The sequence below is a fragment of the Pseudocalidococcus azoricus BACA0444 genome, from assembly GCF_031729055.1.
Classification (GTDB): Bacteria; Cyanobacteriota; Cyanobacteriia; order Thermosynechococcales; family Thermosynechococcaceae; genus Pseudocalidococcus; species Pseudocalidococcus azoricus.
In genome coordinates this window covers 1-54,957 of the sequence record NZ_JAVMIP010000021.1, presented here as the reverse complement: position 1 = coordinate 54,957, position 54,957 = coordinate 1, and the positions used below count along the sequence as shown (strand labels likewise).

Sequence of the window (54,957 nt, the reverse complement as noted above, 5' to 3'; positions counted from 1 at the left end):
AAACCTTATTTGAGTGGAAATAGTCAGAATACTATTCAGTTTATCAAAGCGATAAGGACAACTTATCTGAATCAGAAAATTATGGTGATTTGGGATGGTGCAGCATATCATAACAGTGATGATTTCCGTAAATATTTACATCAAGTCAATGGAGATAAGTCAGAACAAGAATGGCCGATTTACTGCATCAAATTAGCCCCATACGCACCGGAACAAAATCCGATTGAAGCAGTGTGGCTGCAAGTTAAAAACTTCTTAAGGAAAGTGTGACACTTATTGAAGACGTTTAAAATTACAAAATATCTATTTGAACTGTTTTTAAGTCATTTTGTTCTCCATTCTTCTCATCTAACTATGTATGGTACGTTCTCATGAATAATTACTATTTGCTATAGATTTATTTAAAACTGATGGTGATCTCAGCCATGTAGCATCAGTTAAACTTAAGCCTGACCTAGGATTAACATTGATCCAGCCAGGCCTGGGCATTTTCTATTTGATCAAAATCAAAAATGGTTTCAGCTAAACTTTCAAGCTCAGGAATCGAGAGGGCTGATACCTTAGCCACTAAATCCGCGGGTAAAACATCAAACCGCCGTTTGATTTGAAGCAAAATTAGCTGAGCCTCTCCCTCTTGCCGTCCTTCTGCCAGGATTTCTTAATAAATGACCAACTCCCGCATTTCGCCCTCCCGAAAGATTGCCTGAGTCAACTCTTTCTTGTACTTTAACCCAGCCAGTAATTGGGTGACGGTACTCACTTCTTGGCGTAAATGTTGGGATTCAATCCCGGCGACTCGTCCGGCCACTGCTTGTTAAGGTTTGGTTGTTTTCACCTTTGGCCAGGCCAAGCCTCCCCCCTCCTCCGGTGTCTGAGCTATGATCAAAGCTACTGCTGGTCTGACTTAAACAATGGGGATCATGCTGCGAATCCTGAACTGCCTTGAAGATATTCGCTCCGAATTGCGCCGCATCTGTGATCGTATCCACGATGATCAGGTGATTCATAAAGAGGCGACCGTTCAGCAAATTCTCCAAACGGTTCAGCGACAAAAAGACCTCGCCCTTATCCATTACACCGCCGAATTTGATCACGTTGAACTGACTGCGGACTCTTTGCGGGTCAGTGGTGCCGAGTTGGATGCCGCCTATCAACAGGTCTCTAAGGAACTCCTCGATGCCATTCGCGTTGCCCATCAGCAAATAAAAGCTTTCCACGAGCAACGGATTCCCAAAAACTGGGTTCAATTTCCAGCTGACGGAGTTATCTTAGGCAAGCGTTATACCCCTGTAGATGCGGCGGGTTTATATATTCCCGGTGGGCGAGCGGCCTATCCCAGTACGGTATTGATGAACGCAATTCCGGCAAAAGTGGCAGGGGTCAAACGGATTATTATGGTCACTCCCCCCGGAGTCAACCCAACAATCAATCCGGCGATTTTAGTGGCCGCCCAAGAAGCAGGGGTAGATGAAATTTATCGGGTTGGGGGAGCCCAGGCCATTGCGGCGATGGCTTACGGAACAGAAACAATTGCCCCTGTAAATTTAATTACCGGGCCTGGAAATATTTATGTCACCTTAGCGAAAAAACTTGTCTTTGGGACTGTGGGGATTGACTCTTTGGCTGGCCCCTCAGAAGTTTTAGTCATTGCAGATGAAACCGCCCATCCTGTCCATCTAGCCGCAGATCTGCTGGCCCAGGCCGAGCATGATCCCTTAGCTGCTTCAATTTTATTGACCACCAACGCTGCTTTAGCCCAAAAAGTCACTCGCGAAGTTCTGCACCAGTTGGAATATCACCCCCGCCGGGAACCAACTGAAAAATCCATCGCCCATTTTGGCCTGGTGGGGGTGGTGGAATCCCTAGAAGTGGCGGCTCAACTGTCCAATGAATTTGCCCCTGAGCACTTAGAACTGCAAATTGCTGCCCCCTGGGACTTGCTGGATAAAATCCGTCATGCGGGAGCTATTTTTCTAGGGAAATCCACCCCCGAAGCGGTGGGCGATTACTTAGCTGGCCCGAACCACACTTTACCCACATCCGGCGCAGCCCGCTACGCATCCCCTTTAAGTGTAGAAACGTTTTTAAAACATTCAAGCTTAATTGAATATTCAGCCAATGCCTTAATTAAAATGGCCCCAGCTATCATGACACTAGCCGAGGCCGAAGGACTTCCTGCCCATGGAGACTCTGTCCGCTTACGATTGGAGCAACCCGACCAAAACTCCTAGGCGGAGATTCAAACCTATACTTAAATTAACGACCTAAGGCCCCACCTAAAAGCGCACCCAGGCCCTCCGTTTGACTAAAGAGTTTTGACAAGCCGCGCAGATCAACAGTCATGGTTTCGGCAGGATAGGACTCCAGAAAACTGAGCAGACCCAACCCATCTTTAGAACCAGCCGCAGTTAGTAACGCACCACTGATAGCAAAAGTACCTGCTTTATCTCGCCGTAAAATGACCGGAGAGACTTTTTCAACCACTTGTTTGCCAATGGGAGAGTTCAGGAGTTTATTGACTTGGACAACGCCAATGGGAAGTTTCAGGCGCAGAGCTTTAAGTAGTTCCTCTTGCTCATTTTGGGGGACTAAGCGCAACAGAGCTTGTAACCGTCCCGTGGCCTGGCCAGTTTCGGCAAAAGAGCTAACTTCCGACATCGGTACTGAGCGTTGAAAGGGGCCATAAACCAAGGAAAGATTTTGGGCAGACCGGGCAGGTAGCGTTGTAGTCAAAATGCCAACGGGCAACGATAGCAATAAGAACCAACGGCTTAAACGGTGTAACATCCTTAAAAACTCCTACTAAAAAATGACAGATGTCATTATCGCTATGAAGTATAACAGCAAAAATCCGTAGGGCGACAATCCTATAGATATACCTTTACCTTTGACTTTATCTAGAGCGTTGCGCCAGAGTAGAAATATCGGCGGTATTGAGCATCTATCCTGGTCTAGTTAGATTCTGCTCTTCAAATACCGACAGCTCGCCCATCTGGGTAACGCTATAACTTGGGTGACTATATTGAGACTTGGAAGAAACCTATGCAAATTGGGATTGTTGGCTTGGGTTTGATTGGCGGATCTTTGGGGTTAGATTTACGGGGCCTGGGGCATGAGGTTTTTGGACTCAGTCGGCAAAAGAAGACCTGTGAAGTGGCCCGAGAACGCGGCATCGTCAACCAGGCCAGCCCCGATCCAAGAATTTTAAGCACCTGTGATCTTGTTTTCCTCTGTCCACCTTTGGGGCAGATGGTTCCAGTGGCGCAACAGATTCAACCCGTCTTACACTCCCAGGCCATCCTCACTGATGTTGGCTCTGTCAAGGGGGCAATTTGTCAAACCCTGACCCACTTTTGGCCACGCTTTATTGGTGGGCATCCTATGGCCGGAACCGCTGCGTCTGGTGTTTTAGCTGCTCAAGAACATCTCTTTTATCAACGTCCCTATGTCCTGACCCCCATCCCAGAAACAGATCCCGAAGCCTTGGCGCTACTAAGTCAGATTGTGGATGCCCTCGGTGCGACCCGTTATCTCTGCTCTCCTGAAGCCCATGACCGAGCCGTGGCCTGGATTTCCCATTTACCCGTGATGGTCAGTGCTGCCTTGATTGGAGCCAGTAGTCAAGAACCAGAACCAGAATTAGCCCAATTAGCCCAGGCCTTGGCCAGTTCCGGATTTCGCGATACAAGCCGGGTGGGGGGCGGGAATCCAGAATTGGGACGGATGATGGCGGAATTTAATCAGGCGGAGTTATTATTCTGTTTGAGGATTTATCAACAGGAATTAACCGCACTAGTTGAGAAAATTGCCGCTGGAGATTGGCCAGGCCTGGAACAGTACCTAACAATGACAAAAAAATTAAGAGAACAATATTCTCTAGATTGACAAGACAACCTGCTTAGATGGCCATCAGTTGACGTTTGGGAAAGCGGCGTTCCAGTTGGCTTAAATCTTGATCAATGGCCTGGGCAAGGGCCTGGTTGTGGGGATCCGCCTGTCGAGCTTGGTTGAGATAATAACAGGCCTGGGCGGATTGTCCTTGTTTGATTAACTCTCGGGCCCAGCAGTGATAGGTAATCCCTTGCCATTGTTTCACCTCTGGATCAGTCGGGAGGGCTTGGCCTAATCCTTCTGTCAAGACAGCAGCCCGCTCAAAGCGCCGATAGCGGAGGAGTTCTTGGAGTTGCTGATAGGAGCGTCTTTTTAGTTGTTGCTCAAAGGGCGTTAGGGAAACCCGACCAGCAGTGGGGGGGGATGGCACAGGAATTTTAGGCAACGTTGGCGATTTAGATCGAGCATCAGGGGCCTGGGTTGGGGCAGTGGTTGCTGGTGGGGTAGGGATGGGGAAGGGTTGGGGATTAACCGGGGAATAGGGTTTAGAAGACCGACGTTGGGGAACCGGGCCTGGGGAAGATGGCACAACGGTAGTTTTTCTGGCCTGTGGTGCTTGGGAGGGGGTGACCGGAGTCTTTTCCTGCGGGCGATCTGGGGCTTGGTTCACGGGAGAACTGGCTTGAGGAGTCCGGTGGGGGGCATCGGGTTGTTTCACCTCTATGCGGATTGGAGTTGGGGCCGATTGGACAGGTTGGGCCGGGGGGGCAACTTTTCTTGCCGGGGGTAAGACTTGACGGAGGGTTTGGTAGGCCTGGTGAATTTGGATAAAGTAATCCTGGGACTGTTGCTGATTGCTATCCGGGTGGTACTGCCGGGCTAAACGCCGATAACTTTGCTTGACTTGGGTCAGGGTAGCATAGGGAGGCAGACCTAAAACTCGATAACAATCCGCTAAGTTCATAGGAGACACTGCACCAACAAGAACGTTTGATCAATTCCTAATGCTTTAACTACCCCAGTTCTGTTTGAGCCATGCAAAATCTTAAGAACCGGCCGTAGTCAGCGCAGTTAATAGGTAGCCATGATTTTATCAAGCCAGGGAATATAAAAGGAAACTCTGGTATCGCCAAAAATTTCACCAAAGCTGCCGTTGTCATCAATACTGTCAATATCGGCAATATTCCCCTTAAAAAAGCCCCGATCACTGTAGCCCCAAGAACTAATTCCAGCGATTTTGCCCCCAATAAACGATGGGCCACCCGAATCGCCATTGCCTGTGCCAATTTCCATCTCACCCAGGCCTGCATCTGCCAGTTTTGGAAAATGCCGACCAAGGGCATCATTGGTTGGACGACCACTATCAAAGTCAAACAGGAGCTGACTCCCCAACACTAATTCCGAAAAGTCTGATTCGGTTGAGTTCCTGAGAATATCAATCACGGCTTCATAGCGATTTTGCCCAGCATAGCGACGAGTTGCAGTATTAGATGAATCATCTTGGCCCTGAGACCCTGTCCCCAGATAGCCGTAGCCCACTTTTGTGAAGACTTGCCCAACTTCATCTTTGCGCCGGTACAGTTCATACTGTTCAGCATGAGGGGGAGCAGGCCGTTTTAACTTGAGCAGGGCGATATCATGACCAACTTCCGATGTATAGCCCGTCCAGCCCGGATGAACGACATGCAGGGCAACAGGAATTTTCTCAACAGAGCCAGGGAGCTTAAAAACAACGGTCACATTTTCGTCTGGGCTGGTGCCACCCTCGTTTAAACAATGGGCCGCGGTCAAAACATACATCCCACCTTTGAGGAGCGAACCACTACAGGCCACAGGGTCAAGATAAACAACGCCCGTGTATTGGTTCAATGCCAATGGTTGACGGGTTGGACCTTGGCCTGTGGCACTAATAATTCCCCAAGAGGGCCATTGCAACCCCACAATCAAAACCAGTGTAAAAACAGCTAAACCCAAGCCAGCCCGAAGTTTGGATGTACTAACCATCAAAATCTGCCAAGTTATGGAATGCTCTTACCCTAGACAGGCCTAACTCGCCAAGACCCAATTCACTAAGGTCTGTACGCCGAAGCCTGTCCCCCCTGGATTGAGATACCCATCTTCTTTTTCAACCCACACAGGTCCAGCAATATCTAGATGGGCCCAGGGAGTAGATTGGATGAATTGTTTCAAAAAGAGAGCCGCGGTAATCGATCCCCCAGCCCGCGGCCCGGTATTTTTCATATCAGCAATGGCAGACTTCAGCCCCTCAAAATACTTGTCTTCCATGGGCATTTGCCAGAATTTTTCCCCAGCCCGATTTGCTGCGGTTAAGAGATGATCCGCAAGGGGTTGATCGCTGGCCCACAATCCGGCAATACTTTCCCCCAAGGCAACAATACAAGCCCCGGTCAGGGTGGCTAAATCCACAATCGCATCCACACCCAACTTTTCAGCAAAGACGAGGGCATCGGCTAAGGTTAACCGCCCTTCAGCATCCGTATTGTTAATTTCGATGGTTTTGCCGTTGGAAGCCGTGAGAATATCGCCGGGGTGCATGGCCTGGCCGCTGATCATGTTTTCGGTCGCGGCAACAATAAAGTGAACTTCGGCACTGGGTTTGAGTTGGGCAATCACTTGGGCTGCACCCAAAACTGCGGCGGATCCAGCCATGTCCATTTTCATGGTTTCAATGCCACTGCCGGAAACTTTCAGGTTGAGACCACCAGAATCAAAAGTCAGACCTTTACCGATAATCGCCAGTTTGCGAGTAGCTGTCCCCTGGGGCTTGTAGGTGAGATGGATAAATTTTGGCGGTAAATCCGAGGCCTGGGCCACCCCAAGATAGGCTTCCATGCCCAGGGCTTCACAATCCGCTTGTTCCAAAATTTCCGACTCTAAACCATAGGTGCTGGCAATGGCCTGGGCTGTTTCGGCTAGGGTGACGGGGGTAATCACATTGGCCGGGGCATTGACTAACTCCCGCGCTAAGATCACTCCCTCCGCCCGAATGGCCGCAATGGGGAGAACCTCAGGAGTAATGCCAGGCCCGAGGAGAGCAACGGTTTCTGGAAAGGCAAGATTTTCTTTGGCTTCAGGATCGGACTTAAACCGGAGATCCTGGTGCAGGCCTAAGTGAACCCCTTCAGCTAGTGCCTGAGTGGATTGGGATGAATCATCGCCATAGACGGGAAAGTACATTCCAACACATTTACTTCTATCTTTCCTGGCCGATTTGACAACAGTGGCAGCAGCGCGGCGGAGGGTCTCTAAGGTGAAGTCAGCTAGATTACCCAGGCCAACCAGGATGATTTTTTTGACCGGAGATTTAGGACTTAAGCGCACAGTCAATGATGTTCCCGCTTTGCCTTGAAACTTTGCCTCACTAATTAACTCAGGTAGAATGCCATCCCAGGCCTGGGGTAACTCGGCTAATTCTGCTGGCCAAACAACAGCATCCGACTCGGTAAAAAAACCAAAGGCGATTAAGTCACCGGACCAATTCAGTACAGCAGTTGTGGGGGCCTGGATGTTCATAGAAAGCTAAGTACGCATTTAAATGTTTCTATTCTTCAAGCTACTGTAAATCTCCCCATTAGTAAAACCCCAGCATTTTCTTATTTTCCAGTCTGCTCCAAATGGCGACTCAACCAAGACAACCCAAAACAAAACAGCCAATAGAGAAAACCAATAAATAGATAGACTTCCCCATATCGCCCTAAATAATTGGGTTGAGCCAAAATCGCTCGGGCAATCCCCGTCAATTCCAAAAGGGCAAATAAAGATAAGAGGGCCGTGTCTTTCAGGAGCGCGATAAACTGTCCAGCAATGGCAGGGATACTAATTCGCAAGGCCTGGGGCAAAATTACTAAAGCAATCACAAAACTTGGTTTTAAGCCCAAAGCAGCCGCCGCCTCAAATTGCCCCCGCGGAATCGCCTGCCAGCCCCCGCGAATATTCTCAGCCAAGTAGGCCGCATTAAACAAGACCAGGCCAGCCACAGCCCGCAAGAGTCGATCTAACTGCCAAGTACCTGGTAAGACAAGGGGTAACATCACTTGAGCCATGAATAAAATCCCAATTAAGGGCAACCCCCGCACCAACTCGATATAAACCGTGGCCCCATATCGCCATCCAGGTAAAGAACTTTGTCGGCCCACTGCCAAAACAATGCCTAGGGGAAATGCCAAAACAATACTAGCAACCGCAACTATCAAGGTTAAAAGCAGCCCTGTCCAAAGATTAGTCGGCACAACCGTTAAGGCCAGGCCCCCGCCAATCAGCCAAACAGTCAGGCCAACCCCAATGAGGATACCCACCCAGCGGTTAACGTGCCGGAAATATTGGCCAATTCCCCAGAGGCATAGCCCCAGCACAATCGTCAACCCAATCCGCCAGGCCTGGTCGAGGGGATACCGCCCAATCAAAAACCGGAGCCAATTTTGGGTAATGACTTGCCACTGGGCCTGGAACAGGAGCCACGCCAATAATCGCCAGCCAACCCAGACAATCCCCAGGCCCACAACCACAGTCAGGGCTGTATCAAACCCAGTGGCAAATAAATTTTTCCGTAGCCAGGCCTGGGGAGAAGTTGATCGAGACAATAGCGGCGATGGCATCAGTGGCTTACCAACTGCATCCGGCGATTGAGATAATTAACTACTGCTGCAATGATTAAACTCAAGCTCAAGTAACTAGCCATAATTAACGCCATCACCTCCAAGGCTCGCCCCGTTTGGTTATAAGTTGTGGAAGCGACAGCATAGAGATCGGGATAGCCCACCGCAATGGCCAAGCTCGAGTTTTTCGCTAAGTTCAAATATTGATTGCCCAAGGGTGGAATAATTGCCCGCATGGCCTGGGGAATAATCACCAACCAGAGGGTAACAAGGCTCGGCAACCCCAAGGAATGGGCAGCTTCCCACTGACCTTTGGGCACACTTTGAATTCCCCCCCGAACAATTTCCGCAATAAACGTACTTGTATAAATAGCTAATCCTAACCACAGGGCTGAAAATTCGGGCGACAGGACAAGGCTAAAGGGTAACTCAATTCCTTGCTGGCTCAACTGAAATAATCCCCAGTTACTTGATTTATTCCCTTGACTTAAGAAAATTGCAAAATACCAAAAAAATAGCTGCAATAATAAGGGCGTATTTCGGAGAATTTCTACATAAATAAACGCTAACTGACGCACTAACCAATTTTGGGCCCATCGGCCAATGCCAACCGCTAAACCAATCACTGTCGCTAAAACTAAGCTGGCTCCAATCACTCGCAGCGAGTTTAATAAGCCCACTAATAAGGCCCGCCAATAGCTCTGGGTCGGCCGATAGCTGATGATGCTTTCTCCAATCGAAAAGCTGGCCTGGAAATTGAGAAAGCCAAACCCTGGAGTCAAATTGAGTCGCTGAAGATTAGAACTCAGGTTATCCCAAAAGAAATATAAGAGTCCCCCAAAAACAGCCAACGCCAAGGCCTGGGATACGATAGGCATGATTTGAATCGCTTTTCTAGGCAACATTTATCTTCAGTGAATTGCTGTTCAGTCTCGATACATAAAGTTTATTATTTTTATACTTATATTTCTTTGATCCTTTACTTTCTCCCACCTGATATTCTGAAGCAGTGTCAATAGTCATAAGGTAGCCCAAATTTTGCCCACAGCCGAACAAGCTATCAGATGCGTGATCCTCTGCCAGTGCTTGACCAACACGTTTACTCCCATTTTTGTTCTCCGCCTTGATGAGCGGACCGGGAATCTGTTTCTTTTGGCCGGGGATAACATAGAAATAAAGATTTACCGCAATGGTCTTGGGAGGTTTTTATGATCCAACCTAACTTTAGTACTATGAGCAAACGAGATTTAAGGGCTTATGTCATTGCTCATCCTGATGATAAGGCTGCATTTCATACCTTTGTTGACCGATTCACGGCTGAAGCATCTCCTGAGACATTTGATATTCCAAAATTGAGTTCCGAGGTTGAACAAGTTGAAAGACTCATCCAGCAAAAACTAAAGCAACTGAGAGCAAGCTAGAGCGTTCATACTCACTTGCGGGAAGAGTAAAGCAAAATTGATCAAAAACTAATCAAAAACTAAAAGAGTGCCCCAAACTTATGAGACACTCTCTTAGATTATCAACTTAAGAGACTAAAGATACTAGAAGCTGAAGGTTGTCCGAACCACACCTTGAACAATGGCAGGGTTGGAGTTGAAGCCAGCACCACCACTTGTGTTGGGGTTGATGATCGCAGAGATGATTGGGGTGATGCTGATGTTGTCGCTAACGGGGAAGCGGTAGAAGCCTTCAACGTTAACTTGCTGAGAACCACCACCGTTAATGAATGGAGAACCAGCAGCCACAGCCAAGGTAGAACCAGGGATAAAGAGGTCTTTATAGCCAATACCAGCCATAAAGGTTCCAACAGTTAGGCTACCAGAAGCCGGATCAATAATTACGCCGCCAATTTGAGAGCCAGGGAGAGGGGTAACAGCAGCATCGCTAATTCCGGCAATACCTCCCCGACCAAAGATACCAAATTGCCCAAGGTTGACCTCAAAGTTGATACCGCCAGCATTGGCAGGAACACCAAAGGTACGGGAATTGGTGTATTGAGCTTTCACAACATAGTTGTTGGAACCATCGCTGTTAATGTTTCCAGCATACTCAAATTCAACAGAGGCTTGATAAGGATCACCGCCAAAACCACCGCTGGTATTGAAGGCTGCAGCATTAGGATTGGCAAGACCAGCATTAGCAGCAGCATAGAGGGCGCGAACAGTAAAGCCACCTTCACCCGGGTTCCACTGAATCGCAGCACCAGCCCCACCCAAAAAGTTCATGGCGTAAGGAACAATGAAGGGGTTGTTGATGAAGAAATAGCTACCAAAGTCCTTAGCAGGGGAGTTAGCCCAGCTATTGGTATCAATAATATCACTAGGATAAAATTGTGCGGCAGCGGTCACACTGACATCCTCAACCGGCTTAAAGGTATAGGCTAAACGGTAAAGAGCAACACCTGGGCCAAAACCAGCCCAGTAGTATTGACCAGGATTGAAGTAGGATTGAGTGTTGAGGGGACCACCAGAGGCTAAGTTACTGTTGGCACCAATGTTGTACTGGCTGATAGTGTCAAGACCACCATTACCAGTGCTTAATGTTGTTTCCAATAGGTCAGAGCCCGTAAAGCTAGTGTTTAAGCTGAGAAGGACACCAGCAATAACAGTTGGGTTCAAGGAGCCAATAGGTCCGTTTGGAGTAACAGCATTAACGACAGGCCCAGAAGTTGCACTACCATATTGACCAGAAATGGTCACCAATCCAGACAGTTTGGTGGTGGTGGAGAATTGGGTGGCTTCTAGGGCGGCGGTACGAGCTTCGAGGTTATCAACCCGGCCCCGGAGAGTGGCCAATTCAGCGGCAAACTCATCCATTAATTTCCGGAGAGCAGCCAAGTCTTCTTTGGTGGCAAAGCGGTCGCTAATCACGTCCAAGCAGGCATTCAAAGCGGCAGCCATTTCATAACGAGTGGCAGCCCGATTACCCCGGAACGTGCCATCGGGATAACCAGCGATACAACCGTACTTCTCAACCAAGGAAGCTAAAGCTTGGTAAGCCCAGTCAGTGGGACGGACATCAGATAATTGGGAAACAGAAGTGACCTGTCCCATGGAGTCTTCCACAGACATCAATTGGCTGACAGAGGTAACATTGGTATTGTCAGCAATGACTGGGGTAGCAGCAGGCAACGAAACGGGGGCTGGAGCCATATCGCTGGGTTGAGCAGCTAATAAGGCATCAAACTTAGCAGTAGAAACTTCAGCAGAACCAGAATTGCTCAACGAATCTGCGGCAGCTTGGGCAGGGCTTAGACCAGCAATGACCCCTAAGAGGCTCAAACTACCTGCCAACAAGTAATTCTTTTTCACGATATGTTACTCCTCACTCACTCGGTTACTAGGAGGTACAGAATATAATACTTACTCTGATTTCTCCTGATGCAAAAGTAGTATATTCTCAGGCTAGGGTATAGCTTGAGTTCTCTTTAATACACCATCACTGAATATCTTAGAACATCGCCCCAACCTCGTCAACCCCTGGTAGAAATTTTGTTGGATTAATAGGGATTGTTGCCCTCTGCCATAGGGGGATGCTGAAGAAATTATGGTCGTATCCTAGGAGATACAGCTTTCCATAAGAGTAGAAAACCAAGATGGTTGGCACAGGGCAGGATAGCTCTTCAGAAAATCATGAGTTGGACTTACATCAGGCTCTCCAGGAACTTGAGCAATACCAGGCCGACTTGAATTACCACCAGGCCCAGGCCTCGCTCCATCAACTTCTGGAACGGTTAGACTTGGCCCCCCAGGAAGCGGCGGAGTTGGCCGAAACCCTAGATAGCCTAGAAGAAATGCTCACTAAGCTCCAGGAAGGGGTTGTCCATATTGCCGTATTTGGCCTGGTGGGGCGGGGCAAGTCTTCTCTGCTCAATGCCTTATTAGGTCAAGATTGCTTTGCCACTGGGCCAATTCATGGGGTGACCCAAACCAGTTCCCGGGCAGTGTGGGCAGGATCAGCGGGATTGGCCTCTGGGAGTTCTCGGGTGGTGTTACCAGGCCTGGGACAGTCGCGGGTGGAATTGATTGATACCCCAGGCCTGGATGAGGTGGGCGGAGAAGCGCGCCAAGTCTTAGCGCAAGGGGTGGCCCAGCAAGCAGATTTAATTTTGTTTGTAATTTCTGGAGATATGACGAAACTGGAACACCAGGCCCTGTGGGAATTACGCCAAGCCAGCAAGCCAATCCTCTTAGTCTTTAATAAGGTGGATCAATACCCGGAAGCTGACCGCCAGGCCATCTATGCCAAAATTCGGGATGAGCGGGTTAGGGACATTCTGACTCCCAATGAAATTGTCATGGTGGCAGCGGCCCCCCTCGTCCCCAAATTGGTGCATCATCCCGATGGGCGGATCACGGCTGAGCTAACCCCTGGGCCACCCCAAATTGAAGACTTAAAACTAAAAATCTTGCAAGTTCTTCAAGAAGAAGGGAAAGCCCTCGTAGCCTTAAATACGCTCTTGTTTGCCGATGGAGTCAACACCCAAATTACGGCCCGGAAAATGGTGATCCGGGATAGCCAGGCCAATCAGTTGATTTGGAAAAGTGCCACCGCCAAGGCCCTAGCCATTGCCCTCAACCCGATCACAATGGTGGATATTGTCAGCAGCCTGGTGATTGATCTAACGATGATTCAAGCCTTGGCCAAACTCTATGGCCTGGAAATGACTCGGGAAGGAGCGACCCAACTCTTGCAAAAAATCGCCTTGACCATGGGGGGCATCAGTGCCAGTGAACTGTTAGCCAATCTCGGCCTGAGTTCCTTGAAAGGTATCTTAGGCTTGGCGGCCCCGGCCACTGGCGGCGCGTCGTTAGTCCCCTATGTTTCGGTGGCGATGACCCAGGCCGGGATAGCTGGCTTTTCCTCCTACACGATTGGGCAAGTAAGTAAGGAATACCTAGCCAATGGGGCATCTTGGGGAGTCGCTGGGCCAAAGACAGTCGTGCGGGACATTCTCGCGTCACTGGATCAGTCGGAAATCTTGGGCCGCCTCAAGTTAGAACTGCAACAACGTCTGCGCCCCAGCCGGGCCTGATTGAGGGCAATGGCTTGGATTAGGGTTGAAAGTCCCGTGCCAGTTCCCCTTGGGTAATTTTGTCTAAAACTAACTGCCGATAGAGTTCTAGCTCTTGAAAGGTCACTTGGCCGTCCGCAGCAATTTGCTGTTTAATGCGGGCCATCTCGTCAGCAGAGAGATACCCATCGGCGATGGCACTTTCAATCAGGGTTTGTAGGCGTTTGAGTTCCGCCATCATTTCCGGTGTTGAGGGAGCAGATTCAGGGCGATAAATATCCATAGCAGTCACCAGAGTAAGGGTCTGAGAAGGAGGCAAAACTTACTTAGCAAAGTCAAATGGTGTTAAGAATATTACTCAGCATGGAACTGACCATACCTTTAGGCTAAGTCCTTAACCTTTTCTTAGCTTTGATGATTTGTTTGTACATTCAGGCAACATCCCGTTACTCCTGGCAGGACAGGTTGGCAGTTAACCTGTACAATTACTCCTTGCGGGATTTTAATTTAATAACTATGTTCGGTGATGGCTGCTAGGATTTAAGCACTAATTCTACCCGCATTGAGGCCAGGGGCAATGGAGAATGTCCAGGACAAGGATCATCAAACCCTTTTGCGGGAGCCACGCTTGCCGATTGAACCAGTGAATCGCCTGATTGAGCCTTTATCCCGCTTTCTGCACGTTGAGTCTGCTAGTGGCATTGTTCTGGTTTTGGTGACGGCTGTTGCTTTGCTCTTGGCAAATTCCAGCTTTTCTGACTCCTATTTGCGCTTTTGGCAAACTTCCCTGAGTCTTTCTGTTGGCCCCTGGCAGATGAGCTATTCCCTCCAACATTGGGTTAATGATGGGCTGATGGCAGTCTTTTTCTTTGTCATTGGCCTGGAGGTGAAGCGAGAACTTGTTTTGGGGGAACTTAAAAATTTACAGGCAGCAATTATTCCCCTTGTGGCGGCTCTGGGGGGGATGGTGGTTCCGGCGGCCTTATATCTGGTCTTGCAATGGGGGGAAGCAGGACAACGGGGTTGGGGGATGCCGATGGCCACAGATATTGCCTTTGTTGTCGGTTGTTTGGCGATTTTGGGATCCCGGGTGCCGAAAAGTTTACGGGTGCTGCTCCTCACCCTGGCGATTGTGGATGACATTGGGGCAATTTTGGTGATTGCAATTGGCTATACCGATGGGCTGCACCTGAGTGCCTTGGCTTGGGGGTTTGGCGGTATTGGCTTGATCTGGTTGCTATTACAAATTGGTGTGCGCAGTTTGCCCCTTTATGTCCTGCTGGGCCTGGGGGTGTGGTTGGGGTTCCATGAGTCGGGTGTCCATGCCACAATTGCGGGGGTTATTTTGGGGGTGATGACACCGGCCCAGGCCTGGATCAGTCAGGGACTCTTGGCAGAGTTTGTCCAAAAATTAGGGGATGTTCTCCAGGGCAATAGTGGACTGTTGGAAGATGAACGCCAGGCCCTTGTGGAGTCTGTCACCGTGGCTGCCCAGGAATCTACCTCTCCGGTTGAACGTTTAGAAGCGGCCCTCCACCCTTGGGTTGGCTTTGGGATTATGCCCTTGTTTGCCTTGGCCAATGCGGGGATTCCAATTCAAGGGGCGGGTTTTAGGGAATCTATTGTCATTGCCTTGGTTCTCGGTCTTACTGTTGGGAAACCAGTGGGGATTCTGCTTTTTAGTGGGGTGGCGGTGTTGCTAGGGTGGGCCAAGTTGCCTGATGACATTACCTGGGGAATATTGGGGGCGAGTGGGATTTTGGCCGGGATTGGGTTTACGATGTCCTTGTTTATTGCTGGCCTGGCCTTGACTGGGGCTCTCTTAGATGCAGCTAAACTGGGGATTTTGATTGCTTCTATGGTGAGCGCAGGGTTAGGAATGCTGCTGTTGGTGTGGCTCCTCCCCAGGCCTGGGCAACCCTCACTCACTAATACATCATTGACAACCGCTGAGTAACGCGACCGTAACCGTGAGTCACAATAAAGCAGGAGAGACATAACACCTAGCATCTAATGTCAGAAACCATGACCGGGGCTGAGTTACACCAAAAAATCCTAGATAAATGGGGGCGTTCCTATGATCTGCAATTGCGGCGAACTCAGGGGAAGATATTCCTCCAAGTCATGTGGCGCTACCTCGAACAGGCCTCATTTCCCAGTGATGAATTGGAGTATCGGCAACATCTGAATGCTATTGTCCAATACCTCCAGGCCTGGGGCTGTGTGGATCAGGTTTTGACCTTTATTGAACGCACCCGCGAAAAACCCCGCCTCGGTAAAGCCGTCAGTATTCCCTTAGATTTGGGCGACCGAACCAGTGAATGGATTTTAGAAGAATTTTCTTAAATTTTGGCATCCCCCTAAATCCAAGAGTAGAGTAGAAATGAACAGGTGTGAGCGTTTTTAATTGATTAGCCATTGATTCAGACAAGTGATTGATAAACAATTAACACCGGATACAAGTTGGCTTTTCTAAATTTTTGTATCTCGGCCCCTGTTCGCAAGCATATGGCTAATTTCCTGGCCTGGGATAACTTCTGGCCTGCCTGACTTAAATCATTGGTGTGACACGACATGAATACCGCGGAACTTTTAGTGAAATGCCTCGAAAACGAAGGGGTAGAGTATATTTTTGGCCTGCCCGGTGAAGAAAATCTTGATGTCCTCCAGGCCCTGCGCCACTCTTCGATAAAATTCATCACCACCCGCCATGAACAGGGAGCCGCCTTTATGGCCGATGTCTATGGTCGCTTAACCGGAAAAGCGGGGGTTTGTTTATCTACCTTGGGGCCTGGGGCAACCAACTTGATGACCGGAGTGGCTGATGCCAATTTGGATGGTGCGCCCCTAGTGGCCATCACCGGACAAGTGGGGACTGACCGGATGCACATTGAATCCCATCAATACCTAGACCTCGTGGCCATGTTCGCTCCGGTTACGAAGTGGAATGCCCAAATCGTTCGCCCCAGCATTACCCCGGAAATTGTCCGCCGTGGCTTTAAGTTGGCCCAGGCCGAGAAACCGGGAGCCGTCCATATTGATTTACCCGAAAACATTGCGGCCATGGAAGCAATGGGTAACCCCCTCAGGACGACCGATCACGAAAAAACCTACGCCTCCTATCAAGCGGTTCAGGCCGCCGCCGAACTGATTAACCAGGCCCAAAATCCAATTATTTTGATTGGGAATGGTGTGATTCGGGGCCATGCCTCAGCCGCCTTGACCCATTTTGCGACTGAACTCAATATTCCCGTGGCCAATACCTTTATGGGCAAAGGGGGCATTCCCTACGATCATCCCTTGGCTCTCTGGTCAGTGGGGTTACAACAGCGGGACTATATCAGTTGTGGGTTTGATCATGCCGATTTAGTCATTGCCGTGGGCTATGACCTAATTGAATATTCCCCCAAACGCTGGAACCCGGACAGCAACATCAAAATAATTCACATTGCCACCACCCATGCCGAAATTGACAGCAGCTATATTCCGGAAACCGAAGTCGTGGGGGATATTTCCGATTCCCTCTATGAAATCCTCAAACGGGCCGACCGTCATGATAAACCCACCCCCTACGCCCTGCATTTGCGTCAAGACATTGTGGCTGACTATATGCAATATGCCCAGGATGACGGCTTTCCGATTAAACCCCAAAAACTGATTTATGATCTCCGCCAAGTCATGGGGCCTGAGGACATTGTCATTTCCGATGTCGGGGCCCATAAGATGTGGATGGCCCGCCACTACCACTGTCAACGCCCGAATACTTGCTTGATTTCCAATGGGTTTGCGGCGATGGGAATTGCGGTTCCGGGTGCTCTTGCGGCGAAGTTAGTCTATCCGGATCGGCACATTGTCGCGGTCACCGGCGATGGGGGCTTCATGATGAATTTCCAAGAACTCGAGACGGCTCTGCGGGAAGGGACAAACTTCACCACGATTATTTTTAATGATGGTGGCTATGGCTTGATTGAGTGGAAGCAGCATCGCTATTTTGGCGAATCGGCATTTATCAAATTTGGCAACCCGGATTTTGTCAAGTTGGCCGAAAGTATGGGCCTCAAAGGCTATCGAGTTGAGTCGGCCTTAGACTTTATCCCGATTCTCAAAACCGCCCTCGAACAGGATGTCCCGACCATTATTGACGTGCCTGTGGACTACAGCGAAAATCTCCGGTTTAATCAACGCATTGGGGAAATTACTTGTAGCTATGAATAAACCCTGAGGAGTTAGGCGTAACCGTGAGCTTAAATTCACCTTGCCAGGCCCCGCCGGGAGAAACTTTCAATAAATCTTCCCCCGTATTTAAGGCATTGCGAGGGGCTGTCCAGGGTTCAACACAGACATAATCTTTGCCAGCAATTGTCCAAAATACCAGGGTTGAATAATCTGGGGAAAAATCCAGGGTCAGGGTTGTTCCGGTAGCAGCATTGATCACCTGGGCCTGGGGTTGTGCCAAGGGGCGAAAGGCTAAATCCAACTCTGGGGCTGTCCAGTCAAATCTGCCGACAAAGGGGGTTGTGATTTGGTTTTTTTGATCCGTGACGGTGGTAGCGGGAATGACGAGTTCTAGGGCTGACTTATTGGCAATTTGGAAATAGGGATGAAAGCCGAAACTAAAGGGTAAGTCGGTTGGGCCAGGATTGTGGAGCGTAGTGGCCAAGGTCAGGCTGGTGGCTGTGAGGGTGTAGATCAATTCCAACACAAAGGGAAAGGGGTACTGGCTGAGGGTGGCTGGATTATGGCTGAGGCTGAGGGTCAGACTGTTGGCGGTTTGTTGGTTAACCTCCCAGGCCTGGTCACGGGCAAACCCATGCTGCTTGAGGGAATACACCTGGCCGTGATGGTGAAATTCGTTATTGGGTAAATTACCGCAAATCGGAAACAGAATCGGGATGCCGCCCCGGACGCTTAAACTCGGATCCGCAAACCGTTCTTGGTCTAGGTAAAGTAAATCCTGTCCTGCCACCTGCCAACGGGTAATAATGCCGCCCCGGCCTGGGACAACTTCTAAATGGGCCTGGTCATGGCTGAGGGTATAGGTTTGGGCAATAGTCATTGGAAATGATCCAAAAGAATGTTACGCACTCAAAAAATTATGGTTTGATAGGCACTGACGACATTTTTAACCAAACCTCCAAATCTGCCACCTCCTCAAACCCCAAAAGAGCCTCTGCTAACCCCTCTAACTGTGCCAAAGCCAACCCTTCCACCTGGCTCTGCATCTTCAACAGGTAAAACCCCAAATTTCCGAGTCAAGAGCCGCAACACCAACGACCGAGCCTCTAACTCTAATCCCTCTTTCTGCCCTTCTGCCTTCACTTCCTGATAAAAGCGACTTTTCTGCAATTCACTGACTAGTAAACCCTAACATTGCCTCAATCTCCTGCCGACTTAAGTTCGTAAATTTATAAACCAAGATCGTTGTCACCAAATCTATTATGGCTTGCCTCCTGGGTGTAGATTCCTCAGCCTTGGTTAGAATTGCTCTAGCTATTTGTGGCGCATTGGTTTCGTTCTCAATCGTTAACCGCATTAGCCCTAACTCTGGGGATAAATCTTCAGGTGGCCCTAATTCATCAAGAAAAATCCGGTGAACTTTGTCACTATTCAATAATTCAGCAAAGGGAGTTAATTCTGACTGTTCGGTGCTGCGATAGGGGTAAATAATCACGGCTTGCCAATCTGAAAAGTTGCCCCGATACCGATAGAAATAGAGAAATAACTCCGCAAATAGACGTTCATAGAGTTGGGAATCTCGCTGAAACTGAACCAATGCCTACGGCAGGCTGCGCCAACACAAAAATAAACGATTCCAGGCCCCTCTGTTTCCGGTGGCAAAAAGACTCCATCAAGTTGAAACTAAGCTTCTTTAACCGCCACAGACTCAAACCGGTAGGCAGCAGCATTGGCGGGAGGTGCGTCCAAGAGTTGAAATAACAGAGACGGAAATTGTTGAAATTGTTGATAGAAAATTGAGTCGCGCCGCATGGAGCTTGCCGATATCTTAAAGCGATATTGTCACCCAGCATACTCTCCGGTTTGGGATGTCCAGTCAACTGTATTGGAATCCAGGCCATTGTCCAACACCTTAAACAATAAGAACAAGGATAATAGAGAAATTTCCACACTGATTCCTTACCCCCATGCACCAGCCCCTCTCTTGGTCAGAACTAGAAGCCCTAGCTGATTTTCACCCGGATTTAGTCAATGGCCCCACCAATGCCCAGGCCCGGCTCCGGTTATTTGGCCAGCCAGAATCTGCTGTGCGGGTGACGCTTTATCGAGATCATCATGCCTGGTGTCCCTACTGTCAAAAGGTCTGGCTCTGGCTAGAAGAAAAGCAAATTCCCTACCGGATTACCAAAGTCACCATGTTTTGCTATGGCCAAAAAGAGGCCTGGTATAAGCAAAAAGTTCGTTCCGGGATGTTGCCAGCGGTGGAGTTAGATGGGCGGTTAATTACGGAAAGTGATGATATTCTCTTAGCTTTAGAGACTGCCTTTGGCCCGTTGCAGTGGGGGATGCAGGACACGCGAGTTTTACCATTAAGACGCTTAGAACGGTTATTGTTTCGGGCCTGGTGTAGTTGGCTCTGTTATCCGACCCGCTCTGCTAGAGAAGAGGCTCAAAATAAAGCGCAATTTGTCCAGGTGGTGGCCCAAGTCGAAGCCGCCCTCGCCCAAACCCCAGGCCCATTTTTCTTGGAGGAGTTTAGCACTGCCGATGTGGTCTTTGTCCCCTATGTGGAGCGGATGAATGCCAGCTTGTTTTATTACAAGGGATACTCATCGCGAGAAGAAAACCCAAGCTTAGGGGACTGGTTCACAGGCCTGGAAACGCTGCTAACCTATCGTGGGACTCAAAGTGATTTTCATACCCATGCCCATGATTTACCACCACAGATGGGGGGCTGTTACAGCAATCAAGAGCCTCAGACCAAAGCCAATCAGCAACGGGTGGATCAGGGGCCTTGGTTTGGCTTGCCGGATGTGGCCTATCCTGAACCGGAAACTAGCCGCACCGAAGCCCTCACTCGGGTTCTCAAACATCGGGACAAAATTATCCAGGTGAATCCGGCCCCTGCCACTGTGATGGATCCAGCCCTGCGCGCCGCCCTGACCCATTTAATCACCGGGGTAGAAGTCTTGCCGCCAGCCAATTCTGATTCGGCCTTACGATACTTACGGGATCGGATTAGTGTGCCGCGGGATATGTCTATTTATGCGGCCAAGCGACTACGAGACTCTTTGGAATTGACCGCTAGTTTAGTTGGTCCCAGTCAAGGCCCCCCAATTCCCCAGCAACATCGGCGTGACCAAGACCCCGCGAATTTTGCCCAGTCTTGCCAGTGAACCCTGATTCCTCTTAGACTGAGAGCCATTCCTGGGATGCCCTTATGTTTACCAAAGTTAAACTTCTGCTCTTGTCCAGTCTTTTCTTGTTGGTGACTCCGCGGGCTGGCCTGGCGGAAACAGTGATGGAAAAAGTCGCTCGGACTGGCATCTTAACGGTGGGGATTAGTCTCAATCAGGCCCCCTATAGCTATATCAACGCTGAAAATGAGATTGATGGCTATTCGGTCAATGTAGTGAACTTAATCCGCAACCAACTCAGCCAAGAACTGGGTAAACCCATCACCCTCCAGGCCGTGCAAGCGGAAGATACGGCAGCCCAAATTAGCAAGCTCCAAAATCGGGAAATTGATATTGCCTGCAATACCGCCTTTACCTGGACTCGCGACCAATATGTAGATTTTTCCACCAGTTACAACATTGTTAATGTCCGGGTGCTGGTTCCCCAGGGGAGTAATTTATTGACCCTCCAGGCCTTGGCCGGCAAACGGTTGGCAGTGGTTCCCAATACGGTTTTTGAAAAAGCAACTAAACTGGCTCAACCCCAGGCCACCTTGGTTCCTTTTGCCACCTTTACGGATGCCTTAAAAGCCTTAAAAGCCAAAAAAGTAGATGGGGTGGTGGGGGACAGCCTGTTTGTCATGGCCCTGAGTCAAAGTTTAGGGATGATGAATTTAGATTTAGCTCCCCAGTCTCCCCTAGCTAGTTATGGTGTCGGTTGTATGCTGCCCCAGGGGGATGCCACCTTTCGCCGCCAAGTCAACTACACCATTGTCAAATTTATGGGGGAGTTTCTTCGGGGTGAACCCCAAGCGACTGAGTTAATTAATACCTGGATTGGCGAGGCGGGTCTGGTGAAAGTAGATCCAGAGGTGTTGCGGAACTTCTTTCGATTTACGGTGCTGACCCACGAACAAATTCCCTAGGCCTCTCCATTTGCTGAGTGATTCTGGCCATTCCTACAATGGAGATGGAATACAAGCATCCCGGTAGAGTTTGAGTGTCCCCAGTGATTCCCCATATCCTCCGGTAGATGGCAACATAGCTTGAGAAATCACAGCAAAAACGGCGAGGAAATGCATGGTTTGGGTGTCTCTGGTGCTTCTGGGCTTGATCCTCTATCTCTTGGTTCAGCGCGGTGCGGCCCGGATGAGTCGGACTCCGGCCTGGTTACTATGGCTGGTTTTGATGATCCCGGCCTTTTTTATCGTGGCCTGGATGGTGGTGAAGGGGCAACAGGCCATTCCTTCCCTGCTGCTGATTACGGTGTTTATTTTTAGTTCGTTTCTCTATTGGGTCTTATTACGCCGCAATTTACCCGCCGCCCCCCAGCCAGAAATTACTGAACCCCAGGCCGAGGCAGAACCAGTTCAAAACCTCCTTAACCGCTCCGAAGAGGCGCAACTCCAAGGCTGTTTTCCCTGGTCGCTCTATTATCTACAGCAAATTGAATATCGTCCCCAGGCCGTGATATGTCGGGGGCAGATGCGGGGCCAGGCCGAGAAGGTTTACAGCACTATTCAAGACAATATTGCCCTCCAGTTTGGGGATCGGTTTTTAGTCACGTTTCAAATGGGGGGAAGTGATAAACCCTTCTTTGCCCTGATTCCCAAGCAACGGATTCCCAGCCCCGGCCAGTTAACCCGCCCTCTCCTCAGTGGAGCTTTATTGGTTTTAACCCTACTGACAACAACCTTAGCCGGAACGGCCCTGGCCCAACCAAATCTAACGGCGGCCATGGTTCTGCGTTCTCCCCAACTTTTACTCTCGGGACTGCCCTATGCTTTGGCCTTACTGGGAATTTTGGGAGTTCATGAAAGTGGGCATTACTTTATGGCGAAGTACTACCAAATCCAGGCCACGCTGCCCTACTTTATTCCGATTCCCTTTGGCCTGGGGACGTTGGGGGCTTTTATCCAAATTCGCTCTCCCATCCCCCACCGCCGGGCCTTATTTGATGTCGGGATTGCGGGGCCATTGGCAGGCTTAATTGTCACATTACCGATTTTGGTTTGGGGCCTGGGACAATCGCAATTGGTGGAACTCGCTCAAGACAGTAGCAATCGGTTGAGTATTGAGGCCCTGAATCCAAGGATTTCCATTTTGTTGGCCTTGATTTGCCGCTTAGTTTGGGGAGCCGATTTAACCACACTTTCGGGGATTCACTTACATCCGGTGGCGATTGCGGGAGCCTTGGGCCTGGTAGTAACGGCTTTGAATTTGATGCCCGTGGGTCAGTTGGATGGGGGACATATTGTTCATGCCATGTATGGGCATCGGGCCGGGGCGATTATTGGGCAAATTACCCGGCTTTTGGTTTTAGTTTTGTCCTTTGTGCAGCCTTGGCTGTTCTTTTGGGCGATTATTCTGTTTCTGATGCCGGCCTTTGATGAACCTGCGGTTAATGATGTGACGGAGCTTAATTCTTGGCGGGATGGCCTGGGCCTAGTTGCGCTGGGCTTGTTGATTTTAATTATCTTTCCAGTTCCCGAACCCCTGGCTGGCCTACTTTTGAGTACAAACCCAACGCCATAGGGGATGACTGCTGCCCTGTAAGCGAATTTGCCAGACCCGCCGTTCTAGGCGTTTTTGCCAGGCCTGGGAGCGGCCCCAAAGAATATTCCGACTCTGCCACATCAAGACAGCCAAGGTCATCCCCAAGCACAAGCCCAGGCCAATGGCAGCACCCCGATTAAAGGCTAAGGCATAGCGAACTGCGACCCAAGTAAAATGCTCAAATAAAAGAATAATATCGTCTCGAAGCAACCACAGACTATACCCCCCCACCACAATCCACAACACAATTACCAGCGTCCATCGCCACCAGAGGGTCAGTTCATGGAGTCGTTCTACCGCGGCCTGGAATTCGGGGGTGAGTAAATCGGGTTCAGATGGGGACATAGAGCAGGGGGTCGGGATCGGCTTGCATATCTTGATTGTAGGTATCTAAGCAGGCCCAAACATGGCTTAAAAGAGCTTCCAGGCCAACTCCAGTCGCGGCGGAAATCGTCAAGATAGTTAAGGAATCCGGAAACTGGGCCTGGATGGTCTCTAGGTCTTCTGGTAAAAGGGCATCAACTTTATTCAGGGCAACAATTTGTGGCCGGTCTCCTAACCCATGGCCATAGGCGGTTAACTCGGCCTGGATCGTTTCATAGGCCCCTAGGGGATCATCCCCGGTGGCATCTAGCAGATGAATCAAGACCTTTGTCCGTTCAATGTGGCGTAAAAACTCATGGCCCAGGCCGGCCCCCAAATGGGCCCCCGCAATCAGACCAGGAATATCGGCAAAGACAGTACCATCCCCATTGGGCCGCCGGACTACCCCTAAATTGGGAATCAGAGTTGTAAAGGGATAATCGGCAATTTTCGGCCGGGCGGCGGAGAGGGTGGCAATGAGGGTGGACTTTCCGGCATTGGGCTGACCAATAATTCCCACCTCGGCCAAGAGCTTCAACTCCAAGCGCAAAAATCGTTCTTCCCCAGGCAGTCCGGGTAGGGCATAATCGGGGGCCCGTTTGCTGTTACTCAAGAAATGCTTATTCCCCAGGCCCCCCTTTCCCCCTTTGGCGACTAATAACTGCTGGCCTGGTTCGACTAAATCCCCCAAGAGTTCCCCCGTCTGAGCATCTAAAACCACTGTCCCACAGGGAACCTGAATCACCCGATCTGCCCCACTTGCGCCAGTCATATTGCTCGGCCCGCCCCGTTTGCCGTCTTCACCCTTGAAAATGCGGGCATATTGAAAATCTAAAAGGGTTTGTAAATGGGTGACGGCCTCTAACATTACCGACCCCCCATGGCCGCCATTCCCCCCGGCTGGGCCCCCGGCTGGCACATATTTTTCGCGGCGAAAGGCAACAATTCCATCTCCCCCTTTGCCGGCCCGGACTTCAATTTCGGCTTGATCAATAAATTGCATGGTTAACGCTCATGGTCAGTCAAAACATTACTCAATCGGGCAGAATGGTTGATCTCTAGTCCCAGGCCCCTTGCTACCATAGGGCGAGCATCACGGTAAAACAGTAGGCAAATAGAGTGGATTTCTATCCTAACAAGGCAAGTGTGCATCCGGTTGACGGGACTGGAGGTTGGCGCATTCGCGGTCATGAGTTTATCTGGGGCCGGAAAACCTATGTGATGGGGATTTTGAATGTTACGCCGGATAGTTTTAGTGATGGGGGCGAGTTTGCCAGTATTGCCGCGGCGGTGAACCAAGCCCAAACATTAGCAACTGCGGGGGTGGACATTTTAGACGTGGGGGGCCAATCTACCCGGCCTGGGGCTGAGGAAATTTCCCGAGAATCCGAACTGGAACGAGTTATTCCGGTGATTAACGCCATCCGCCAAGAATTAAACACGCCAATTTCCATTGACACCACCCGTGCTGAAGTGGCCCAGGCCGCCCTCAATGCCGGAGCCGATCTGATCAATGATGTGTCCGGGGGCAAGGATGATCCCCAAATCTTGGAGGTTGCGGCCCGCTCAAATGTGCCTATTGTCCTCATGCACCGCCGCGGCACCCCCCAAACCATGCAAACCCTCACCGACTATGGGGATTTAATAGGGGAACTATTAGCCTTCTTTCAAGCCCAAATCACCACCGCGATGAATCTCGGCATTCCCCGGCATCACATCGTGATTGATCCAGGGATCGGCTTTGCCAAAACAACGACTCAAAATATCCGCCTCTTGCAAAACCTCCGACAATTTCAAACCCTCGGCTGCCCCATTCTGATTGGCACTTCTCGAAAACGGTTTATTGGCGAAATTCTCAACCAGCCCAATCCGAAAGCCCGCATTTGGGGAACGGCCGCCACCTGTTGCTATGCCATTGCCCAAGGGGTAGATCTGGTGCGTGTCCATGATGGCCTGGAAATGGTGCAAACCTGTCGGATGGCTGATAGGCTTTGGCGGCAATCATCATGAACCATAAAAGACTATAAAACAATGACGAATCAAGAACTTAATCTCAACTCGTCATTGTCATGATCAGGCATTGGCCTATAGCTTCAGTCAATCCTTGTGGGTTTAATACCGCCGCGGAGGAGTGAGGATCTGTTGTTGCATTTGGGGGTTAATGGCCTGGCCTGGGGAGTAGATATACCCGTTAGTGGCGTTTTGGGAATCATCCATCACTTTTGGTGTTACCATCACCACCAACTCCCGCCGATCACGGGTACTCGATTCTTGCCGGAACAAACGTCCCAGGATCGGAAGATCACCTAAGATGGGAATTTTCGTTACGGTTGAACGATCCTGATCCTGAATAATCCCTGCCAGAACCAGAGTTTGCCCATCCCGTAGGCGAATCCGCCCCGACTCCATCCGCCGTTGGGATAATAAGGTTCCAGTCGAAGGCAGAGAAACACCTGGAAAGACCACTGAGTAAGTTCCACTGGGGGCACTCACTTCCGGCGACAATTGCATCGTGATGAAGCCATTGTCATCAATTTGGTCAATGGTGACATTGAAAATCACCCCGGCCTGGCGAATAATCGGCGTGATACTGGTTGCCGCCACCGCCGCCCCACTGCCTGTCCCGGTTGTGGAAGCCGTTGAGGTAATCCCTGAAAACACCTCTTGGGTCAGGTTCACCTGGGCCGCACTCCCTTCTTGAATCACCAGAGTTGGGTTAGTGAGGATAGTTGCATTCCCGGTCTGCACCTGAGTGATGATATTGGCAAAGAAGTTACTCACGGTTTGGCCAACGGGCAGACCTGGGATGGCAATGGGGGGAAAGATAATCGCCGTTGTATTTTCCCGATCCGGTGGGATGACAACTGGGGGGCTTTGACCAGGGGGTTGAGTCCCGCTGCTGATGCTTAAGCCATTGGGATCGAAGATCGCTGCCGTCAAGCTATCGCCAAAATTGGTTTGAATATTGCTGTTAAACACTCGTCCCTTGAGGAGGTTCACATCCACAAACTTAACGTTCACCATGGCTTGTCGCTTGCGAACATCCAATTGGGAAATGATACTCATGGCCATTTCCACCTTCCGGGGAGTGCCAATCAAGGTGACAGAGTTTGTGCGGGCATCAGCAATTACGGACAGACCAGCCAATAGGGTACTTTGAAACTGGGAACCTTGTGGGCTTGTTGCACCTTGGTTTGCCCCATAGGATTGCAATAGTTCGAGGGCCCCGAGTTGATTGATGTTATCGGTAATCTGAGTTTGGCGGTTAATGGAGGTTTGGACAGGGGTCGAAGTTCCAGCGGTTGTGCCCGTGCTAGCGGATCCAGCAATTGCGCCGACACTCCCGCCGGTATTGGCCTGGGAGGTGAGGGTTTGTACCGTCTGGGTTTGAATCGTGGCTCGCATTTGGTTTAAGCGAATCGTGCGAACAATTCGGTTTTGAGCCTCAGGGGGAAGTTGAGAGCCAACAAAAATCGTCCGACCTTGGCGATTGGCTTGCAGGCCAGCGACCCGAATCACATAGTTAAAGACATCCTGAACCGATTCATTTTCAATATCCAAGGAGATGGTTTGTGGCCCAGCCCCCGGCCCGCCACTGTCCTCTGAGTAGGCAATGTTGGCTCCCGCTGCCCGAGCTAAAAGACCTAATACTTCTCGCACTGGGGCCTCGCGCAAGAGGAGGCGAGGAATTCGTTCAGATGTTCCCAAATCAATCGTATCGGGGTCTGAGAGGACTGGGGCAATGACAATATCTCCCACGGGTGGAGCTACGGCTCGGGGTTGGAAAGGAGGCACGGGATTGGGTCCGGGGAATGTGTTGGCTGGCTGTCCTGAAATAGGAGGCGTGGCTGGCCCGGCTGGTTGTTTCGCGGTGATGAAGTTGAGGAGTAGCCCAGAGCCATCGGGTTTGCGCACAACTTGAGAGCTAGGGGCCGAAGCAACACCGTTGACCGTAATTCGAATTGTTTTGGGATCAAGCTGAGCAACTTCTAAGGAGGTAATGCCAGGGGCCGGGTTATCTTGGCGGAAGGCTCCTCCTTGGGGTAAGCGGAGTTGACTATTGGAAATATCGGCAATGGAGGTGTTACCCCGATTAACTGTAAAGACAGGGGGCCGCAAATTCCCTTGCACATTAAAGACCACTTGAATCCCATTGGGGGTGCTATTCAACTTAATCCCGGTAATTTCCGTATCTGCGCCAAAGGCCGCGGGTTGGGCTAAAGGCAACAGGAGGCTGGCAGTCAGACAACTGACCCCGATTCGGTGTAACGCTTGAGACTGGTTCACAACTCTACTCCTCACAAAACTTGGCAAAACTCAGAACAATTAAAGAAGGACAGATTTTTTAGATCACAGATTGGTCTTCGCAGGGGGTGGGTATCAGGGTCTTGATAATGACTTAGGTACCCTCCGGTTTAGGTTGGCCATCTTTTTGCCCTTCCCCTTCTGGCTTGGGTTCCGGGGGGGGATTGGCCGCCGCCAATTCCTCTGGGGTGAGGGGGACATAGGCAATCATATTAAAGGTTGACTTAACCAGGCCAGGCTTGGTCGGAATGGCCTCAACCGTTAATCCCCGCACGACTAAGAAATTTTGCTGGCTGTCAATGCTTTGCATCACCTTAATCGTCTGTTCATAGGAGCCTTCCATGATCACGTTCGTGACTTGCTGCTTAATCTTGTTGTTCAGTTCAGGCCCAAGGGAGCCATCGGCAACAACTGCAGGGGGCTGAGGCTCATACTTATCTAGGCGGGCCTGGCTAGCAGTAATAATCTGATTCAAGTCTAGGAGGAGTGTATCCAAGGCTTTTTGATCCGCAAAGAGGGTTCGTACCTGTTGGTTATTGACCTTGGCCTGGTCTAGGTCGGCGACCACTTTATTAAGTTGCTTGAGGGTTTCCTCCCGCTGCTTCAGGTCATCCTCTTGTTGGGAGAGTTCGAGTTGTAGGGCGGTCGCTTCTTCCAATTTTGGAGCCACGAGGATTGAGCCAAGGTAAGCGGCCACCAATAAACCACCAACTGCAATTAGGATCCCTGTAACAATCGGCGTGAAAGTAACCCCAAATACGGTGGGATAAGACGGGGGCGGGCTGTCTTGAATGGGGGAGCCAAAATCTCCAGTTAGGGTCATTGTGTTACCACTCCTCGTTCTTTCAAAAATTTAATGCGAGAGGCTAAACCGGATGCCCCGTTCTGTTCAAGGGCCTGGAGTAACTCACTGGCAGGGACATCACTCACTGTGGTTTTAATTTGAAACTTGATGAAGTTGCTCTCTCGATTGGCAGAAACAAGCCGAGTGGAGTTCGGGACTAGGAATGGTGACTTTTGTTGTAACAGCAACACAAAATCATTCACATCAGGAAAAGACTCGGCCTGGCCATCAAGCGTTAAATCCGATGTCATTGGCGGGGGGGGAGGCGGGGGGGGAGTTTCACCTTCCTTTGCAGGGGGTGGGGCTGGAGGTGGGGGTGGAGCCGCCTGAGTAATCTGGGTAATCTGTAGCCCTTTGGGAGTATTACCAGCTAAATCCCGCAGGAGGGCTGACCAGGGCTTGACCTGATTGAAGATAGTTGTTAGGGCTTTAGTTTCCGCCGTGATGTTTGTAACCTCAGTTTTTAATTCTCCGAGTTCCGCCAACTTGGGGGCAACTTCTCCAAGGCGGGCTTCCACTTCAGCCTTCTTGGCTTGGAGTTGGCTTGTCCAGTAGGTGGCTCCAGCAGCTCCCAAAACAACTAGGCCAATGAAAACAGCCGCCGCAACTCCACCAATAATAATTGGGGTATTGTCAGTGCCTCCCCCAACAGTGCCAGAGTCAACTTCGCCGCCAAATTCTGGTCGGTCTCTCAGTAAGTTAATGTCAATTACATACATAAGTCGCTCATCTCCTGCTTAGAATACGCCGCGCAAACCCAGGCCAATGACCGTTCCCAGGCCTGGGCGTTTATCTGGGGAAAGTTCATCACTCACCTGGAGTGAGAGGTTGGCAATCGGATCCATGAGGAGGGTGACATAGTTCAACTTTTCATTAAAAAACTCATCAATTTGACCAATTCCTGCCCCAACTCCCGCCAAGAGAAGTTGCGAAATTTCTAATGTTTCACCTTGATTTAAGTAGAAATCAATCGAACGGCGGATTTCATCGGATAAATCCCCCAACACTCGTAAGATTGCCGCCGAACTTGGGTTAGCTGGAACACCATCCATTTGTCCCACGGGAACCGATAAACTACTCAGCAGATCCACCCCCATTGCTGGAGGTAAATTCATGGCTCGACTAATCGCCTCTTGCATCCGGGCTGTGCCAATAGGAACTTTACGATTAAATTGGGGAATCCCGTCCTTAACAATGCTAATTTCTGTACCGTCGTAGCCAATATCCACAATCGCCACGGCTTCCCCAACTAATTGCTGGAGTTGTTCTCGCATCGTCCGCATCAGAGCAAAGCTGGACACTTCTAACGTTGTCAGTTGCACACCGGCCTGGATAAACGTACTGGCAATAGTATCGGTGACAGAGCGCAACGTCCCCACCAGCAAAACTTCCACCCGCTCAATCCCATCATCATCCAGGCTGCTGCCCAACTTCTGATAATCAACATCCGCTTCTTCTCGGGGAAAGGGCAGATAAAGGGGGGCTTCTTGGTAGAGGACCATTTCCCGCAGCTCGGCATTGCTTAACTCCGCCGGGAGACGAATCAAGCGAATCACCGCATCTCCCATGGGAATGGCACTAATGGCATTTTTAGCCTTGATCTTTTTTTCTTCGAGACCTTGACGAATCGCTTCTGCCACCGCCGCTGTGTCCATGATCCGCCCTTCTTCGATGGCACCTTCGTTGAGGGGAACAGAGACAAAGGAACTTAACTTAATTCCCTGCCGTCCCTGCTCTAAAAGGGCGATATTGACTCGCTCCGGGGTAAGTTCTATGCCCAGGCCTTGTTTTGGTTTGGTAAATAAACTAGCAATCACAACTGCACCTAAATTCCCATATAGGCCGAAAAATTGGACGATAATGAACAATCCAATCAGAAACAAACGAAGAGGAGCAAACCGTCAACTACCAATGCTTTAGGGCCAATTCTCAGGACTTATGCAGAACTGAGTGAATCGGATGTGCCACCTCAAAGAAACACAAAATACTGTCAAGCCCTAAGCGAATCCCGACCCTAACCATAGCTGGAGGGTAACAGAACTTTAATATCTGGCCAGACAGTTTCCTGAATGTCACAAAAATGATTTCCATCAAGGGGGATAAAGGCACAAATTGGCAAGGGCCGGCTACTATAGCGTTACGCAGACTGTTCTGAGGGAATAGAAATGTCAAAAAGACTGCCCATTAAGCATTTTCTGACTGGTCTCCCTCTCACCCTTCATCGTTTCACCCCACACTCTTCATCTTAAGTGGATTGATTGCAGGCCTGGGATTTATGACTGTAGATCAGGAGTTCTGAAGCAAAACCGCAAGACATCTGCTCTAAACCGACAAGATAAAAGTCATCATTTGTTGTAGGTTTGTGTGCTCTTGATAACGACTTTTGCAACCTGAGGGAGGTAGAAATTCTAGGCCGAAGGACGGCTAAACCAAGGGGATAAGAGGGCAATCACCAAGCCCAGGCCAAGGAAACAAACATAGGGAAACAGCACCAAGGCCAAGGTATGTCCAGATTGTCCCGCCGGAATGCCAATGGCCCGAAATTGAAAAAAGCCAATTAACAACCAAATGCCCAAAATCAGCCCAAATAGGGTTGCCAAGGCGGTAATCGCCAGACATGACTTCCAGGCCAAGCGTTGATGTTCTAATTCCCGATATAGAAATATAACCGCTGCTCCGGCCGGAAAGCCCACAATCGCCATAGTCACTGTTAACACCGGTTCAACCCATAACCCCAACACCATCAGGACAATGGCGATGCCTGAACTCCCCGCTCCTAGCCCAAACCAATTGACCCGACTACGCTGAGCGACAAAGTATTGGGTCACTAGGGCCACCAAGACTAAAGCCATGATCCAAGGTAGCCAAAACTGATTGAGGGCCGACAATAAAATACTAATAGGCAGAAAAATAGTCTCTAACATTTGTGCCAGGCCTGGCGGTATGATCCCCCCGGAGTTGTTGAGGGAGTCACCAGACTGAATCACCGCTCTTGGGACTGTACTACTCAACCGCCCGATAGACAGAGGTGTAAATACCGCCGCTATCATAGCCATCAAAATTAAATATAACCCCAGTGAGCAAAGGGGTAAACGCTGACGGGCCTGGTGCCAAGCCATGATCAAAACATTGGAGATTCGATACATCGCCACATCCCTGGATTCACAGATCGCCAAACAGATCCCTCAAAAGACCGGGTAGTCCCCCTGCTCAAGAGACACACTGAATTGCGACCATCATTGACTCCAAGCTATAGGAGCCTCAGACAAGGGATGTTAATCAGGGGTTAATACCGGGCTTAATTGTTGATCTTCTCAATGGTACTAATGCCGTTATAAATCTGTAGGGCCTGGACTAAACGATTGACGGAACTAGCGTCTTTCGACTGGGTAGAAATCCTGCGAGTCGCTTCTGTGGGTTTTCCTTCCAGGCCTGGGGCAACCGGTGTGACTCCCAATTGCAGCAACTTAGCCGTGAGTTGATGGACATCTGTGGGCGCGGCTGGCTGGGGCTGATTGCGATTAGTTTTATTGGCTTTAGCCTTAGCCTGGGTTTTAGGGCTGGCCTGGGGGATAGCGGGTTGAAGGTAGCTAATTTGCTCAGGTAGGTAGTAAATCGGCTGCAAAAGTTCTAGGGGTACTGGGGAAAACCCTTGGGTATCGGGGGGTTGGGCTTGCCAATGTTGAACTAAAGCCGCCCGATCTAAGAAACCCAGTAATTTAGCCCAGCACTGACACCGATCTAACTCTACCGCCACAGCCAAGTCGGCTTGTAAAACCCCTAAGAACGTTGGACAATGAATCTCAAAACTGCTTTGACCGACCTCTAGGGGATAGAAGGCTAACTGCACTCCCTCCACATTCAAATCGGCCAGATTGATCAGTTCTAAAACCTCTGGTTGTTCACACCAAGTTGTGGTTAACGATAACTCCCGTTCTAAGCCACCGTTGACGGCCTGGGCATCCTCTTCCCACCAGGCCATAAAACTATACATGGCCAACAGGTAGGGTAAGGCCGCTTTTTGGCGATGGGGGCTACAGGCTTGCAAAACGGATTGGGCCGCATCCCAGGCCTGCCGACCGATGGGAACTACAGGGGCAAACATAGAACTCATAAATAGTATCATCCGTACAAGTGAATAGCTTCGGCCAAGTTTGAAATTAGGCTAAATAATAAATGCCATTGCGTAAGCACCATTCTTCTAGCCGCGCCTCAATTTGGTCATCAATCTGCTTTGCCGTAAACACGCCACGGGCATAGTCTGGATGAATATCCCGTCGCGCTTGCCGTCGTTGATGGGGGCTGGATATGGTTTGGGTATCGTACCATCGCCTCATCCATTCTGGGGTTTGTTGATCTTTGAAGAACCTACGGTAAAGCCAGAGACGATATTCACGGCCGAGACAACGGGAAATAGTCGGTTGGCTGACAAAGAGTTCGGCCGCAATTTCGGCCTGGGTACGCCGTTTTTCACACCAATCTCGCACCCAGATGGGTGTTTGCTGATCATTGAGAAAGTCCACCATGCAATCTACCCCCTGATTCCCTAAATTGGGCAGAGTGCGGGCATCGGGGTAATTATCAATCCATTCTTGGTTACTGTCGGTGGAGGTAATGTTCAGGGAGCGAGTTGACTGAACATAACGCCCTAAAATCCGCCGGACTTGCTGATGAATTTCACGGGTATATTCAATTGTCCAGCCTAAGAGTTGGGCAATTTGTTGGCGCAAACGGGTTGTCGAAGTCCGAATCCGGGGGTCAGTAATTTCTGATTGGACAATCTTAATCAGTTGGCAACAAGCGGCCAAATCTAACTCCTCTTGCACCGCTGCCCCAGCCGCGGCATAACGCTGTTCAAACATCGGTAACGCCCGGCTTTCATAAAACAGCAGTTCATCGGCTTCCCGTTTGAGGAGCTTCCGTTTTTCATCGGCCAGTTTATTATTAACAACCGTTCTCACCCAGGCCTCGAAGGTGGGGCGGCCGTGGCCTGTGGCACTAAACGCCTTCAGGGGGTCAAAGGACTTCATCGCTTCCCAAAGCCAACCGGGGAGATTACTTTGGCAAAGTTCCGGATCTGGGGCTGCCTTACAGACACTCCGCAGTAAATCCCGATAGTCACGCTTAAATTCATCGCTGAATAAAACCACCGAACCCAGTTGTTGACGCAGGGCTTGGATAAAAATGGCTAAGAAACATTCAGCTTCCGTTAAGGTCGGTGGGGTAGCCCGTTGGGCCAGGGTAGGGCGGCTAAAGGAGAGAACGAGTTGCTTGAGGGGGACGTTATAATGACCTCGGTTGAGACGATCATAGTCTTCTTGGATAACCGTCATCGGGATTTGGCTGAGGCGTTGGACGGTTTGAACCAGGGCCTGGTGTTGGAGTTGGCTACTGCTCCCCGATAAACAACTGGCAAATAACTGGGCATAGGCCTCAATTAACCGTTGCAGATAGCCGCCGCGCAAAATCCCGTCTTCCTGGGGAAGGGGCTGCTCCAAAATAGTTTTCAAACAACGAATCAATTCCGTTTGGGCTGGGGTAATCCGACTTGAGCGCGAGCCATTATCACCTGGACGTTGAGGGCGCGCCGCTGCAAACAGGGCCGGTAAGCGCTCCACTTGTTCGCCCAGAGAGAGGGGAGGATTGGGGTTGGGACTACGGGGGGGAGCACTCACAGTGGCACAAAGTTGGTAAAAAAAGACAAAAATTGAGCAAGATTGCTATCAGGATAACCTTACTCTGCTCGTCTGTACCAGTACAGGCCAGTTTTTCTTAAATTAATTGGGTTGGGAAACCGGTTTAGCCACAGCCTGGGCATAGTCCCGAAAGGCCTGGAGGGATTCCATCAGGTTATTTTCCACCGCTTTACCGAGGAACAACCGATCCATGATTTTTCCCAGAACTCCGGGAATGGCATAGGCCACTGAGAGACGGACAATACTGCTGCCGTGACGATCATAGAAGCGGATCGCCCCCCGGTTGGGTAAACCATCAACGGATTCCCATTGAATCATTTGATGAAAAATCTGCTGTCGAATCCGGGATTGCCAACTAAATTCCAGGCCCCCGGTGGCCAACTTCCAACGGGACAAATCTGGATTTTCTTCTAGGACTTTCACCGAGTCAATCCATTTCATCCACAGGGGCATTTTTTCCAGATCTGACCATAGATCCCACACCAAATCCATCGGGGCGGCGACTTCAATTTGGACGGTATGCTCAAGCCACTCACTCATGAATTCCACCCCGCCAATATGGCCTGTGCCGCTTGCCGACCGGACATGGTTGCCCCCTCCATACTGTCAATATAATCCTGTTGAGTGTAGCTCCCTGCCAAAAAGAAGTTAGACACTGGGGTGGCCTGGGCGGGTCGGTAAGGATCCATCCCCGGTGCTTCTCGATAGAGGGACTGGGCTAATTTCACCACACTAAACCAAGTCATTGTTAAGTCTCGGGAAGAGGGAAACAGGTCATGGATTTGTTTGAGAACGTGTTGGGCAATCGCTTCATTACTTTGTTTCATGAAGGGATCACCCGGCGTTAAGACTACTTGCATCAGAGACCCTTGCCCTTCTCGATAGTAATCCGCGGGACTGGCGAGGGCTAAATCGGCAAAACAGGAAAAATCGGCATCGGCAGTGTAAAGGAGGTTGTCAATTCCGCTGGCCTGTTGGAGTTGTGTGCGTTTTTCCGGGTCTTGGAGTTCTGTCACCCAGCCATTAAAGCGGAGTTGCACTGTGGCCACTGGAACAGCATCCAACTTGAAAATATTGTCAAATTCAGGATACTTGCGCCAGGCCTGGGGGATGAGGCGTTGAATTCCGGGGACATCACAGGCACAAAGATAGGCATCGGCGATTATGGTTTCGGTTTCTTCCCCTTTGGCAATCACCAGGCCCTGCACAGTAGTTTTACCCTCTTGCTGATCAAATAAAATCTCCCTGACCCGCCGCCTGGTAAAAATTTCTGTCCCCCGGGCCGTTAAGTAATCCACCAAAGGCTTAAGCAAATAGTTGTGGGGTGAGCCTTTCAGCATATTCAGTTTGGAGGCTTCAGTTTTGGCGGCAAACATCTGAAAAATCGTCAACATACAGCGGGCCGACATCTCTTCCACGCCAATAAAACCTAAGGCATAGGCAATCGGATTCCAAAGGCGTTTGAGGCTGCCTGCAGAACCCCCGTGACGGCGAAACCAATCGGCAAAGCTGTATTGATCCAGGCCCCGAATTTGTTTCATTGCCCCGTCATAATCCACCAGGCCCCGGACAATCGGACTCGTTCCCAAGGCAATGGAGTTTTGCAGCTTATCCTGGACATTCAGTTGGCTAGTGGTGAAAAATGCTTTCAAGCCATTAAACGGCGCACCGAGGGGAAAGCGAAAATCCAAGGCACCGGTCATCCCACCCCGATTGATAAAGGTATGGATATGTTCTTTCGGTAAGAGATTTTGCCTCGCCCCAACCTTATCCAGAAGCGCAAACAGGTTGGCGTAGTTGTAAAAGAAAACGTGCAGGCCCATTTCAATGTGGTTGCCATCGGGATCCACCCAACTACCCACTTTGCCGCCAATGAACGGGCGAGACTCGTAAATCGTCACTTGGTGGCCGGCATCCACCAGATCAATGGCCGCCGCTAATCCGGCTAACCCTGCCCCAACAATCGCCACCTGCATAGACGCAACTCGTAACTGGATTCAAAAATGCTTTACATAGTTTAACAGTTTGCCAATCCCGATGTTCCAGGTCAGACCCAATCAATGGCCATAATCAGAACTGGAAAGTTGTTATCGTTGGGTTGTCAAAATCTGACCGGCCTGGAAACGATGAACTCTCATCAGGATGCCCCAGAAAGCAAGGTTTCCCGTGATCAATCGCCATGGCCTGGATGTTTGGCTCCGGCGGCGGGATGTTTAGTAACTGTGATTATATTTCCCTTTACCTTACTGATTTCTGGGTGGCTTGCCTTCACCATGGGGCCGATGGGTTGTGCCTTTCCCAAAAACTGCTCCCAAGCAGAAAAAGGAGTCAAAGGGATCGTGTCATTGGTGATTCTGATGGGGGGCGGTTTCGGCGTGCCATTAACAGTGGGGGCATTGGTTGGTTTTGGCATCAAGGCCATGGAACAACAAACCGGTAGTCGGTCACGGGCCAGAGAGAACAGCGAAAAACCTCTCCCTTGAAACGAAACCAGGCCAAGGCCCGATCAATACCGCCCCCAGTTCGTGAACTTTCGTCCTGGATTTATCGCGTCAATTCTACAGGGACTGTCTTGACGTTAGACTCTTGATATTTCGTTGCCTTATTTGTCGGTTGTTCACTCCCCCACTACCCAATAATCCTTGATGCGACTGCTACTTCCCCCACCGTTGTTTGGCCCCCCTTTCCGTCTATCTCTTTGGATTTGGGATCTGCCAAGTCTGGACTGTTTCTGAGCGTTTTTTTCTAAATTCCATGTCGGAGCCACTACTAAAAAATCGGGAACAGTTAGAAGCCCGTCTAAAAGAATTGCCCTTGGAGCCGGGGGTGTATTTAATGCGGGATAAAACGGATCAAATTCTCTATATCGGTAAATCAAAACGCCTCCGCAATCGCGTCCGATCCTATTTTCGCCAACCCGCCAGCCTTGGCCCCCGCCTCGAGTTAATGGTCTATCAAGTCGCGGATATTGAGTTTATTGTCACCGACAGCGAAGCAGAAGCCCTGGCCCTAGAAGCAAATTTAATTAAGCAGCATCAGCCCCATTTCAATGTTCTGCTCAAAGACGATAAAAAATATCCCTATCTCTGTATCACTTGGTCACAGGAGTATCCGCGGATTTTTATTACCCGCAAACGCCGCCTGGAAGCCCAAAAAGATCGCTACTACGGCCCCTATGTGGATACAAGGTTACTGAGACAGACGCTAGGCCTGGTGAAACGGCTTTTTCCGTTACGGCAACGTCCTCAACCCCTATTTAAGGATCGCCCCTGTTTGAATTTCGATATGGGTCGCTGTCCGGGAGTCTGCCAAAAGCTGATTACACCGGAAGACTACCGGAAAACACTGCAACGGGTGGCGATGATTTTCCAAGGCCGAACAGGAGAATTGATTGAAACCTTGACCCAACAAATGGAGCAGGCCGCGGAAGTCCTCAATTTTGAATTGGCAGCGCGGTTACGGGATCAAATTGCCGGATTGAAATATTTGGGAGCGGATCAAAAGGTAACGCTTTCGGATGATACGGTGTCTCGGGATGCCATTGCTTTAGCTGCCGATGAGCACCAGGCCTGTATTCAGCTATTTCAAATTCGCTCGGGGCGGTTAGTCGGTCGGTTGGGATTTGTCGCTGATGCCCAGGCCGGACAACCGGGTTTGATTCTCCAGCGCGTCCTTGAAGAACATTATGCCCAGGCCGATCCCGTCGAGATTCCCCCGGAAATTTTGGTCCAAACGGCCTTACCGGAAGCCGAATTTTTAGCGGATTATCTCAGCCAGGCCAAGGGGCGCAAAGTCACAATCACCGTTCCCCAACGCCAGGCCAAGGCCGAACTGATTGAAATGGTCGAACGTAACGCCCTCTTAGAACTGGCCCGCACTCAAAAAGTAACTGATCGGAACAATGCCGCCCTCAAGGATTTAGCTGAACTTTTGGATTTGCCGGAACTGCCCCAACGGATCGAAGGCTATGACATTTCCCACATTCAAGGCTCGGATGCAGTGGCCTCACGGGTCGTGTTCATCAATGGTTTACCAGCCAAACAGCACTATCGCCGCTATAAAATTCGCAATCCTGAAGTCAAAACTGGCCATTCCGATGATTTTGCGAGTCTGGCGGAGATTCTCCAACGGCGTTTTCGGACCTATCTTGATGATCCCAGCAAAGAACGGGTCGGGGATGCCAATTGGCCGGATGTGGTGATGATTGATGGCGGTAAAGGGCAACTCTCAGCAGTGGTGAATGTGTTGCGGGATGGCGGCATTTTAGAAGATGTCAAAATCCTCAGCCTGGCCAAACAACGGGAAGAAATTTTCTTGCCTGGTGAATCCCAACCCCTGCCTACAGATGCGGAACAGCCGGGTGTTCAACTCCTGAGACGGTTACGAGATGAGGCCCATCGGTTTGCGGTTAGTTTTCATCGCCAACAAAGAAGTGATCGGATGCGGCGGTCGCGCTTAGAAGAAATACCCGGCCTGGGCTATCACCGCCAAAAACAACTCTTAGCTACGTTCAGATCCATTGATTTTATCCGCACGGCCAGTCTGGCCCAACTTACGGCCGTCCCTAACATTGGCCCTCGCCTGGCCCAACAAATCTATGACTATTTTCACCCCCAGGCCAGGAGTGAACCCGAGGAATTTAGGAGTCTTTAAATTTGGCTCAGCGTTACTAATTTCGGAGTGGCTGGATGGTATTTTCTCGCCAAGGCGCGCTCTGCAAAATTTCTATGTCAAGGGGATTCGGGCCTGGTAGGATGAGCAAGGATTTAAGCGCAGTTCCCCAGGCCTGGGGCGTGATTTCAAGAGATAATACTGAGGAAACACTATGGAAGTTGGGCAAAAAGTCCGCGTCTGTCGGATTCGTGATCGGGTTAATCAAGGGGTCGCCAACACGTTAGGTAAATTTGGCGTGATTACCGGATTCAAAATGACCGATGGCAGTGGTGTTGGGGTCGTGGTGAAATTCGAGGGACAAGGCAGTACTTGGTTTTTTGAAGATGAGATTGAAGTTGTTCCTTAACCCATGCCAGCTTTGGTTTCCAGCATTTCTTCCTCGACTCTCCCAAAGTAATGTATGGATGAGGATTCCCGTGTGATAGGGTTAATGATGGTGCATTTTCGGGCACAGCAACATTCCTAGGCGTTACTCCCCCAGTGGATGTCTCGCACTCAGTCAATCATCAAAGGTAATAAGGCGTAGGTTATGGTCACAACAGTCGAACGAGCCAATGTGGGTTACATTACGCAGATTATTGGCCCGGTGGTGGATATTGAATTTCCCAACGGTAAAATGCCCTCCATCTACAATGCGTTGCGGGTGGAAGGTAAAAACGATGCTGGCCTGGATGTGGCCGTCACCTTTGAAGTCCAGCAATTATTGGGCGACAACAAAGTTCGGGCCGTCTCCATGAGTACCACCGATGGCCTGGTGCGGGGGATGGAAGCCGTGGATACCGGGGCAGCCATTAGCGTACCTGTGGGGACAGTCACCCTCGGGCGGATTTTTAATGTTCTCGGCGAACCTGTTGACGAAAAAGGGCCCGTCAGCCAGCAAGATACCCTCCCGATTCACCGCAGTGCGCCCAAATTTACCGAACTGGAAACCAAGCCTTCGGTTTTTGAAACCGGCATTAAGGTGATTGACCTCCTGACCCCCTATCGCCGGGGTGGCAAGATTGGCCTGTTTGGGGGAGCGGGTGTGGGTAAAACCGTGATCATGATGGAATTGATCAACAACATTGCCACCAAGCACGGCGGGGTCTCCGTATTTGCGGGGGTGGGTGAACGGACTCGGGAAGGGAATGACCTCTACAACGAAATGATTGAATCCGGGGTGATCAACAAAGACGATCCCAATGCCTCCAAAATTGCCCTCGTTTACGGCCAGATGAACGAACCCCCCGGAGCCCGGATGCGGGTTGGTCTGTCGGGTTTGACCATGGCGGAATATTTCCGGGATGTTAGCAAACAGGACGTGCTGTTATTTGTGGATAATATTTTCCGGTTTGTCCAGGCCGGTTCAGAAGTATCAGCCCTCTTAGGTCGGATGCCCTCCGCCGTGGGATATCAGCCAACTCTCGGAACCGATGTCGGTGAACTCCAAGAGCGGATTACTTCCACCACAGAAGGTTCAATTACCTCCATTCAAGCCGTGTATGTGCCTGCCGATGACTTGACCGACCCCGCTCCGGCCACTACCTTTGCTCACTTGGATGGAACGACCGTTCTTTCTCGGGGGTTAGCAGCGAAAGGAATTTATCCGGCGGTGGATCCCTTGGGTTCAACCTCCACCATGTTGCAGCCTTCGATTGTGGGCGATGAGCATTACAGCACTGCCCGGGCCGTTCAATCCACCCTCCAACGCTACAAAGAACTGCAAGACATCATTGCCATCTTGGGCCTGGATGAACTGTCGGAAGAAGATCGTTTGATCGTGGCTCGGGCCCGAAAAGTCGAACGATTCCTCTCCCAACCCTTCTTTGTGGCGGAAGTCTTCACCGGCGCGCCGGGTAAATATGTCACCTTGGCCGACACGATCAAAGGGTTCAAACAAATCCTCAGTGGTGAGCTGGATGATTTACCGGAACAGGCCTTCTACTTGGTGGGTGACATCGAGGAAGCGAAAGCGAAAGCCGAAAAACTCAAAGGCTAAGTTGTCCGAGGGAATTAGGGGTGGGCCGGCTCATCCCTAGCGCAGTTCAGTTACTAATTAAGACCCGTTGTTCTACCCTTTGAACGAGGCACTAAAGACCTATGGTGATGACTGTCCGGGTAATTGCCCCCGATAAAACGGTTTGGGATGCCCCCGCCGAAGAAGTGATTCTCCCCAGTACGACTGGCCAGTTAGGCATCTTAGCCAATCATGCCCCCTTGCTCACGGCCCTGGAAACGGGGGTCATGCGAGTCCGCTCCGGTAAAGACTGGCTCTCAATTGCCCTGATGGGCGGCTTTGCCGAAGTTGAAAACAATGAACTCACGGTTTTAGTCAACGGTGCGATCCGGGGTGACACGATTAATTTAGACCAGGCCAAGGCTGATTATACGAATGCCAAGGAGCAACTTGCCAAGACCGAACAAGGGGATTCCCGCCAGGCCAAGTTTCAGGCTACCCAAGCATTTCGTCAGGCTCGGGCTAAACTACAAGCAGCGGGTGGCTCGGTTGAGCTTTAGAGTTTAGGGTTGAGAGTAGAAACCGATGGGAACTTTAATTGGCCTGGTTTTAGTGATGCTTTACTTAGCTGGGGGCTGGAAGTTCTGGAACGGGTTTGAGCGCACCAGTTATGCCCAATCCCGGTTTATCTTGACGATTCTCTGGCCGGTGATGATTACCAACAAGACCTACCGCCAAAATTTTGCCCGAGCCTTAAAAGGTTAGTTGTCTATGGTTACGGATGCCCAACACCAGGCCAAGATGCAACGCCGCAAGGAAATTCAGGCTCAACGAGTTGCTGAACGGAATCTGGAGAAAGGCCTGATCATTGTCCACACCGGTAATGGGAAAGGAAAAACAACAGCCGCCTTGGGGATGGTCTTGCGGTCTTTGGGCCATGGCTATCGGGTGGCGATTGTCCAATTTATTAAGGGGGCCTGGGAGCCAGCCGAAAAAGCTATGCTTGGGCAGTTCTCCCCACAGCTTGAATTCCAGGCCCTTGGGGAAGGCTTTACCTGGGAAACCCAAGATCGCCAGCGGGATATTGCCACCACCCAAGCGGCCTGGACAACAGCCTTGCACTATGTGACCAACCCAGAATTTCGGCTCGTGCTACTTGATGAAGTTAATGTGGCCTTAAAACTGGGCTATCTATCCGTCTCACAAGTCCTCCAAGGCCTGGCCGAAAAGCCTGCCACTTCCCACGTGATTTTGACTGGCCGAGGCGCACCCCCAGAACTCATTGCTGAAGCGGATTTAGTGACAGAAATGACCCTCATTAAACATCCCTTTCGAGAACAAGGGGTCAAGGCCCAAGCTGGCATCGAATTTTAGGGTAGTTTTAGCTCTTGGCAGGGCTGGGACTATCCTGGCTTAGGATCAAGATCAGGGCTGACTGGCCATCAGGACCCCTGGAATATGGGTTCCCGTTCTTACTTCCCTCGGTAAGTTTATGCTCAAACATTGGTTTTTTAAGTGGCAGCCTCTGGATCGAGTTGCTCTTGGTTTAATAGCTGTGGTCATGGTGATGATTGCGGGCTTGGCCTGGGGGGGCGATCAAACATTACCAAGGGTGCGCTATTTTACTTGGCAGGATAGGGATATTGGTGCTGCTGATCGAGCCTTTATCCTCAGTTTTAGTCGGCAAATGGATTGGGAGTTGATCAGCGAGGCGATTACGATTGATCCCCCCTTACCCGGTAAAACCAGTTGGTCAGGGCGGCGGCTGGCTTACACCTTGCTTGAGCCTATTCCCTATGGCCAGGGGTTTCAAATCAATGTTGACATTCCGACTGAACCACCTGCCAAGCCCGAAATGGAACCCTTCTCAGGATTTTTCCGCAGTCGTGATCGGGTGATTGCCTACATTGGCACTGGTTCTGAGGCGGGCAAGCTGATCCTCAATAATTTAACCCTGCAACAAAAGCTGACCCTCACCCCGGCCAACCTGAATGTTTTAGACTTTCAACCCTACCCCCAAGGGGAGCGAATTCTTTTTTCGGCTGTTCCCACGGATCAGAGCAGTGGAGACCCAGAGCTTTATACCGTCACGACTGGCCTGGTCGTTACCCCCCCAGAAGAGCCAACCCATTCCCCCCGACCACCTGGGGAAGTAACAAAAATTTTAGACAATCGAGACTATCAGCTGGTCAAGTTTGAGTTATCCCAAGATGGGCAACGCCTGGTTATCCAACGCATTCAACGGGGCCCCGATGGCGGCGAAGCGTCTCTTTGGCTGATTGAAGGTGACCAGGCCCCCCAGCAACTCAATCAACCCGCCACGGGAGATTTTCATATTGCCCCGGATAGTGAAAACTTGGTCATGGCCCAAGGACAGGGATTAGCCATTGTCCCTCTGACTGAACGCCAACAAGGGGAACTCCTAAGTTTCTTACCCCAATACGGGATGGTCTTGGCCTTTAGCCCCGATGGTCGAGATGCGGCAATGGTTAAATTTAACCCAGACTTTACCCGCTCCCTCTATTTGGTTAACAGTCAAGGGCAGGCCAAGGAACTGCTCAAAACAACGGGTTCGCTCCTGAGTGCCGCCTTTGACCCCCGCGGAAAAGTTCTCTATTGCTTAATGACTCGCCTCCGTCCCGATGAGCAATTCCGCGAACAGTCCTTTATTGCCATGGTAGATATTCGGGATGGGCATTTAACGCCGATTTTAGACCTGGTTGGCCAGAAAAACTTGGGGATTGGTTTAGCCGCCGATGGCTCTGGCCTAATCTTTGATCAAACCACGCCTGGACAACAGCAGGATTTTCAAGTCATCCTCTTACCCATTCAAGCCCTCGAACAGGGAGAAGTGATCAAACTGCTACCCCCGCAAGCTCTTGGGCCGGGTATTCATCCCCAATGGTTTCCCTAGAGAATTGCCCAAGATAAACTCCGTCTAAAAAGTTGGAGGGGCGACTATGCTAGTTTTTTATTGTTTAGTCTTCGCGCTTGGCCTGGGTGGAGAGAGAAACCTTCAAGAGTGGCAACTGTTCTCCCCGAAAGATTTCTAAACTTGCTTTGCCGACTGACTGGATCACATCTAAATAAATATCCTGCGCTAAAATTCCGCAAAGTACAGGGGGGGTCGCTAAACTCACCCATAAAGAACTCATTGGGGAAAATTGGGGAGACATAGGCCAAACACAGTGAATTGCGGCAACGGCTCAGTCGGATTCTGGGGGTTCAGGCGTATTAGGCTCAGATAAGAGTTCGGCTTTGGAGCGCTTGAGCATTTTCCAAAGTTCTTTAATGTCCTTGTAAGCCTGTTGGGGACTAATCTTCCCCCCGGTCTCTAAGTTACAAATATAGCCAATTCGTTGGGCAAATTCTTGCAGGTTGGCATTAAAGGCTAAATTTTGGGGACTAAATTCACCTTGATACCGACTGGTCGGGTAGAGAAATTGCTGTTTCTTGATTTCATCAGGTTCTGCCACAGCCAGGCCCTACTAGCTAGATTTGCCACCTTTATCTTAAGCTAATCTTTCCGGAAAAAAAACAGACCCGTGACAGGCCTGGTTGATCTTAAGATTTTTAAAGAAATTAGTCTGAGTGGGCTAAAACTCGCCTTAGACCCTAGAGGCTTGAACCCAGGCCAGCGTAAGCTCCATAAAAGAAAATACTGACAATTGTAATCACACCCATTCCAGCCACAGTTGCGACCACCCAAAGGGGAATCCGACCATTTTGTAACACGGTTAAACCTCCTAGAACTCTATTTTTATTGATCAAAGCAGTGACTCTGGTGGCATTTCAGTCAACGCGTCCAGAGGGACATTAAGGATTAGTTAAAGAAATAGCTCGAGAATAGCAAAGCCACAACAAAAATCAACAACAATCCCAGGTAAAGGGAGGTGCGATTTAGCTCAACGGGCTGACGATTCGGATTTGGTTCCATTGAATACACCCTAAAGTAAAGTCAACAAAAAGACCAACAGGCCAGGAGTTAGACAAAATTACCGTTGAATGAACTGCATTGCCGCAATGGCCCCTAAAAAGAAGATTGTCGGTACACCAAGGGTATGCACAGCTAACCAACGGACTGTAAAAATTGGGTAAGAAATAGGTTCTTGGTTGGGAGTGTTGCTAGTCATAGGGCCTTAGTTTAAATCCTTGAGAAACTCGTTAATTTGTTGTTTGCTTTCAAACCGATCGGAAACCACCGGGGCAGCTTGTTGTTCTTGGGAAAAGTAGGTGTCAGGGCGAGGAGTCCCGAAAATATCGTAGGCCAGGCCAGTGCTGACAAACAACCAACCCGCAATAAACAACGCCGGAATGGTAATGCTGTGGATGACCCAATAGCGCACACTCGTAATAATGTCTGAGAAGGGGCGTTCACCCGTAGTTCCAGCCACTTTTTATACCTCCCAAAAATAAGAAATTAATCACAATCGGCAATGATTCTATATGATACGCAACCAGGGGCTTCCTCACAATCACAGATTCGGGATTTTTCCAGTAACTAACTGGCTGGGATCACTGGTGTCCCATTGGCCTGGAGTTCTGAGGCATAGCGCAGTAAAATCCCTTGCTGACCCAGAATGAAGCCTTGATTCGGGCCAAAGAAACGCACTTTATACAAGTTGGAGGCCACTTCGTTAATATCGCGGTCTTTTTTCCAGGTTTTCCCGCCATCGGTACTACAGAGCAAATTACCACTACCGCCCGCCAACCAGAGTTCCTCTGAAGTCCGGTAGGCTAAGTCCAATAGTCCCACACTCACCGCCACCTGAGGATTCGTCGGTTTTGTCCAGGACTCCCAATCCCGACCTTCGGAAAAGCTCAGGTTGCCACCATTGATAAGCATCCACAACTGACCATCTTGACCAAAGCCCATATTTTGAACCCGCCGCGAACTAGTCCGATTGTGGGGTTCCCAGGCCGGCTGTCCCGGAGACCAGGTGGAGTAAAAACTACCGCGAGAGGAGACGGCCACATATTGCCCCTCGGGGGAACGGGAAATATTCCGCACCACGCCCACAGCTTCTTGAACTAAGGCTTGCCAGGTTTTGCCTTGATCTTGAGTCTGGTAAATAGCACCAATATCAGTCGTCAGTTCCGCTTTCCCATTACCCAAGGCAAAAATTGTATTGGGCGCGCCTGGTAATTTGGCACTGAGGGCTAAACGTTCCCAAGATTGCCCCCCATCAGTCGTATGGAGCAAAACGGAAGGCTGGCCGGTGATCCACCCCTCTGAACCAGAAAAACTAACGGAAGCAAACCGATAGTCTTCCGTGTCCAGAGCCAAACTGCGCGGCTCCCAAGTCCGACCGCCATCTAGGGTTTCCATCAAAAGGGCATTACTGCCAACCAGCCAGCCATGTTTGGCGTTGATAAAACTGAGGTCTAAGACCGTGGATTTAGTTGGCAGTTGCAGAACTTCCCAGGGATTAAAGTCGAGGGATGGCAGAAATCCACAGCCGGTACACAACAGAACCACCACCAGGCCCATGACTAAAGATTGCCACAGTCGCATCAAACGCCCCATAAGTCTTGCTCAACCTCAATAATTAGAACTTAAAAAATATTAGGGATAGGTTATTGAATGCCGTAAAAGCTAATTAAGAATAGGAAGCCCAAAAGTAACACCCCAAAAATCAGTAGGTTTTTCTGGCCAGGTGTCAGGGTATTCACCCCAATGCCGTAGCCCAGGTTTTCCTTAAATCCCGAAGGAGTGCCTGCTGGGCCAATATTGCTAAATTGGGTTTTGCGGGCTTTACAAACTGGGCATTGCCACTCTTCTGGAATATCCGTAAAGGCAGTGTTGGGGGCAACTTGAGTGGTGTTATCGCCTTTGAGGGGTTCATAGACATAGCCACAGGAGCGACATTCATATCTATCTAAGGCATCGGGAAGAGCTTCAGGACTCATAGGGATCGTCAGAATAACCTCAATAAACAGTGCCGGAATCGGATTTGCGGAATTATTAAGTATTATCACATGACCGGTTACGGCTCCATCTGCCAAATTTACCCCTGCGACCCAGAACGCAGCGAACGAATCGTCTTCAGATGGAGAGCTTTAATTGATGGTTGGCATAAAATTCAATGACATGGGTATTTTAGCTAAGGTCTTGCCATTGCCACCGTTCACACAGGTGTAGAGTTGAGAGACCTTGGCTGACCGTTTATCTTGGCCCAAGTAGCACTGGAGAACCTTGCCTGAAATCACTCATGGGACACCTTTGGCGACAATGGTTAGGGGCGATTGTGTTTTATACCACGCTGCCCTTACCGCGCTCTTGGGCGATTGAATTAGCTGGCATTGCCCGTTGGTGTCCTTGGGTTGGCTTGGGGTTGGGCTTACTTTTGGCGGCCATTAACTGGGGGTTAGCTGGCCTGGGTTTCACCGATCATTTGCGGGCGGTGGCGGTTGTGGGGGCCTGGGTCTGGTTCACGGGAGGTTTGCATTTAGATGGGGCAATGGATACGGCGGATGGTCTGGCGGTTCTAGATCCGAGTCAGCGGTTAGTCGTGATGGCCGATAGTCGGACTGGGGCCTTTGGCGTGATGGCAGCAATTCTGATTCTCGGCTTAAAAGTTACGGCGTTAGCAGTGTTAGCGGCTCCAGGATTTTGGGCTTTGGGGCTGGTGATGGCCTGGGGGCGGTGGGGGCAGGTTTGGGCCATTGCCTGTTATCCCTACTTAAAAGCGGAGGGAAAAGGTGCTTTTCATAAAACAACCTGTCAGTTTCCCCAAGACTTTGGGCCGGGAATTCTCGTCCTGCTCCTAGTGATGGCTTACCCTTTGACTCAAACGCTGACGGTTTGGCCCGCCCTCCTGTGCTTGTTTGGCTTGGGCTTACTGGTTAGTTTTGGGCTGGGGGCCTGGTTGGATCAAAAATTGGGTGGACACACGGGGGATACCTATGGGGCAATTGTGGAATGGACAGAGGCAATTCTCTTAGGTTGCTTGACGTTGCCTTACTTTCAGTTTTAGGCTCTCAGGGCTTTTACCGTTATTCCTCTGGGGCTGATGGATCTAGGGGATGAGGGCGATGGTGTTGAGCCAATTCTGAAGGGGGGCGATCACTACTCCAGGCCCACCAGACAAACCCACATTGACAGTGATAAAACTCTTGCCATTTCCGTTGGTGATTAGCGGTATAAACAGGGGCGCGACGGTTAATCCAGACGGCCTGGGCATGACCAGGGGCCGCTCCACAACGGGAACATTCAAATCCACGGGCATGGCTGGCCTGGGCAATCCAATCTGGGGGAGTTGGGGTGAATGGGTTCATTGGGGGGCATCAAACCGAGGTTAATTCCGGTGATATGGTCTCTTTGCTGGCGAGGAGGAGGCCATATTCAAGGCTTTCGGTGACGGCCTGGTAGGAAGCGGTGATGATGTTGGTCGAAACCCCCACCGTTGTCCAGCGTTCATGTCCATTACTGGATTCCACTAAAACCCTGGTATTTGCTGAGGTTCCAGCCAGGCCATCTAGGATCCTCACCTTATAGTCCGTCAGGTGAAAGGTGGCTATTGCTGGATAAAACGTTAAGAGGGCTTTACGGAGGGCTGCATCCAGAGCCGAAACGGGGCCATTGCCTTCTGCTGCGGTGAGAATTTCTGTATTGTTAACCGCAACTTTGATGGTGGCTAAGGATTGGCTTTCCAGGCCCGTTGTGCCCCAATCCCCAGACCGACAGGAAACATCAAACCCTTTTAAGCTAAACCAGGCTGGGCGTTGCCCCAACGCATCCCGAATCAGGAGTTCAAAACTGGCCTCGGCCGCTTCAAATTGGTAGCCTTGGCTTTCTAATTGCTTGAGTTGGCTGAGAATATCCCGACTGACCGGGTGTTGTCGATCCAAACTCAAGCCCAAACTGGCGGCTTTGGCCAAGATGTTGCTGAGTCCGGCCTGGTCTGAGACGACAATCCGCCGTTGGTTGCCGACTAAATGGGGTTCTAGATGTTCATAGGTGCGGGGATTACGCTGGACAGCACTGACATGAATGCCACCCTTATGGGCAAAGGCCGATAAGCCAACAAAAGGGGCATGATCATCGGGGGCTAAGTTGACAATTTCACTAATTAAGCGACTGGTGGGGGTAAGTTTTTCTAACTGAGAAGGGAAAATACAGTCATAGCCCAGTTTGAGTTGTAGGTTCGGGATCAGCGTACAGAGGTTGGCATTGCCGCAGCGTTCCCCATAACCATTCATTGTGCCTTGGACCATGCGCGCCCCGCTCTGAACCGCAGCTAGGGCATTGGCCACCGCCACCCCGCTATCGTTGTGGGTATGGATGCCCAGGCCTGGGAGGGGTTGTGCTGGATTTTCCCGTTGATATTGGTCTAGAAAGGTGAGCACGGCCTGGGTAATGGTTTTAATCTCATCCGGCAACCTACCGCCATTGGTATCGCATAACACTAGCCACTCGGCCCCACCCAGAATCGCTGCCTCTAACGTCTTTAAGGCATAGCTGGGATCATCGTCATAGCCATCAAACCAATGTTCCGCATCGTAGATCACCCGCCGTCCTTGAGCGGTGAGGAATTGGAGAGTATCCCGAATCATCTCCAAGTTTTCGGCCAAGCTAGTTTTTAGCCCCTCTGTAACGTGCAAATTCCATGACTTACCAAATACGGTCACCCACCGCGTCCCAGCCGCTAAAATCGGTTGCAGCATCGGATCTTCATGGGCCGCACGATGGGGGCGACGGGTTGAACAAAAGGCAACGATTTCCGCTTGGGTCAGTTTGATTTCCTGAAGATGCAAGAAAAATTGGACATCCTTAGGATTCGCTCCCGGCCAGCCTCCTTCAATAAAGGGAATCCCCAGACCATCCAATTGCCGAACAATCCGCAGTTTATCTTCTAGGGAAAGCGCGATACCTTCCCGCTGCGCCCCATCTCGTAAAGTGGTGTCATAGATGGCAATCGGTCGGGATAAGGCAACCATAATGATTACAGGCCAAGGAATGGGGAAAATACTCGATTGTGGGAAGCCTCAAGGGAACTGGGGCCAGAGGGGCAATCCCTGAGTCTAGCTGAGCAGGAATCGGGTCGAGAAGCGGCTTAAAACTATTTACCCGGTTGCTCATAATCTGGGGCATGGCTTTGGAGCAGGGCACTCACTTGACTAAAGACCTCTTTGCCAGAAACAGTCGCAATCGCTGCCCGTTCAGGATGAAATTGGGGCCGGGCCGAGTTAGTTTTAATGGCTTCGTCCACTTGGTTTTTAATTAAATCTGCCAGTTCTTCCTCGGCCCGTTGGCGTTGATATTTGGCCCCTTCTTCAGTGGTGGCATAGAGGGGGGGCAAGCGATTGAGCGCGTAGGCGGCAATATCTCCCAAATCCAAGGCGCAGTCCTGTTCCGATTCAATGATCGCAATCCGGGTAATGGCTTCGGTCAAGACCAGTTCTTCCATGACATTAATAAATTGCTTGCGGGGAACCGCCACCACCTGCCCGGTTAACAACGCCCCCATTAAGCGATCCAGGGCCATATATTCTTCAACACTGAGTTCGGTGGCTTTGTCACAAATTCGCCCGACCTCTGCTTCCATCGTTGGGGTAAGGTAGCCATTGCGTAGGGCCTGTTCAACGATGTCCTCAATACTCATCCGCTTCTCTCCTAGGGGCTGTTGATGATTATGCAATGGGATGGGGGGTTGCCCAATAATAAGCTAAAAAATCAGCTAAATAAATCCATCGTGGCTAATAATACCTTGTTTAATTTTGGCATACTGGCCTGGCAAGGGATGATCAACCACTAGCAACAATAATTGATAGCTGTCCCCCCCAGTCAATCTTAAGCTGGCCATTGCCCAAGCCCAAATCGCTTAGAGCCGACCAAAGCGGCGTTGACGGTGTTGAAAATTTCGCAGGGCCTCATGGAAGGCATTGCGATCAAAGTCGGGCCAAAGAGTATCGGTGACATATATTTCCGCATAGGCAACTTGCCACAATAGGAAATTACTGACTCGCATTTCTCCACTGGTCCGAATTAACAGATCTAAATCTGGTAGACCAACAGTGTAAAGATGATGTTCAAATTGCCGCTCATCAATGTCTTCCGGTTGTAGTTCTCCCGTTTGCACCCGTTGGGCGAGACTCCGGCAGGCCTGGATAATTTCCCGCCGCCCCCCATAATTAGTTGCCACCACGAATTGAATTTTTTGATTGTGGGCCGTTGCCGCCATGGCGCGGTTAATTTCTTCTTGTAGAGACGCGGGTAAGCAGGCTAAGTCCCCGACAAAATGAATTTGCACTCCTTCTGCAACCATTTCCGCCAATTCTCGCCGCAGTACCCGCTCAAACAAGGTCATTAAAAATTCCACCTCTGGCACGGGGCGGCCCCAATTCTCCGTAGAAAAGGCATAGGCCGTTAAGGCTTGAATCCCCCAATCTTTGCAGCAGCGGAGTAAATCCTTCAGACTATCCACCCCGCGTTGATGCCCCATGATCCGGGGTAAATGCCGATTTTTGGCCCAGCGGCCATTCCCATCCATAATGACGGCCACATGGCGGGGTAAACGCTCTCGGTCTAAATCATCAGGAAGAATGGTGAGGGATTTGGGTTGGGTGGTCATTATCGCGTTCCGATATGGGGAGATCAACGAATGGGCCATACCATTTGCCACCGCCGCCGTTTTGCTGCGCGTTGAGGTTGATGGCTATTGTTGTCCCCGGCCTGGTTAAACTGTTGGGCTAATAGCTCCTTTAGTTTACTGCTAGTCAGGGGGCGGTTGAGTTCACCCCGTTGGGCGAGGGAAATAGAGCCAGTTTCTTCTGAAACAACAATACATAAACAGTTAGCAACCCGCTCGGTAATCCCCACTGCGGCCCGGTGACGCGTCCCCAATTGCCAAGGGCCAGTCCGCTGGGAGAGGGGAAGAATTAGTTTGGCAGCCACAATTTCCGCACCTCGAATTAAAATGGCCCCGTCATGGAGAGGTGTCGCGGGTTGGAAAATAGTTTGGACTAGCTCCGAGGTCAGGGTAGCGTTAAGTCTTACCCCGGCAGCGGTAAAGTCCTGGGCATCGAGCATGGTGTCGGTTTCGAGGAGAATCAAGGCCCCCGTGCGGCTCTGGGATAAGGCTTTGACCGCTTCGACAATTGCATCCAGGGTCGTTTGGCCCCGCTGGGAGGGCACGGGCTGACGTTGCCAAATCTGGAACACTTTACCCTGTCCGAGTTGCTCTAAGAAGCGGCGAATTTCAGATTGAAGAATAACCGCCATGGCCACGGCCGACCCGACCACCAAGTTATTCAAAACAAAGGCTAAAAACTGTAACCCCAGGCCCCGGCTAATGGAGGCGGCAAAAATCAGGAAAATAAAGCCCCGCACCATCCAGAGGGTTCGCCGTTCGGCAATCACTAACAGAACGATGTAAGTTAACCCCAAGACCAGGCCAATGTCCACTAACGTCAAGGCTAAAGACCAGGCCCGTGGCGAGACAGCCGGCCAAGTAAAGCCCATCAGGGTGAGGAATGAGAGGCTGAAGGCCATATGCTAAAGAGTCCATTGATTAAGCCAGGCCAACGGGCAGCACATCCTGACGCAACAAATCCCCATAGGTTTCCCGTTTTAGGATCAGGGAGGCATTCCCCTCCTTCACCAACACAGCCGCTGGGCGGGGGAGGCGATTGTAGTTGGAAGCCATGCTGTAGTTATAGGCCCCCGTACCAAAGACCACAAGGGTATCACCGGGTTGGGGATTGGGTAGTTCAACATCCTTCAAGAGAATATCACCCGACTCGCAATGTTTTCCGGCCACGGTCACGGTCGTATCTGGAGTCTCTAGGATGCGGTTGGCCAGGGTGGCGGTGTAGCGGGCCTGGTAGGTGATCGGACGGGGGTTATCGGACATTCCTCCATCCACGGCAATATAGGTCCGAATGCCCGGAATATCTTTGCGAGTGCCAATGGTATAGGCGGTGACGGTACTGGGGCCCGCAATCGAACGGCCAGGTTCACAAATCAACTTGGGCAAGGGAATATTTTCGGCTTTACAGGCCTGGAGAATACTTGTGGCGACCCATTGAGCCCACTCTCCAATACTGGGGGGATTATCAGCCTCCACATAGCGCATTCCCAGGCCGCCACCGACATTCAGTTCTCGAAAATTCAAGCCAAGCCGGGCCGCCTTTGCAAACCAGGTAGCTAAGGTACTGGCTAAATCTTGATGGGGCTGGAGTTCAAAGATCTGGGAGCCAATATGGGCATGAATCCCCAGCCAATCTATTTCGGGGTGATTTAAGCCAAATTGAAACAGGGGTTCTAATTCCTGGGGATCAAAGCCAAATTTGCTGTCTAATTGGCCGGTGCGGATATAGTCGTGGGTATGACATTCAATCCCTGGGGTGAGCCGCAACATGACACGGGGCTTAGGTTGACCAGGGGGTTGATTCACCGCTAGTTCTGCCAACCGAGTTAGTTCCAGCCAGTTGTCGGCAACGACCGTACAGCCCATCTCTAGGGCCTGGGCAAGTTCTTGGGGCGATTTGTTATTGCCATGAAAATAAATCGTTTTGGGATTAGCCCCGGCCATCAAGGCGGTGTAGAGCTCTCCCCCCGAGGCGACATCAATTCCCAATCCGGCCCGGCTGGCCAAGGCACAGGTGGCTAAACAATTCCAGGCCTTGGAGGCATACAGCACCAAACTCTCCCCTGGATAATGATCATGCCAACCTTGGACATAATCCCGACAGGCCTGGCTGAACGTCACCTCATCCAGAACATAGAGCGGGGAACCAAATTGGGCCACTAATTCCACTACATCGCAGCCACCGACTTCTAAATGTCCTTGGGGGTTGGCTTGGGCCGTTAGGGGGAGCAGTTGTTGATTAGTCGGGGCCTGGTCGAGATCGGGGAATGTGGGCAAAGATTCGGTAGTAAGGGTGGCAGGAGTCATGGTGGTAGGAGGTTTAGAGAAATTTAGTCATCAAAGGCCGAAATACCAAACAGCCTCAGAGCGTTGGGCACTGGGGAGAGTTGAAGCAAAGAAATAAATTCTAGTTTACTCTGATTCTGGGTAGGCTCTAAAACCACCTCTTTGGTCGCTGGAGAACATCCCTCCCCTGCCCAGATGTGATCAATCCTAGGACTTGCGCCCCATTGCCGACCCTGACCCTAGCTCCCCTAACCCTGGCCCAAGTTCCGGCGGCAGTGGCTCTTGATCAACAGAGCTTAGGTGGGGTTTGGAGCCAAGCTCAATACACCCTAGAAATCAATAATCCGATCAGTACCCTGTTGGGCTGCTATACACCTGATGCTCAAACGCCATTGACCGAAATTCCCCTCTGGGGCCTAGGCTGTAGCTGGGGGATTGGAGCAGAAACCCACATTACTCTTCTGGCCGTTTCCCCCGAAAAACAAGGTCAGGGCCTTGGGACATTACTGCTCTGGGCTTTGCTGAAACTTGGACTACAGCAGGGGCGGGCCTGGGCCACCCTCGAAGTCGAAGCCGACAATCAAGCGGCCTTGGGCCTATATCAAAAATTTGGCTTTCAAGAGGCGGGGCAGCGGCCCAAATATTATCCTTCTGGAACCGATGCCTTGATCCTGTGGAGCAACGTATCAAAACTAGATTTAAGTCTTTCTCCAACTCAAGGCAACCTTCAAAAATATCAATGGCAACTAGAGCTTGATCCCAATTTAGAAGCCATTAACTCAAGGGGAACCGGATAAGTTCAAGGGCACTGCAAAAGCGATTCAATAACGCATTTTGACATCCTCCGACCGTCCTGTAGCTTGCGTGTAAAGCAGGACGGGGATTCCTT

The 54,957-nt window shown here is 50.5% G+C and carries 60 protein-coding genes and 1 pseudogene; 23 read left to right on the top strand and 38 right to left on the bottom strand.

Annotated features, from left to right (window positions below):
* A partial coding sequence (locus RIF25_RS14955; protein ID WP_322879323.1) for a transposase occupies window positions 1–270 on the top strand: 270 nt, incomplete at its 5' end.
* 190 nt (window positions 271–460) lie between these two features.
* Here RIF25_RS14955 and RIF25_RS14950 read toward each other — a convergent pair.
* Both RIF25_RS14950 and RIF25_RS14945 read right to left on the bottom strand, forming a co-directional pair.
* Window positions 461–652, bottom strand: a complete 192-nt coding sequence (locus tag RIF25_RS14950; protein ID WP_322879324.1) for a DUF4351 domain-containing protein — start codon at window positions 650–652, stop codon at window positions 461–463.
* Window positions 653–658: 6 nt separating this feature from the next.
* Window positions 659–808 carry a hypothetical protein gene (locus RIF25_RS14945; RefSeq protein WP_322879322.1) on the bottom strand — a complete coding sequence of 50 codons (150 nt, stop codon included), beginning with the start codon at window positions 806–808 and terminating at the stop codon, window positions 659–661.
* Between the two features lie 112 nt (window positions 809–920).
* Between RIF25_RS14945 and hisD the strand changes: the two genes are divergently transcribed.
* Window positions 921–2,231 (top strand): histidinol dehydrogenase, encoded by a 1,311-nt coding sequence (gene hisD / locus RIF25_RS14940; protein WP_322879321.1) that lies wholly within the window; start codon window positions 921–923, stop codon window positions 2,229–2,231.
* Window positions 2,232–2,256: 25 nt separating this feature from the next.
* Here hisD and RIF25_RS14935 read toward each other — a convergent pair whose 3' ends face one another.
* Window positions 2,257–2,787 (bottom strand): alpha/beta hydrolase, encoded by a 531-nt coding sequence (locus tag RIF25_RS14935; protein WP_322879320.1) that lies wholly within the window; start codon window positions 2,785–2,787, stop codon window positions 2,257–2,259.
* 255 nt (window positions 2,788–3,042) lie between these two features.
* On the opposite strand from RIF25_RS14935, the gene RIF25_RS14930 reads away from it, so the two are divergent.
* Window positions 3,043–3,885, top strand: a complete 843-nt coding sequence (locus RIF25_RS14930; protein WP_322879319.1) for a prephenate/arogenate dehydrogenase — start codon at window positions 3,043–3,045, stop codon at window positions 3,883–3,885.
* A 13-nt stretch (window positions 3,886–3,898) separates the two neighbouring features.
* Here RIF25_RS14930 and RIF25_RS14925 read toward each other — a convergent pair whose 3' ends face one another.
* The 5 genes from RIF25_RS14925 to RIF25_RS14905 form a co-directional block, all read right to left on the bottom strand.
* Window positions 3,899–4,795: a J domain-containing protein gene (locus RIF25_RS14925; RefSeq protein WP_322879318.1), complete on the bottom strand. Its 897-nt coding sequence runs from the start codon at window positions 4,793–4,795 to the stop codon at window positions 3,899–3,901.
* A 107-nt stretch (window positions 4,796–4,902) separates the two neighbouring features.
* Window positions 4,903–5,835, bottom strand: a complete 933-nt coding sequence (locus tag RIF25_RS14920) for a trypsin-like serine protease (protein ID WP_322879317.1) — start codon at window positions 5,833–5,835, stop codon at window positions 4,903–4,905.
* Between the two features lie 42 nt (window positions 5,836–5,877).
* Entirely contained in the window at window positions 5,878–7,365 is a 1,488-nt protein-coding gene (locus RIF25_RS14915; RefSeq protein WP_322879316.1) for a leucyl aminopeptidase, read from the bottom strand.
* A gap of 80 nt (window positions 7,366–7,445) precedes the next feature.
* On the bottom strand, window positions 7,446–8,447 hold the full coding sequence (locus RIF25_RS14910) for an amino acid ABC transporter permease (RefSeq protein ID WP_322879315.1): 1,002 nt from the start codon (window positions 8,445–8,447) through the stop codon (window positions 7,446–7,448).
* Complete coding sequence (locus RIF25_RS14905; protein ID WP_322879314.1) at window positions 8,447–9,325, bottom strand: amino acid ABC transporter permease; 879 nt, start codon at window positions 9,323–9,325, stop codon at window positions 8,447–8,449. The genes RIF25_RS14910 and RIF25_RS14905 overlap by 1 nt, the downstream gene beginning before the upstream one ends.
* A 160-nt stretch (window positions 9,326–9,485) precedes the next feature.
* On the opposite strand from RIF25_RS14905, the gene RIF25_RS17400 reads away from it, so the two are divergent.
* Both RIF25_RS17400 and RIF25_RS14900 read left to right on the top strand, forming a co-directional pair.
* Entirely contained in the window at window positions 9,486–9,659 is a 174-nt protein-coding gene (locus tag RIF25_RS17400) for a DUF6888 family protein (protein ID WP_407682442.1), read from the top strand.
* The gene (locus RIF25_RS14900; RefSeq protein ID WP_322879313.1) at window positions 9,656–9,868 is read left to right on the top strand and encodes a DUF6887 family protein; all 213 of its coding nucleotides are present in this window, start codon (window positions 9,656–9,658) and stop codon (window positions 9,866–9,868) included. Before RIF25_RS17400 ends, RIF25_RS14900 begins: the two co-directional genes overlap by 4 nt.
* 123 nt (window positions 9,869–9,991) lie before the next feature.
* On the opposite strand, the gene RIF25_RS14895 is transcribed toward RIF25_RS14900, so the two are convergent.
* On the bottom strand, window positions 9,992–11,761 hold the full coding sequence (locus RIF25_RS14895; RefSeq protein WP_322879312.1) for an iron uptake porin: 1,770 nt from the start codon (window positions 11,759–11,761) through the stop codon (window positions 9,992–9,994).
* Between the two features lie 284 nt (window positions 11,762–12,045).
* On the opposite strand from RIF25_RS14895, the gene RIF25_RS14890 reads away from it, so the two are divergent.
* Window positions 12,046–13,485 carry a GTP-binding protein gene (locus RIF25_RS14890; protein ID WP_322879311.1) on the top strand — a complete coding sequence of 480 codons (1,440 nt, stop codon included), beginning with the start codon at window positions 12,046–12,048 and terminating at the stop codon, window positions 13,483–13,485.
* Between the two features lie 19 nt (window positions 13,486–13,504).
* Here the strand turns inward: RIF25_RS14890 and RIF25_RS14885 are convergent, their stop codons facing one another.
* Window positions 13,505–13,747 (bottom strand): tellurite resistance TerB family protein, encoded by a 243-nt coding sequence (locus RIF25_RS14885; RefSeq protein WP_322879310.1) that lies wholly within the window; start codon window positions 13,745–13,747, stop codon window positions 13,505–13,507.
* Between the two features lie 294 nt (window positions 13,748–14,041).
* On the opposite strand from RIF25_RS14885, the gene nhaA reads away from it, so the two are divergent.
* The 3 genes from nhaA (at window position 14,042) to RIF25_RS14870 (ending at window position 17,679) form a co-directional block, all read left to right on the top strand.
* Window positions 14,042–15,421: a Na+/H+ antiporter NhaA gene (gene nhaA, locus RIF25_RS14880; protein WP_322879309.1), complete on the top strand. Its 1,380-nt coding sequence runs from the start codon at window positions 14,042–14,044 to the stop codon at window positions 15,419–15,421.
* Window positions 15,422–15,489: 68 nt separating this feature from the next.
* A complete protein-coding gene (locus RIF25_RS14875) occupies window positions 15,490–15,810 on the top strand; it encodes a DUF3067 family protein (RefSeq protein ID WP_407682444.1) in 321 nt (106 codons plus the stop codon).
* Window positions 15,811–16,038: 228 nt separating this feature from the next.
* The gene (locus RIF25_RS14870) at window positions 16,039–17,679 is read left to right on the top strand and encodes an acetolactate synthase large subunit (protein WP_322879307.1); all 1,641 of its coding nucleotides are present in this window, start codon (window positions 16,039–16,041) and stop codon (window positions 17,677–17,679) included.
* Here the strand turns inward: RIF25_RS14870 and RIF25_RS14865 are convergent.
* Together RIF25_RS14865 and RIF25_RS17395 are read right to left on the bottom strand one after the other, a co-directional pair.
* Window positions 17,660–18,520, bottom strand: a complete 861-nt coding sequence (locus RIF25_RS14865) for an aldose epimerase family protein (protein WP_322879306.1) — start codon at window positions 18,518–18,520, stop codon at window positions 17,660–17,662. The two genes, RIF25_RS14870 and RIF25_RS14865, sit on opposite strands and share 20 nt — an antisense overlap.
* Window positions 18,521–18,557: 37 nt before the next feature.
* Window positions 18,558–19,452 (bottom strand): annotated as a pseudogene (locus tag RIF25_RS17395) (DUF2887 domain-containing protein).
* Window positions 19,453–19,607: 155 nt separating this feature from the next.
* On the opposite strand from RIF25_RS17395, the gene RIF25_RS14845 reads away from it, so the two are divergent.
* From RIF25_RS14845 to RIF25_RS14835, 3 genes are all read left to right on the top strand, one after another.
* Window positions 19,608–20,816 carry a glutathione S-transferase family protein gene (locus RIF25_RS14845; protein ID WP_322879302.1) on the top strand — a complete coding sequence of 403 codons (1,209 nt, stop codon included), beginning with the start codon at window positions 19,608–19,610 and terminating at the stop codon, window positions 20,814–20,816.
* A 44-nt stretch (window positions 20,817–20,860) separates the two neighbouring features.
* Window positions 20,861–21,742 carry an extracellular substrate binding-like orphan protein GrrP gene (grrP, locus tag RIF25_RS14840; protein WP_322879301.1) on the top strand — a complete coding sequence of 294 codons (882 nt, stop codon included), beginning with the start codon at window positions 20,861–20,863 and terminating at the stop codon, window positions 21,740–21,742.
* Window positions 21,743–21,896: 154 nt separating this feature from the next.
* Window positions 21,897–23,351: a site-2 protease family protein gene (locus RIF25_RS14835; protein ID WP_322879300.1), complete on the top strand. Its 1,455-nt coding sequence runs from the start codon at window positions 21,897–21,899 to the stop codon at window positions 23,349–23,351.
* Here RIF25_RS14835 and RIF25_RS14830 read toward each other — a convergent pair.
* Both RIF25_RS14830 and obgE read right to left on the bottom strand, forming a co-directional pair.
* Window positions 23,322–23,717: a hypothetical protein gene (locus RIF25_RS14830; RefSeq protein ID WP_322879299.1), complete on the bottom strand. Its 396-nt coding sequence runs from the start codon at window positions 23,715–23,717 to the stop codon at window positions 23,322–23,324. The genes RIF25_RS14835 and RIF25_RS14830 overlap by 30 nt on opposite strands.
* Window positions 23,704–24,738, bottom strand: a complete 1,035-nt coding sequence (obgE, locus tag RIF25_RS14825) for a GTPase ObgE (RefSeq protein ID WP_322879298.1) — start codon at window positions 24,736–24,738, stop codon at window positions 23,704–23,706. The genes RIF25_RS14830 and obgE overlap by 14 nt, the downstream gene beginning before the upstream one ends.
* Window positions 24,739–24,956: 218 nt before the next feature.
* Here obgE and folP point away from each other — a divergent pair, with 218 nt between their 5' ends.
* Window positions 24,957–25,745: a dihydropteroate synthase gene (gene folP, locus RIF25_RS14820; RefSeq protein WP_407682443.1), complete on the top strand. Its 789-nt coding sequence runs from the start codon at window positions 24,957–24,959 to the stop codon at window positions 25,743–25,745.
* A gap of 102 nt (window positions 25,746–25,847) precedes the next feature.
* On the opposite strand, the gene RIF25_RS14815 is transcribed toward folP, so the two are convergent.
* From RIF25_RS14815 to zds, 9 genes are all read right to left on the bottom strand, one after another.
* Window positions 25,848–28,022: an AMIN domain-containing protein gene (locus RIF25_RS14815; RefSeq protein WP_322879296.1), complete on the bottom strand. Its 2,175-nt coding sequence runs from the start codon at window positions 28,020–28,022 to the stop codon at window positions 25,848–25,850.
* Between the two features lie 112 nt (window positions 28,023–28,134).
* Window positions 28,135–28,863, bottom strand: a complete 729-nt coding sequence (locus tag RIF25_RS14810; protein ID WP_322879295.1) for a pilus assembly protein PilO — start codon at window positions 28,861–28,863, stop codon at window positions 28,135–28,137.
* A complete protein-coding gene (locus RIF25_RS14805) occupies window positions 28,860–29,603 on the bottom strand; it encodes a PilN domain-containing protein (RefSeq protein WP_322879294.1) in 744 nt (247 codons plus the stop codon). Before RIF25_RS14805 ends, RIF25_RS14810 begins: the two co-directional genes overlap by 4 nt.
* A gap of 18 nt (window positions 29,604–29,621) precedes the next feature.
* Window positions 29,622–30,701 (bottom strand): type IV pilus assembly protein PilM, encoded by a 1,080-nt coding sequence (gene pilM, locus RIF25_RS14800; RefSeq protein WP_322879293.1) that lies wholly within the window; start codon window positions 30,699–30,701, stop codon window positions 29,622–29,624.
* A 591-nt stretch (window positions 30,702–31,292) separates the two neighbouring features.
* Window positions 31,293–32,030 (bottom strand): hypothetical protein, encoded by a 738-nt coding sequence (locus RIF25_RS14795; protein ID WP_322879292.1) that lies wholly within the window; start codon window positions 32,028–32,030, stop codon window positions 31,293–31,295.
* 152 nt (window positions 32,031–32,182) lie between these two features.
* Window positions 32,183–32,998, bottom strand: coding sequence for a hypothetical protein (locus RIF25_RS14790; RefSeq protein ID WP_322879291.1), 816 nt, complete (start codon window positions 32,996–32,998; stop codon window positions 32,183–32,185).
* 46 nt (window positions 32,999–33,044) lie between these two features.
* Complete coding sequence (locus tag RIF25_RS14785) at window positions 33,045–34,559, bottom strand: hypothetical protein (RefSeq protein WP_322879290.1); 1,515 nt, start codon at window positions 34,557–34,559, stop codon at window positions 33,045–33,047.
* Between the two features lie 102 nt (window positions 34,560–34,661).
* Window positions 34,662–35,120 carry an SRPBCC family protein gene (locus RIF25_RS14780; RefSeq protein ID WP_322879289.1) on the bottom strand — a complete coding sequence of 153 codons (459 nt, stop codon included), beginning with the start codon at window positions 35,118–35,120 and terminating at the stop codon, window positions 34,662–34,664.
* Window positions 35,117–36,556 (bottom strand): 9,9'-di-cis-zeta-carotene desaturase, encoded by a 1,440-nt coding sequence (gene zds / locus RIF25_RS14775; protein ID WP_322879288.1) that lies wholly within the window; start codon window positions 36,554–36,556, stop codon window positions 35,117–35,119. Before zds ends, RIF25_RS14780 begins: the two co-directional genes overlap by 4 nt.
* Before the next feature lie 84 nt (window positions 36,557–36,640).
* Here zds and RIF25_RS14770 point away from each other — a divergent pair, with 84 nt between their 5' ends.
* The 8 genes from RIF25_RS14770 to RIF25_RS14735 all read left to right on the top strand — a co-directional run bounded on the left by RIF25_RS14770 (window position 36,641) and on the right by RIF25_RS14735 (window position 44,104).
* On the top strand, window positions 36,641–37,063 hold the full coding sequence (locus RIF25_RS14770) for a hypothetical protein (protein ID WP_322879287.1): 423 nt from the start codon (window positions 36,641–36,643) through the stop codon (window positions 37,061–37,063).
* Window positions 37,064–37,334: 271 nt separating this feature from the next.
* On the top strand, window positions 37,335–39,233 hold the full coding sequence (gene uvrC, locus RIF25_RS14765) for an excinuclease ABC subunit UvrC (protein WP_322879286.1): 1,899 nt from the start codon (window positions 37,335–37,337) through the stop codon (window positions 39,231–39,233).
* A gap of 172 nt (window positions 39,234–39,405) precedes the next feature.
* A complete protein-coding gene (gene petP / locus RIF25_RS14760) occupies window positions 39,406–39,600 on the top strand; it encodes a cytochrome b6f subunit PetP (protein WP_322879285.1) in 195 nt (64 codons plus the stop codon).
* Window positions 39,601–39,783: 183 nt separating this feature from the next.
* Window positions 39,784–41,232 (top strand): F0F1 ATP synthase subunit beta, encoded by a 1,449-nt coding sequence (atpD, locus tag RIF25_RS14755; protein ID WP_015124120.1) that lies wholly within the window; start codon window positions 39,784–39,786, stop codon window positions 41,230–41,232.
* A gap of 101 nt (window positions 41,233–41,333) precedes the next feature.
* The gene (gene atpC, locus RIF25_RS14750) at window positions 41,334–41,750 is read left to right on the top strand and encodes an ATP synthase F1 subunit epsilon (protein WP_322879284.1); all 417 of its coding nucleotides are present in this window, start codon (window positions 41,334–41,336) and stop codon (window positions 41,748–41,750) included.
* Between the two features lie 25 nt (window positions 41,751–41,775).
* Window positions 41,776–41,955, top strand: a complete 180-nt coding sequence (locus RIF25_RS14745; RefSeq protein WP_322879283.1) for a hypothetical protein — start codon at window positions 41,776–41,778, stop codon at window positions 41,953–41,955.
* 6 nt (window positions 41,956–41,961) lie between these two features.
* Complete coding sequence (gene cobO / locus RIF25_RS14740) at window positions 41,962–42,564, top strand: cob(I)yrinic acid a,c-diamide adenosyltransferase (protein WP_322879282.1); 603 nt, start codon at window positions 41,962–41,964, stop codon at window positions 42,562–42,564.
* A 118-nt stretch (window positions 42,565–42,682) separates the two neighbouring features.
* A complete protein-coding gene (locus tag RIF25_RS14735; RefSeq protein ID WP_322879281.1) occupies window positions 42,683–44,104 on the top strand; it encodes a WD40 repeat domain-containing protein in 1,422 nt (473 codons plus the stop codon).
* Window positions 44,105–44,168: 64 nt separating this feature from the next.
* On the opposite strand, the gene RIF25_RS14730 is transcribed toward RIF25_RS14735, so the two are convergent.
* The 8 genes from RIF25_RS14730 to RIF25_RS14695 all read right to left on the bottom strand — a co-directional run bounded on the left by RIF25_RS14730 (window position 44,169) and on the right by RIF25_RS14695 (window position 47,100).
* A complete protein-coding gene (locus tag RIF25_RS14730) occupies window positions 44,169–44,345 on the bottom strand; it encodes a hypothetical protein (RefSeq protein WP_322879280.1) in 177 nt (58 codons plus the stop codon).
* Window positions 44,346–44,396: 51 nt separating this feature from the next.
* The gene (locus tag RIF25_RS14725; RefSeq protein WP_322879279.1) at window positions 44,397–44,666 is read right to left on the bottom strand and encodes a DUF7219 family protein; all 270 of its coding nucleotides are present in this window, start codon (window positions 44,664–44,666) and stop codon (window positions 44,397–44,399) included.
* Window positions 44,667–44,805: 139 nt separating this feature from the next.
* Complete coding sequence (locus tag RIF25_RS14720; protein ID WP_015124113.1) at window positions 44,806–44,925, bottom strand: photosystem II reaction center protein J; 120 nt, start codon at window positions 44,923–44,925, stop codon at window positions 44,806–44,808.
* 88 nt (window positions 44,926–45,013) lie between these two features.
* On the bottom strand, window positions 45,014–45,127 hold the full coding sequence (locus RIF25_RS14715) for a photosystem II reaction center protein L (RefSeq protein WP_071880525.1): 114 nt from the start codon (window positions 45,125–45,127) through the stop codon (window positions 45,014–45,016).
* Window positions 45,128–45,185: 58 nt separating this feature from the next.
* On the bottom strand, window positions 45,186–45,323 hold the full coding sequence (psbF, locus tag RIF25_RS14710; RefSeq protein ID WP_015124112.1) for a cytochrome b559 subunit beta: 138 nt from the start codon (window positions 45,321–45,323) through the stop codon (window positions 45,186–45,188).
* A gap of 6 nt (window positions 45,324–45,329) precedes the next feature.
* Window positions 45,330–45,584, bottom strand: coding sequence for a cytochrome b559 subunit alpha (psbE, locus tag RIF25_RS14705; RefSeq protein WP_015124111.1), 255 nt, complete (start codon window positions 45,582–45,584; stop codon window positions 45,330–45,332).
* A 107-nt stretch (window positions 45,585–45,691) separates the two neighbouring features.
* Window positions 45,692–46,717 (bottom strand): photosynthesis system II assembly factor Ycf48, encoded by a 1,026-nt coding sequence (locus RIF25_RS14700; protein WP_322879278.1) that lies wholly within the window; start codon window positions 46,715–46,717, stop codon window positions 45,692–45,694.
* A 50-nt stretch (window positions 46,718–46,767) separates the two neighbouring features.
* On the bottom strand, window positions 46,768–47,100 hold the full coding sequence (locus RIF25_RS14695; protein WP_322879277.1) for a rubredoxin: 333 nt from the start codon (window positions 47,098–47,100) through the stop codon (window positions 46,768–46,770).
* Window positions 47,101–47,402: 302 nt separating this feature from the next.
* Here RIF25_RS14695 and cobS point away from each other — a divergent pair, with 302 nt between their 5' ends.
* Complete coding sequence (cobS, locus tag RIF25_RS14690; protein WP_322879276.1) at window positions 47,403–48,167, top strand: adenosylcobinamide-GDP ribazoletransferase; 765 nt, start codon at window positions 47,403–47,405, stop codon at window positions 48,165–48,167.
* Window positions 48,168–48,186: 19 nt separating this feature from the next.
* On the opposite strand, the gene RIF25_RS14685 is transcribed toward cobS, so the two are convergent.
* The 7 genes from RIF25_RS14685 to lysA all read right to left on the bottom strand — a co-directional run bounded on the left by RIF25_RS14685 (window position 48,187) and on the right by lysA (window position 54,089).
* Window positions 48,187–48,468, bottom strand: a complete 282-nt coding sequence (locus RIF25_RS14685) for a hypothetical protein (RefSeq protein WP_322879275.1) — start codon at window positions 48,466–48,468, stop codon at window positions 48,187–48,189.
* Window positions 48,469–48,477: 9 nt separating this feature from the next.
* Window positions 48,478–50,130 carry a citramalate synthase gene (gene cimA, locus RIF25_RS14680; protein ID WP_322879274.1) on the bottom strand — a complete coding sequence of 551 codons (1,653 nt, stop codon included), beginning with the start codon at window positions 50,128–50,130 and terminating at the stop codon, window positions 48,478–48,480.
* A gap of 122 nt (window positions 50,131–50,252) precedes the next feature.
* Window positions 50,253–50,795 (bottom strand): late competence development ComFB family protein, encoded by a 543-nt coding sequence (locus tag RIF25_RS14675; protein WP_322879273.1) that lies wholly within the window; start codon window positions 50,793–50,795, stop codon window positions 50,253–50,255.
* A 75-nt stretch (window positions 50,796–50,870) separates the two neighbouring features.
* Window positions 50,871–50,996 carry a hypothetical protein gene (locus tag RIF25_RS14670; protein ID WP_322879272.1) on the bottom strand — a complete coding sequence of 42 codons (126 nt, stop codon included), beginning with the start codon at window positions 50,994–50,996 and terminating at the stop codon, window positions 50,871–50,873.
* Window positions 50,997–51,014: 18 nt separating this feature from the next.
* On the bottom strand, window positions 51,015–51,764 hold the full coding sequence (uppS, locus tag RIF25_RS14665; RefSeq protein WP_322879271.1) for a polyprenyl diphosphate synthase: 750 nt from the start codon (window positions 51,762–51,764) through the stop codon (window positions 51,015–51,017).
* Between the two features lie 23 nt (window positions 51,765–51,787).
* Window positions 51,788–52,684, bottom strand: a complete 897-nt coding sequence (gene cdaA, locus RIF25_RS14660) for a diadenylate cyclase CdaA (RefSeq protein WP_322879270.1) — start codon at window positions 52,682–52,684, stop codon at window positions 51,788–51,790.
* A 19-nt stretch (window positions 52,685–52,703) separates the two neighbouring features.
* Window positions 52,704–54,089, bottom strand: coding sequence for a diaminopimelate decarboxylase (lysA, locus tag RIF25_RS14655; protein WP_322879269.1), 1,386 nt, complete (start codon window positions 54,087–54,089; stop codon window positions 52,704–52,706).
* A 203-nt stretch (window positions 54,090–54,292) separates the two neighbouring features.
* On the opposite strand from lysA, the gene RIF25_RS14650 reads away from it, so the two are divergent.
* A complete protein-coding gene (locus RIF25_RS14650) occupies window positions 54,293–54,865 on the top strand; it encodes a GNAT family N-acetyltransferase (protein WP_322879268.1) in 573 nt (190 codons plus the stop codon).
* Window positions 54,866–54,957 lie beyond the last annotated feature (92 nt).

Excerpts from the sequence above, each read along its gene's own strand:
- hisD (WP_322879321.1), top strand. The coding sequence starts at position 921 with ATGCTGCGAATCCTGAACTGCCTTGAAGATATTCGCTCCGAATTGCGC.
- RIF25_RS14935 (WP_322879320.1), bottom strand. The coding sequence starts at position 2,787 with ATGTTACACCGTTTAAGCCGTTGGTTCTTATTGCTATCGTTGCCCGTT.
- RIF25_RS14930 (WP_322879319.1), top strand. The coding sequence starts at position 3,043 with ATGCAAATTGGGATTGTTGGCTTGGGTTTGATTGGCGGATCTTTGGGG.
- RIF25_RS14925 (WP_322879318.1), bottom strand. The coding sequence starts at position 4,795 with ATGAACTTAGCGGATTGTTATCGAGTTTTAGGTCTGCCTCCCTATGCT.
- RIF25_RS14920 (WP_322879317.1), bottom strand. The coding sequence starts at position 5,835 with ATGGTTAGTACATCCAAACTTCGGGCTGGCTTGGGTTTAGCTGTTTTT.
- RIF25_RS14915 (WP_322879316.1), bottom strand. The coding sequence starts at position 7,365 with ATGAACATCCAGGCCCCCACAACTGCTGTACTGAATTGGTCCGGTGAC.
- RIF25_RS14910 (WP_322879315.1), bottom strand. The coding sequence starts at position 8,447 with ATGCCATCGCCGCTATTGTCTCGATCAACTTCTCCCCAGGCCTGGCTA.
- RIF25_RS14905 (WP_322879314.1), bottom strand. The coding sequence starts at position 9,325 with ATGCCTATCGTATCCCAGGCCTTGGCGTTGGCTGTTTTTGGGGGACTC.
- RIF25_RS14900 (WP_322879313.1), top strand. The coding sequence starts at position 9,656 with ATGATCCAACCTAACTTTAGTACTATGAGCAAACGAGATTTAAGGGCT.
- RIF25_RS14890 (WP_322879311.1), top strand. The coding sequence starts at position 12,046 with ATGGTTGGCACAGGGCAGGATAGCTCTTCAGAAAATCATGAGTTGGAC.
- RIF25_RS14885 (WP_322879310.1), bottom strand. The coding sequence starts at position 13,747 with ATGGATATTTATCGCCCTGAATCTGCTCCCTCAACACCGGAAATGATG.
- nhaA (WP_322879309.1), top strand. The coding sequence starts at position 14,042 with ATGGAGAATGTCCAGGACAAGGATCATCAAACCCTTTTGCGGGAGCCA.
- RIF25_RS14875 (WP_407682444.1), top strand. The coding sequence starts at position 15,490 with ATGACCGGGGCTGAGTTACACCAAAAAATCCTAGATAAATGGGGGCGT.
- RIF25_RS14870 (WP_322879307.1), top strand. The coding sequence starts at position 16,039 with ATGAATACCGCGGAACTTTTAGTGAAATGCCTCGAAAACGAAGGGGTA.
- RIF25_RS14865 (WP_322879306.1), bottom strand. The coding sequence starts at position 18,520 with ATGACTATTGCCCAAACCTATACCCTCAGCCATGACCAGGCCCATTTA.
- RIF25_RS14845 (WP_322879302.1), top strand. The coding sequence starts at position 19,608 with ATGCACCAGCCCCTCTCTTGGTCAGAACTAGAAGCCCTAGCTGATTTT.
- grrP (WP_322879301.1), top strand. The coding sequence starts at position 20,861 with ATGTTTACCAAAGTTAAACTTCTGCTCTTGTCCAGTCTTTTCTTGTTG.
- RIF25_RS14835 (WP_322879300.1), top strand. The coding sequence starts at position 21,897 with ATGGTTTGGGTGTCTCTGGTGCTTCTGGGCTTGATCCTCTATCTCTTG.
- RIF25_RS14830 (WP_322879299.1), bottom strand. The coding sequence starts at position 23,717 with ATGTCCCCATCTGAACCCGATTTACTCACCCCCGAATTCCAGGCCGCG.
- obgE (WP_322879298.1), bottom strand. The coding sequence starts at position 24,738 with ATGCAATTTATTGATCAAGCCGAAATTGAAGTCCGGGCCGGCAAAGGG.
- folP (WP_407682443.1), top strand. The coding sequence starts at position 24,957 with ATGGGGATTTTGAATGTTACGCCGGATAGTTTTAGTGATGGGGGCGAG.
- RIF25_RS14810 (WP_322879295.1), bottom strand. The coding sequence starts at position 28,863 with ATGACCCTAACTGGAGATTTTGGCTCCCCCATTCAAGACAGCCCGCCC.
- RIF25_RS14805 (WP_322879294.1), bottom strand. The coding sequence starts at position 29,603 with ATGTATGTAATTGACATTAACTTACTGAGAGACCGACCAGAATTTGGC.
- RIF25_RS14795 (WP_322879292.1), bottom strand. The coding sequence starts at position 32,030 with ATGTATCGAATCTCCAATGTTTTGATCATGGCTTGGCACCAGGCCCGT.
- RIF25_RS14790 (WP_322879291.1), bottom strand. The coding sequence starts at position 32,998 with ATGAGTTCTATGTTTGCCCCTGTAGTTCCCATCGGTCGGCAGGCCTGG.
- RIF25_RS14780 (WP_322879289.1), bottom strand. The coding sequence starts at position 35,120 with ATGAGTGAGTGGCTTGAGCATACCGTCCAAATTGAAGTCGCCGCCCCG.
- zds (WP_322879288.1), bottom strand. The coding sequence starts at position 36,556 with ATGCAGGTGGCGATTGTTGGGGCAGGGTTAGCCGGATTAGCGGCGGCC.
- RIF25_RS14770 (WP_322879287.1), top strand. The coding sequence starts at position 36,641 with ATGGCCATAATCAGAACTGGAAAGTTGTTATCGTTGGGTTGTCAAAAT.
- uvrC (WP_322879286.1), top strand. The coding sequence starts at position 37,335 with ATGTCGGAGCCACTACTAAAAAATCGGGAACAGTTAGAAGCCCGTCTA.
- petP (WP_322879285.1), top strand. The coding sequence starts at position 39,406 with ATGGAAGTTGGGCAAAAAGTCCGCGTCTGTCGGATTCGTGATCGGGTT.
- atpD (WP_015124120.1), top strand. The coding sequence starts at position 39,784 with ATGGTCACAACAGTCGAACGAGCCAATGTGGGTTACATTACGCAGATT.
- atpC (WP_322879284.1), top strand. The coding sequence starts at position 41,334 with ATGGTGATGACTGTCCGGGTAATTGCCCCCGATAAAACGGTTTGGGAT.
- RIF25_RS14745 (WP_322879283.1), top strand. The coding sequence starts at position 41,776 with ATGGGAACTTTAATTGGCCTGGTTTTAGTGATGCTTTACTTAGCTGGG.
- cobO (WP_322879282.1), top strand. The coding sequence starts at position 41,962 with ATGGTTACGGATGCCCAACACCAGGCCAAGATGCAACGCCGCAAGGAA.
- RIF25_RS14735 (WP_322879281.1), top strand. The coding sequence starts at position 42,683 with ATGCTCAAACATTGGTTTTTTAAGTGGCAGCCTCTGGATCGAGTTGCT.
- RIF25_RS14730 (WP_322879280.1), bottom strand. The coding sequence starts at position 44,345 with ATGAGTTCTTTATGGGTGAGTTTAGCGACCCCCCCTGTACTTTGCGGA.
- RIF25_RS14715 (WP_071880525.1), bottom strand. The coding sequence starts at position 45,127 with ATGGAACCAAATCCGAATCGTCAGCCCGTTGAGCTAAATCGCACCTCC.
- psbF (WP_015124112.1), bottom strand. The coding sequence starts at position 45,323 with ATGACTAGCAACACTCCCAACCAAGAACCTATTTCTTACCCAATTTTT.
- RIF25_RS14700 (WP_322879278.1), bottom strand. The coding sequence starts at position 46,717 with ATGGGGCGTTTGATGCGACTGTGGCAATCTTTAGTCATGGGCCTGGTG.
- RIF25_RS14695 (WP_322879277.1), bottom strand. The coding sequence starts at position 47,100 with ATGAGTCCTGAAGCTCTTCCCGATGCCTTAGATAGATATGAATGTCGC.
- cobS (WP_322879276.1), top strand. The coding sequence starts at position 47,403 with ATGGGACACCTTTGGCGACAATGGTTAGGGGCGATTGTGTTTTATACC.
- RIF25_RS14685 (WP_322879275.1), bottom strand. The coding sequence starts at position 48,468 with ATGAACCCATTCACCCCAACTCCCCCAGATTGGATTGCCCAGGCCAGC.
- cimA (WP_322879274.1), bottom strand. The coding sequence starts at position 50,130 with ATGGTTGCCTTATCCCGACCGATTGCCATCTATGACACCACTTTACGA.
- RIF25_RS14675 (WP_322879273.1), bottom strand. The coding sequence starts at position 50,795 with ATGAGTATTGAGGACATCGTTGAACAGGCCCTACGCAATGGCTACCTT.
- RIF25_RS14670 (WP_322879272.1), bottom strand. The coding sequence starts at position 50,996 with ATGGCCAGCTTAAGATTGACTGGGGGGGACAGCTATCAATTATTGTTG.
- uppS (WP_322879271.1), bottom strand. The coding sequence starts at position 51,764 with ATGACCACCCAACCCAAATCCCTCACCATTCTTCCTGATGATTTAGAC.
- cdaA (WP_322879270.1), bottom strand. The coding sequence starts at position 52,684 with ATGGCCTTCAGCCTCTCATTCCTCACCCTGATGGGCTTTACTTGGCCG.
- lysA (WP_322879269.1), bottom strand. The coding sequence starts at position 54,089 with ATGACTCCTGCCACCCTTACTACCGAATCTTTGCCCACATTCCCCGAT.